The organism is Shewanella sp. KCT (assembly GCF_007636505.1).
Classification (GTDB): Bacteria; Pseudomonadota; Gammaproteobacteria; order Enterobacterales; family Shewanellaceae; genus Shewanella; species Shewanella halotolerans.
Window position 1 is genome coordinate 1 of the sequence record NZ_LVDJ01000002.1, and the last position, 47,425, is coordinate 47,425.

Genomic DNA, 47,425 nt, shown 5'->3' on the forward strand with positions numbered 1-47,425 from the left:
GGCCCAAACAGTTCTTGCTAACTTATTAGCCAGCGCGACTGCAGACTTGTGACTGCCACGCCGTTCGATGAGCGTTTTAACCCAAACAGACAACCTATCTTGCGCTGTTTTACAGTGCCTGATAATCGACCAAGCACATTGAATGAGTAGCTTCCTGAGGTAACGGTTACCTCGCTTGGTTATCCCACCAAGACTTTGTTTTCCACCGCTTGAATGTTCCTTAGGTACTAAACCGATATTGGCTGAAAAATGTCTACCATTCTTGTAGGACGAACCATTACCAGCAAAAGAGACTACGGCTGTTGCCGTAATCTCTCCTATTCCCTTTATTTGCATTAGTAGTTTAGCTCCTTCGGAAGCCAGGGCTTGCTGTTTGATATCCTTTTCTGATGACTTTATGGCTTCATCAATCGCGCCCCACTCTTGGTGTAGCAGCGTAAAGTGGACTCGAGCTCTTTCGGTTAATCCATTTTCTGCATCTTCAATTAAGTCAGGTAATGCTGCTTTAAGGCTTTCTTTGCCTTTTGCGATGACAATGCCATATTCATATAGCAGGCCTCTGATTTGATTAATCAATGTTGTTCTGGCGTCGACCTGCCTTTCCCTGATTCGATGCGCCAACATCATATCAACCTGCTCTAGGGTTCTTGGTTCTACAAACTGCATGTTGGGTCTAAGCGCTGCTTCGCAAATGGCGAAGGCATCATTACGGTCATTTTTATTGCCTTTGACAAAGGGCTTCACATGTTGAGGGGGAATTAGCCTTACCTGATAACCTTGAGCTTTTAGGCTTCTCCCCCAGTAATTTGAACCGCTGCAGGCTTCCATTGCTATGATTGCATCAGGATATTGAGCTAGAAACGCCATAAGTTGGTGTCGACGAAGTGCACGATTAAATGCAGATTTACAAGCCTGATTTACACCACAGACTTGAAAGACGTTTTTTGCCAAATCGATACCAATTAGAGTAACTTTCATAGTGGACACCTTTTGTTGATATTGAACGTGCAAATTCAATATGGCGCTTTTGACGCCGACTTCACAAGAGGTGTCCATCTCATCATCCATGGAGGTCAGATGTTTCGGCAGAGCCTACAGGGAATGTACTTGCGGCGTCTCACAGGCGTATCTGCACATAAGGTCGCTCATTCACATCCATGTGATCGCGACATTGGTGCATCCATGCACTGCACCTTCCGCAGGCAATTCAAAACAATGAAGGTTAACGCTACATTACGTTTAAATAAATCCAAGCTAGATCTGCTTGCCAATACCGCAATCTAGGCGCTTGCGACTTCCCCCTCACCTTCGTGTTCCATCCCAATGGCCTCTACCCCATCTGGTAGCGCACTCTCACTGATATCCACTATGGTAGAGCGGTTCATGGTGATCTTGTAGCGGGCAAACTGGGGTGGCTTGCGGCCCTCTTGTAGGGAGAGCACCAGGTTGATCTGGTAGCGGCGCTCTACCGAATCGCTGCTGATCTTGCCGTCGGCCTCCTTGTAGATCTTAGCCTTGCCCCGCTCCAGGTAACGGGCGAAGGGGGCCAGGCTAAAGTTTACCTGCTCCTGTATGGTCGAGTAACCCGCGAGGAAGTCTTTGCTCGCGATACGCGAGTTGATGCCATAGTGAAGTATGTCGGCGTCCAGTTTGTTCTGGCTGTGGCGGCGCTTCAATATCTCATCTATCTCCTCGGGGAGATCCTTAGACTTAACGAAATCGATCCACACGTGCTGCTTGGCAATCATCGCCTGGCTGGTAGTGTCACGCAGGATGCGGCTCCAGCGAGGACGGCCCTTCTGGATCACCCGCCACAGGGCGTTACGAATATCTTCCTTGAAGATCTCACGAAAGCCATAGATCACCGCCAGGGTGAACACCAAGGCCATGGTGAGTCCGCTGAAGATCCCCTGGGCCTTGATGATGAGCGACGAGACCACCAGCATCACGAAGGCAGTGGCGATGCCCGTGGTCATCTTCTTCAGGCCCACACCGAGACGCTTCTGCTCCTCTTTTAACACTACCCCTTGCTGGATCAGGCGGCGCAGCAGCAGCATCTTGTTGGAGATGCGGTTCGGATCGCTCTGGGTCTGGGAGGAGTTGTAGTTCTTGCTGTCGCGGTAACTGTTCTCGCTGCGGCACAGGTTGATCACCTCCTCCACCACCTCGCTGTAGTCGCTGCTGCGGGGCGCGTGGGACATGAGTTTCAACAGGCGCTGCTCGCAGAACCAGGAGAGGTAGTTGTCGGCATTCTCGAAGTAGTGCTTCCACTTAGGATCGCTGGGCTCGTTACGGCGAAACTTCTTCAGCAGCTGGGTGACGATTTCGCTCAGATCTTTGAGGGAGGCGTAGAACTGCTCCACATCCTCCACCTGTGCCAGCTCCTTGCTGTCGGTCTCGATGGCCACGGCAAACTGGTAGGCAAACAGGTTGAGGTAGAGCCTGAACTCCTCGACGGTACGCTTCTTCTGACTGATGAAACGCCCCTGCACCAGGGGTAGATGCAGCCCGGAGGAGTAATAGGAGCGCCGGCCGGCGATGGCCGCGTGATAATATTCTTCTTCGTCAAGGCTCTGGGGATTGATCCCCATCTCTTTGGGCAGAAAGAAATAGAGGTCGAGTCGTCTATGGTCGCCCACCTTCATCTGATGGGTGAACTTGATCGACAGAGACTCTTCCTGCTTGATATTAACCTTAGACACAAAACCTCAGAATAATAGAATTATTTCAGTAATTTAGAAATGCACATCCTGAGTATAGCCCAAGTGCGGCTATTGCACTATACGGCAGCCACAGACGGTGTTACTCGGCTGGAACAATACCACGGCATAGTCCCTGTGGGGATCTAATTCCAGCGGCTCGATGGAGAGGTTATGCATCCCCTTGCTGTCTAGGTTAAAGGAGCTGATATAGGAGAGGTACTGCATGTGTCTCGGCATCGCCTCGGTCGACTCGGCGCCGCTCTCCTCCTTGGTCTCAACCGAGAAGTTATAGCGGCCGTTGGCCTCATCAAACTCGAGGTACTTGCCCTGCATGCGTATGATCCCCGCCGAGGTGCCGTCGAGATTAAAGTAGCGGTAGTTGATCTGCGCCTGTTGCTTCTTGGCCATGATATCCACCAAGAGATAGTGGCGCCCCTCCGCCTGGGCGTCGTCGCGGCGGTCGAACAGCTCAGAGCTACAGCTGAGCATCAGGGTTTCGCTGGGATTGAGGTAGCGATAGCTGATGGTGATGCTAATCGCCAGCAGCCCCAGCACGATAATGTTGATCGCCCACAGCACCTTTCTATTCACACAAAGATACCTCTTTAAACCAGGCCTCGGAGATAAACACCTTCTGCTGCCTGTAATCGGTTAACTTAAGATTGCGCACCAGAGATTGTCCCATCCGCTCGCCGCGCATGGTGATGTTAAACACCTGCTTATCGTGGGAGAGCGACATATAGACCTCTTTCCAGGGCGAGGACTCGCAGCGCTCGAACGCCTGGGACATCTTCTCCGACAGGCGCAGTAGCGAGGTGTTATTGGTCTTGGACTTGGCGTAGCTGATAAACATCACCTTCTGCCCCGACTCCAAGGTGATGCCATGGCGCAGATAGGGCTCGGTATGTTGCGCCTCGAAATTGACCGAGGAGAAGAGCTGCAGAGAGACCAGCGCCCCCAGCAGCAGGACGATAAGCCCTATCCACAGCTTTATCCAGCGATGACGCTTGCCAAACAGCCAGGCCAGCACCGCCTCGATCCGCTCGCCAAGGCCCAGGGGCTCGCCGTTTGCCGAGGCGTTATCGGAATGATGCACAGACGAGGGAACGCCGCTATCCAGGCGCAGGCGATAGCCCTTGCCCTTAACGGTTTCTATCATGTGTTCGTGCAGCGGACCGAGGAAGGAGCGCAGCATAAATACCGCCCTCGCCACCGACGAATCGCTTAATGGCGGATGCTCGTCATCCCCCGCCCCTAAGACGCGCTTAGCCACTACCTTGTCGCTATTGGCCAGCAGGAGCAGCAACACCTGCAGCTCGGCGCGCGGTAGATGCCACTCTTCACCCGTTAACTCGTTGGTGAGCACGCCTGCATGTCTGTCGAATCGGCAATCACCCAGTTGCATCTTTGTCACTCTTTCATTTCACTGTGCATAAGCTTATGCAAACCCAGCAAAAAAATCTGTGATCCCCTCTATCTCCTCGAAAGTCATCTAGAAAATACCCTTACAATAGCTAGGGAGTTATGCGCTCTGTGATCCCAGCCCCCTTCTTCGTGCACTAAGCCCCAATATTTATCCCTGGCTGAAACCTCGCAAATTAACATGAATGCTACAAATAAAGTGATCAACCTCACATCGTAAAATATAACGACGATGAAGGCTTGAGGTGTTAATTAATTAAATCGATACAAGGCGCCGAAAAAATCGGCGTAGGCAGATGCGCGCCAGCTCCAAAGCTTCATCCAGCCCAGGTCACACTATTTGCAATCTACCCAGACCACACTGGCCTCAAGTTCAAACTGGCGTATCCCTTGAGCCACGCCAACAACAAAAATAACATCTATCCAAGTGAGGACATTGTCATGACCATCAATAGACGCCAAGCACTTAGCCAAATCATCGGCATCAGCACCGCCGCGGCGGGCGCAACCCTAATGGGCACATCGGCCTTCGCCGCCACCGACGATCAAGGTAACTACAAACTGGAACTGGGTGAGAAGCTCAAGTATGTTCCCCTGGATCCTATGGCAACGGCCAAGCTCGCTTATGAGACAGGCGGTGGCTGTATGCACCAGGTGTTTCACGCACTAGTCACCATGTTGGCCAACTCTGACAGCGCCGACGCCGCCAAGTTTGCAACGATTCCTACCGCACTGGCCGGCTATGGCTGGGCGGGTATCGTGGGTCAGGGCACAGTGTGTGGTAACAACAACGCCACAGGTATGCTGGTGAACATCCTCGACGACATCAATGGCCAGAACGCCGCGGTGATCGGCGCCTCTTTCCGCTACTACGAAGTGACAGAGCTACCTTTCTCCAGCGACGAGTTCGTGGCCGGTATCGGTTCTACCGCCGAGAAGACGGCACTTGTAGGTAAGTCATCTGTTGCCAACAGCATCCTGTGTCACTCCTCTATCAGTAACTGGTCTAAGGCCTCAGGCTTTACCTTCAGCCAGAAGGGTGAGCGTTGTAAGCGTCTGTCGGCCTCTGTGGCCTACCATGTGGTCGAGCTGCTTAACCGTGCCTATAAGGGCGAAGATATCTCTGCCCTGCCTGAATCAAAGCCTTCGAGCGAGGCGCAAAACTGCCAAAGCTGTCACGGCGTAGAGAGCACCATGGGCAGCGCCGCCAGCGTGAAGTCTGACATGGAATGTACGACTTGCCATACCGGCCACTTTAACTAAAGGAGCAGGTCATGAATGAGAAGTTATTAACTGCCCTACTGGCAACGGCGCTTATCTGCGGCGGCTGCGGTAGTGACGACAACGATGACAACGACGGCGGCGAGATCACTCCGCCACCGGTTGCCGACACCATAGATGCCGGTGAGGCATTGGCCATCAACCTGACTTTAGCCGAGTTTGACGGCGCAACGGGCACACTCAACTTTGCCCTGAAGGATGACGCTGGCCTGGCCATCACCAATGCCACAGATTACCGGATCGTCTACTTCGGTTTCCCTGACAGCTCGAGCACCTCACGTAACGCCAAGGCGTGGAAACACTGGCACGTGACCCAAAGCTACTCATGCGACAGCGCCGCCGGCGATTGCCAGGGTGTGCTGCAAGAGACAGACAAGGGTCAATACAGCTTCGATGCCACGGATCTTAACTGGGATGCCAACACGGCTCCTGGTTCGGTGAAGGAATACAAGGTAGGTATCGAGATCAAAGGTGCCAAGGCGACCAACGAACTGGTTCTGCTCCCCTCCACTTAACCCACTGCACCACTTTGAGGGCCATCACCTAGTGTGGCCCTTTTTTTATGCCCGCTTTTGCGACTCTTTCGGCAACAACAGAGAGCGTCAGTCAAAGCCAGAGCCTGAGACAGAGACAGAGACAGAGACAGAGACAGAGCCAAGCCAGCAGAACACGGCCATAGCTCGAAGAAGGGGTTATTGCTCGCCGATAATCTCGGCTAACGAGGGCAGATAATTGAAGGGCTCAAACACTGAATAGATGAGCAGAAACAGCAGTAGCAGCTGAGAGATCAGCAAGATATATTGCTGCTTGGTCATGCGGCGGATAGGCCCGTTGCCCAGCAGCTCACGGTGAGGTGAGAGTTTGCTGTGCAGTATATAGCCCTGATCGTCCACCGATTCCAGTAACTTGCCCGACGGACTGCCGAGAAAGAAACGGATACGATCCACCGCCTGCACCAGACGCGCCATGTTGGCGTCATCCTCGGGTAGGCAGGCCAACAGATCGGCATTGGACATCACCTGACCCCGGTGCTCGGTCAATAATTTAAGTACGGCAAACTCCGCACCTGGCATAAGCCAGCTGGTGTCATTGTCCTGATTTGACAGCGTCGACTGGGACGGCTCAAACCAACAGCAACCTATCTGCATCCGGGTCTCACACTTAAGGGGAAATTACATAAATATCGCGACGCCTGTTAAGGCTAGCGTCTGGTTGTTAGTGTGACATTTTACCCGGGCAACTTTCGTGACAATCAGCACATAACCCATTAAATTATCTGAATAATTATGATACATCCCGATACAGATTTAAGCCCGCTTAGGCTTAATTTCAGCCTGATTTCAGACAAAAAAAAGACGCCCCGAAAGGCGTCTCTTAAACCCAATAAAAACCCTATTAGAAAGAGTACAATAGCGTCATGTTGGTTTCGGTATCTGTGCTTTTCTTGTCGTCCAGCGGCTCGCTGTTGTAACGCACGATGACGGCAAACTTCATCGCCAGGGCGCCAACGATATTGGCCGTGATAGAGGTTTCAGAGCGACCTTCCAGGCTCTCACCGTAATCGGCCACAAACAGCTGCTTAAACTTAGAGTTGTCGGTGATCTCGGTTTCGAAGTTCATCACCCCGTGCGCCACCCAGCTCTCTTCGGTGTCGTAACCCGCTTCGGCGGCGCTCTCATCGTCCAGACGCTTGTACTGGAAACCCGGACCCACTTCAACGGCGAAGGTCGTCTTCTCGGTATCGACAAACTTGTGACCATAACCGGCAGAAACCGTCGACTTAGAATCGAAGCCGGTAAAGGGATCGATCTCGTGGTTGGCGTTGGCAAACATATAGTTCACGTCGCTGAACTTGTAGTTGCCCTGTACCAGGCCGTAGTAGCGCTTACCCGTCTCTTCGCCGCTGTCCTCTTTGTAGAGAGCTTCCAGCAGGTATTGATTTTCCCAGTTACCCAGCTCGTGCTTCATGTCCAGACGGCCCTTGAGAGAGGTCGTCTCAGTATTACCCGTAGTCACCGTCGCACCCAGTTCGGCGTCGGCGGCAAAGGTTCTGTCACCCTTAACGAAATCGGCGCCTGCGTGCGCTGCAAAAGGGGCCGCCATCAGGATGGCCGTAGCCGTCAGCAATTTTTTCATTATCTGTTTACCTATTTATCTAAGTCCCTTAAAAATTGGCGCAATAGTATCACCCGGCGCACAGAAATGAAAATTGCGCTTGCCTTTCCAGCATATTGAACTAACAGCTCAGCTAAGGGCGAGAGTTAGTCCTTACTCTTTGTGGTGTTTTTACCATAAAAAAAGCCCGCCAAATTGGCGGGCCTTTTCATATTGGGTCGTCAGACCGAATTAGTTCACCTGTGGATCTAACTCGCCAGACTGGTATGCCTTATACATGGCCTGCAGTGACTTAGGCTTGATCTTAGAACCCATGCCTGCCGCACCGAAGGCTTCGTAGCGAACGGTACAGATGTCTGCCATCGCATCCATAGAGGCTTTCAGGAATTTACGTGGGTCGAACTCGCTTGGGTTCTCCGCCAGGAACTTACGTACCGCACCGGTAGAGGCCAGGCGCAGGTCGGTGTCGATGTTAACCTTACGCACGCCGTGCTTGATACCTTCGACGATCTCTTCCAGTGGCACACCATAAGTTTCAGGGATGGCGCCGCCATACTGGTTGATCACTTCTAGCCACTCTTGCGGCACAGAAGAAGAACCGTGCATGACCAGGTGGGTGTTAGGGATACGTGCGTGGATCTCTTTGATGCGGTCGATACGCAGCACGTCACCAGTAGGCTTACGGCTAAACTTGTAGGCACCATGGCTGGTACCGATAGCGATGGCCAGGGCATCCACGTGAGTATCGGCCACGAAACGCGCCGCTTCTTCCGGCGTGGTCAGCAGCTGATCTTCGCTCAGGATACCTTCGGCGCCAACACCATCTTCTTCACCGGCTTGGCCAGTTTCCAGGCTACCCAGACAGCCGATCTCACCCTCTACCGACACACCACAGGCGTGGGCGAAGGCAACCGTCTTACGGGTCACGTCGACGTTGTACTCGTATGAAGCCGGTGTCTTACCGTCTGACATCAGTGAGCCGTCCATCATGACTGAAGACATACCCAGCTGAATAGAACGCTGACACACGTCAGGGTGAGTACCGTGATCCTGGTGGATACACACAGGGATATCTGGGTACTGCTCGAGCGCCGCAGCCATCAGATACTTAAGGAACTGAGGACGAGCATACTTACGCGCACCGGCTGACGCCTGAACGATAACCGGGCTGTCTGTAGCTTCTGCCGCCTGCATGATGGCGCGCATCTGCTCCAGGTTGTTAACGTTGAACGCGGGAACGCCATATCCGTGCTCTGCGGCATGGTCTAGCAGTTGACGTAGGGAAATTAAGGCCATTTTTAACTCCAATAATAGGGTGGCAATCGGGCCATGCCCGCTTAACCACCGAGGTCACTATCGTTTGGACAGATTTTGATACCGACAACCGGGGCGCGAACTCCTTGCGACCCGACTATCGGCGGTTTCTTATAATACTAATTATTTTTTTACTTATTCGCCGCGGCTTTCCAGCATAGCCACAGCAGGCAGTTCCTTACCTTCTAGGAATTCCAGGAAGGCGCCACCACCGGTAGAGATGTAAGAGACCTTGTCGGCGATGTCGTACTTGTCGACCGCCGCCAGGGTGTCACCACCGCCCGCGATTGAGAAGGCAGAAGAGTCGGCGATCGCCTGGGCGATACGCTTGGTGCCTTCACCGAACTGATCGAACTCGAACACGCCTACCGGGCCGTTCCAGACGATGGTGCCGGCGTTCTTGAGGATCTCGGCTAGGGCTTCGGCGCTATCAGGACCGATGTCGAAGATCATATCTTCATCCGCCACCTGATCGACCGCCTTGAGGGTCGCGCTCGCCGTTGGGCTGAACTCGCTAGCAACGACAACGTCAGTTGGTACTGGGATGTCGCCGCCACGGCTCTGGGCATTGGCTACCAGGCGCTTGGCTTCATCGATGAGGTCCGCTTCATAGAGGGACTTACCTACGTTGTGACCGGCTGCGGCAATGAAGGTGTTGGCGATACCGCCACCCACGACCAGCTGGTCGACAATGCCAGAGAGGCTCTCGAGTACGGTCAGCTTGGTCGACACCTTAGAACCACCCACGATGGCTACCAGCGGACGCGCCGGGTTGTCCATCGCCTTACCCAGGGCTTCCAGCTCACCGGCAAGCAGTGGACCAGCGCAGGCCACAGCGGCATACAGGCCAACACCGTGAGTCGATGCCTGGGCGCGGTGCGCGGTGCCGAAGGCATCCATCACATACACGTCACACAGGGCAGCCAGCTTCTTAGCCAGCGCCTCGTCGTTCTTCTTCTCGCCGACGTTGAAACGTACGTTCTCGAATACCACGACTTCACCGACATTGGCTTCTACGCCGTCCAGGTAGTCTTTGGCCAGACGTACCGGGCAATCCAGCGCCTTCTCCAGGTAATCCACAACCGGCTGCATAGAGAACTCGCTGTTGTACTCGCCTTCGGTCGGACGACCCAGGTGAGACATCACCATCACGGCCGCGCCTTTCTCCAGCGCCAGCTTGATGGTTGGCAGAGAGGCACGCAGACGCGCATCGCTGGTGACCACACCATTGCTGACCGGGACATTGAGGTCTTCACGGATAAGCACGCGCTTGCCCTGAAGATCTAACGCTGACATATTGATAATCGCCATTTCACGTTTCCTTAAGTTTAAAGTTAAAAATAAAAGTTAAAGCAAAACTGGGCTACCCACCGCCGGGACGCTTCACCGGCCATAGGTTAAAATCTTTAAAATCAGGCTCTAACGGCCTTTATCATCTCTAAACTGGTGTCCAACATACGGTTGGCAAAGCCCCACTCGTTGTCACACCACAACAGCAACTTCACCAGATGGCCGTCGCTCACCCGGGTCTGGGTGCCATCGACGATACTGGATCTGGGATCATGGTTAAAATCGCACGATACTAATGGCGCATTAGTATAGCCCACAACCCCTTGGTATGAGCCATTTGCTGCCTGAGATAATACCTGGTTTACTGTATCGATATCGACACGTTTATCTAAGGTGACCGATAAGTCAATTGCAGTCACATTAATTGTCGGCACGCGCACAGATATCGCCTCGAACTTATCCTTCATCTCGGGCAAGATCCGCTCGATCCCTCTGGCCAACTTGGTATCTACTGGAATGATCGACTGCCCCGCCGCACGGGTGCGTCTTAGGTCGTCATGATAGGCATCGATCACCTGCTGATCGTTCATCGCCGAGTGGATGGTGGTAATGGCGCCGCTGCGTACCTTAAAGGCGCGGTCCAGCACCTGGATTATGGGCACCAGGCAGTTGGTGGTGCAGGAGGCGTTAGAGACCACCTTATGTTCGGCCTTGAGATCTTGATGATTCACGCCGTAGACGATAGTAGCGTCCACATCGCCGGATGAGGGATGGCTGATCAGCACCTGTTTGGCGCCCGCCCTGATATGGGCCTCACAGGCCTGACGGTCGATGAGGGCGCCCGTGGCCTCGAACACGATATCGATATCCAGGGATTGCCAGGGGAGCTTCTCGGCATCGGCCTCATGGAGCAATTGGATACGATCATCCCCTATGGTCATCACATTGGCGTCGAGTGACGCGGGAGACTGAAAACGACCATGGGTGGTATCGTATTGGGTCAGATGAAGCATGGCTTCGGGGTTGGCGAGTTCATTAATGGCGACAATCTGAATCTGATCCCGCTTGCCTGACTCATAGAGAGCACGAAGAATCGAGCGACCGATTCGGCCATAACCATTAATAGCAACTTTAATCATTAAGTGCTTCTACTCCTAACACCGTCCTGAGATAGGCTTTCTTGATGCGACAACGGCCTATCGTTATCGATAAGCCGAGTCATCATGGCATAGAGCAACTGCTTGCCCTATGCCCTTTTGCAGGCACTAGGCCTTAGAGAATAGCGCTTGCCTTAGCAACCACATTCTCAACGGTGAAGCCGAAGTGCTTCATCAGCGCGCCGCCTGGAGCAGACTCACCGAAGGTGGTCATGCCAACGATGGCGCCGTCGAAACCTACATACTTGTGCCAGTAATCGACGTGAGCCGCTTCGATGGCCACACGCTTGGTGACTGACTTAGGCAGTACAGACTCTTTGTAGTCGGCGTCTTGCGCATCGAACACGTCGGTAGATGGCATAGAGACCACACGTACCGCCTTACCTTGCTCGCTCAGTGCCTTAGCCGAATCCAGTGCCAGCTGCACCTCACTACCGGTTGCGATCAGGATTAGATCTGGTGTGCCGGCGCAATCTTGCAACACATAAGCACCCTTGGCGATGTTAGCCAGTTGCTCTTCGCTGCGTGGCTGTGCAGGCAGACCCTGACGGCTGAATACCAGTGAAGTCGGCGCGTTACGACGCTCGATAGCCATCTTCCAAGCGACGGCAGTTTCCGCCGCATCACATGGACGCCATACCATCATGTTTGGTGTCATGCGCAGGTTAGCCAGCTGCTCAACCGGTTGGTGAGTCGGGCCATCTTCACCCTGACCGATAGAGTCGTGGGTGTAAACGAAGATGTTTTGAATGCCCATCAGCGCAGACATACGTACCGCGTTACGCGCGTATTCCATGAACATCATGAAGGTCGCGCCGTAGTTGATGAAACCACCGTGCAGCGACACACCGTTCATGATGCCGCTCATGCCGAACTCACGCACACCATAGTAGATGTAGTTGCCAGCTGGATCTTCCTGGATGCCCTTAGAACCAGACCATAGGGTCAGGTTAGAACCGGCCAGGTCAGCCGAGCCGCCGAGCAGTTCAGGCAGGATAGCGCCAAAGGCCGCGATAGCGTTTTGTGATGCCTTACGGCTGGCGATGTTCTCGCCCTTCTCTTGACACTCTTTGATGAAGGCCTGCGCCTTCTCTTCGAAGTCGGCTGGCAGTTCGCCAGTGATCACGCGGCGCTTATATTCAGCCGCCAGCTCTGGGTAAGCGGCTTCATAGGCAGCAAGCTTCTCGTTCCAGCTAGATTCGTTAGCCGCGCCCACTTCTTTGGCATCCCAACCCGCGTAAACGTCTGCTGGGATCTCGAATGGACCGTGTTCCCAACCCAGGAACTCACGAGCCGCAGCAATTTCGGCATCGCCCAGTGGCGCGCCGTGACAGTCGTGACTGCCAGACTTGTTTGGTGAACCGAAACCGATAATGGTCTTGCAACAGATCATGGTTGGCTTGTCGGTAACTGACTTGGCTTCTTCGATTGCCGTGCGGATAGCATCGCTGTCGTGGCCATCGACACCGGCAATCACATGCCAGCCGTAAGATTCGAAACGCTTGGCGGTATCGTCGGTGAACCAGCCTTCGACGTGACCGTCGATAGAGATGCCGTTGTCATCCCAGAAGGCAATCAGCTTGCCAAGACCTAGGGTACCCGCCAGTGAACAGGCCTCGTGAGAGATACCTTCCATCAGACAGCCGTCGCCCAGGAAACAGTAGGTGTAGTGGTCAACGATATCGTGGCCAGGACGGTTAAATTGCGCCGCCAGAGTCTTCTCGGCAATCGCCATACCTACGGCGTTGCTGATACCCGCGCCCAGTGGACCTGTAGTGGTTTCAACACCTGGGGTGTAACCATATTCAGGGTGACCCGGCGTCTTAGAGTGCAGCTGACGGAAGTTCTTCAGCTCATCCATCGGCAATGCATAACCCGTCAGGTGAAGCAGAGAGTAAATCAGCATAGAGCCGTGGCCGTTTGAAAGGATGAAACGGTCGCGGTCGACCCACTCTGGGTTGTTCGGGTTGTGCTTCAGGAAATCATTCCACAACACTTCGGCGATATCGGCCATTCCCAATGGCGCACCTGGGTGACCAGAGTTGGCTTTCTGAACGGCATCCATACTTAACACACGGATAGCGTTTGCGAGTTCTTTACGAGATGACATGCTCTCTCCTGCTGATTTGAATGTTGGGGATTTTGCGGGCCGATTTTGCGGGCAACAATGGGGGCATATTTTCCCCTACTCGTGGATGGGACGCAAATAAAATTCGCCCTTTAGCTTAGATTAAATCCATCTAGACGCGAAAAAGTGCACCTCAGTGACACTCAAGATGACCCCAGGCAAAACCTCACCTCGCCTCTCAAACTTCTCCGGCGCCCTCACCAAAATTTGCGAGCACAAGACTGAGCAGGCAGACCCGACTCGCCGCGATCTTCATCAGACAGGCCTGAGCGATCCTTTGGCAATAAAAAATCGCAGCCTTATAACAACAATAAAAATTCAACATTAACAATATTTTAAGTTGCACTTTTATTTAAACTCATCCGAAGCATTAGAATATTTACCCGGTTTTACTCCACAATTTTCATCGAAAAGGGTGTTATCCGATCTGATTTCCACTAAAATGGCCGTCTAGATGTAGATACTTCTACACATTCGAATTGTTTAAAGACGAGATTTTTCCATTATGGCAAAGCACTTGTTTACCTCTGAGTCGGTCTCAGAAGGTCATCCAGATAAAATCGCCGATCAAATTTCTGATGCGGTACTCGACGCGATCTTAGAGCAAGATCCTAAGGCACGTGTGGCGTGTGAAACATACGTCAAAACCGGTATGGTGATGGTAGGTGGTGAGGTGACCACTTCTGCATGGGTCGATATTGAAGAGCTAACCCGTAAGACGGTTCGCGAGATCGGCTACACCCACTCAGACATGGGCTTCGATGCCGACTCTTGTGCGGTACTCAACGCCATTGGTAAGCAGTCTCCAGACATCAACCAGGGTGTCGATCGCGCCGATCCTAAAGAGCAAGGCGCCGGCGACCAGGGCCTGATGTTCGGTTACGCCAGCAACGAAACTGACGTACTCATGCCAGCCCCTATCACCTATGCTCACGCATTGGTGAAGCGTCAGTCAGAAGTGCGTAAAGACAACACCCTGCCTTGGTTACGCCCAGATGCCAAGAGCCAGGTGACCTTCGCCTACGAAGACAACAAGATCGTTGGCATCGACGCCGTGGTGCTCTCTACCCAGCACTGCGACAGCGTCAGTCAGGCTGATCTAATCGAAGGCGTGATGGAAACCATCATTAAGCCTGTGCTACCGGCACAGTGGTTGAACAAGGACACCAAGTTCTTCATCAACCCAACCGGCCGTTTCGTTATCGGTGGCCCTATGGGTGACTGTGGTCTAACGGGTCGTAAGATCATCGTCGACACCTACGGCGGCATGGCTCGTCACGGCGGCGGCGCTTTCTCGGGTAAAGACCCGTCAAAAGTTGACCGCAGCGCGGCCTATGCGGCTCGTTATGTGGCGAAGAACATAGTGGCTGCCGGTCTGGCAGATCGCTGTGAAATTCAAGTTTCTTACGCTATCGGTGTGGCAGAGCCAACCTCTATCAGCGTTGAAACCTTCGGTACCGGTAAGGTGTCAGAAGAGGTGTTAATCGGCTTAGTACGTCAGCACTTCGACCTGCGCCCATACGGCCTGACCGAGATGCTTGATCTGGCGCGTCCTATCTACAAGGCAACCGCCGCTTACGGTCACTTCGGTCGTAACGAGTTCCCTTGGGAGCGCACCGACAAGGCTGAAGCCCTGCGCGCAGACGCTAAGCTGTAAGCTTGGTTTTGCCTGTCAGCAAGAAGCCGCCCTTTGGCGGCTTTTTTGTATCTTGGTTAATGAGATATATTAATTGCGACTAGTGATCTCATTGCCAGTAGAGAATCGCTTCTCTAGATAGAGACTCATCAGGCTGAAGAGCAAGATACCGACCCCGTCGGCCAGTAAGTCATAGCCATCGAAGGTGCGACTGGGAAAATATTGCTGACTGCACTCCTCGATGATCACCACAATCGCCACCACCAGTGCCCCCAGATAAGGCCTTACCCCCAGTAGCCCTAAAGAAAGTCGCCCTAAAGAAAGCCGCCCGAAAGAGACGCGCCTGAAGTTGCTGCCAACATTGGCAAACAGGGTCAGGGTGCCAAACAGCAGCATATGCCCCAGCTTGTCACCAAAAGGTATCGCATGGGCCAGCTCAAACAAGGGGTTAGTGCGCCCAGCATCGGCGCTGACGATCAGCCAGACCAGGAAGCCACTGAATAACACGCCCAGCAGGGCAAAGGTTCTGACCATCAAAATCGACTCATCCTTGATATGTTCATTCCACTTCTCTGTTGTAACGTCATCAATGCCGGCTAGCAGTGATCGAAGTGGGCATACTGCATGCACATGAAACTCAGCTGCTGCGCATTTAACAGTGGCACCTCAATCTTTTTGGCCGTCGCCAACTGCGCCTCAGATGGCGGCGTCATAGGCCTTATCTCGGCGCTGTAGGCATTACTAAAGCCGCAATCAAACCAGTGCTCATGCCACTTGGCGACGTAAACCGCGCGCGGCTCGCCGCTGAGCTCTAGACACTCACAGTTAAGCGCCGCTTGGTCCGCCAAGGCGTTAAGCAACTTGAGATTATCCAGGGCGCTGAGGGTGACACCGGCATAGGGCTCAAGCAGCTCGGCAAGACGGGGCGGGAAGCCTTGCATCTTGCTCTCAGCCATCTTGCTCTCATTCATGTCACTCTCGGTATTATTGCTAGCCACAAGGCCGCCCCCCTAGATAGCGCCTGCGGTATCGACCGCCAGCAGATAGTAACCGCGGCCATCGTACTCGAAGAAGTCCAGCACCTGCATCCCCCCCTTCTGGGTGTGGGCGGCGAAGGAACGTTCATTGTCTTCGGCGATAAAGGTAACCATGTAGGTATATTGAGGTGCCACTAGCACCTTGAGTTCTGCCACCATGTCGGCAAATAGGCCAGACCCCCGCTGGGAAGGCGCTATCCAGATGGGACCATACTGGCAGCTATTGGCTTTATTGATTATACCCGAGCCAGTTTCAAAGCGGCCGGTCTCGAGTCGCTTCAAGAGAGAACGATACAGGGGCCAGTCACCGAAGAAAGGCCAGCGACCGGCGATCACATAACCCGCGATCTCACCGCCAACTTCGGCCAGCAACAACCAATGATTCTGAATCAGCTCATCTAACTGCTGGCGACTAAAACTCTGGCCCGTCATCATGCCGCCGCGCTGATCTGGGGCAAGCTCGGCCTCCCACTGGTTCGCTTCCAGGGCGGCAATGGCATCGAGGTCGGCGCGGGTTGCCAGACGGATCACCATGACAAACTCACTATGCTGTGAAGAAACAAGAATATCCCCTTAAATCTTCGGGTTATTTGCAAAATAGCTAATCGACTACCACACTTAACACACTTGAAACACCAATAGGTTAGAGCCGATCATGCTGCCGGAAAACATTCACACGGGTGTGAGTATACTTGAAAACGATAACGCGCAAATCAACTTAGTCAGGTGGATGCATCAGTGCGAGCTGATGAAACGCTATTTCGAAGCGGATGTCGCCTTTGTCGCCCAGCAGACGGACCTGGGTTTTGAGATCATCGTCAGCTCCATCAACGATACCCGCAGGTTTCTTTCCGGCACCCTGTATAACGAGAAATTCGAGCTATTCACCCGCCTCGCCAACAGTCAGCCCGAAGGGGTCAATCTGGACCTGAGCCGGGAATCCAACGCCGAGCTTCCCAAAGATCTCGCCACCGCCAGCAGCATGCTATCCAGACCGATCCTCTGGCCCGACGGCACAGTGTTCGGCTGTCTGTGTGTGATCAATCCGGCTAGCAAAGAGACCGCCAGCACCAACGCCTTCATGCTGGAGCCCTTCCAGATCTTACTGCAACAGGACCTGGCACTCCTGTGTCAGAGCCAGCGCATCGAGTCACTGTCGATGCGGGATCGCGACACAGGCATGCTCAATCACTATGGCTTTATCATGATGGCGCCGCGACAGCTCAACCTGGGCCGCCGCTTCGGTGCCCATGCCGGCATCCTCTTCTTCGAGCTCTACCCCAACCCGCCGCTGATTGACGAGATCGAGGACAAGCATATCCGCCTGCTGGGCAACATCATTCAGGACACCATACGCACCGCCGACATCGCCGCCCACTACAGCCACAGCCAGTTCGTGGTGCTAGTGTTTGTGGATACCGAGCGGGATCTCAACCACATCAGCCACAGGGTCGAGAAACTGCTGCTACAACAAAACGATCGCCTCAAGTTGGATTCGGGCCACTCCTTCTTCGCCCCAGACTCCTCGGCCAAGCTGGCGCCCATGCTGGAGAAGGCCAAGCAGCAACTCAAGTCTCAGCAGAAGGACGATGAAATAGAGACTGAGGCCTAGTGTTAGAGGCTGGCGCTAGAAACAGGCTTTAGAAGTTGATTTCGAAAAACCAAAAAACAGATTTTGCTCGCAAAATTGGAAATTTACATTCTCACAACATATGATTTTTGAGTATGATGTAAACACTTTGTGTCGTCAGTCTTTCGGCTGACCCACCTTATCTAGCGAGTTATGCAATTTAATAATAACAATAAGCGAGCACTACTATGCTATTAGAATGCGCCGATACCAGCCTTTGGCTCAGGGAAGCCGACCATCCCGCCATTACCCTGCCGCGTTGGCAGCAACAACTTGATCTACTTAATGAATTTTATCAGGCTCAGGCCAGTGTGGTCCTGCAGTTTATCGACGGCGAGTATCAGGTGGTCTGTAGTCGTCAGCACACGGATCTCAATCTCTATGCCGGTACTCAGTTTCATGATGCCAGCCTCACCCAAGCCCTCAAGAACCACACCGCCTACGGCCTGCTGGATCTGACCAAGAGCCAAGATCCCAAGAGTCACCTGGCACGCTTTAACAGCCTGCTGGCCCTGCCCCTCTACTGGTCAGACGGTCAACCCTTCGGCGTCATGCTGATCTGCGACAGCCAGCGCAGTAAACACTTTCAGCGACTCCTGCCCCTGATGGAAAACGCCAAGGCGCTGATCCAGGCAGAGCTCAAGCACCTGTTTTTGATGCAGCAGATTCAGATGATGTCGGTACAGGACGATCTCACCTGCATGCTCAACCCCTATGGCTTCAACCTGATGGCGCCAAGACAGCTGAGCTTGAGTCGCCGCTTCGGCTCCCATGCGGGTATCGTCCTGCTGCAGGACATGACCTCCTATAAGGGAGTGATGGAACAGAGTCAGGGACTGAGGCAGCTAGCCCGGGTGATACACCATAATATGCGCGACGCCGATGTATCGGCCCGCATCGAAGATGGGCTATTTGCAATACTGGCCTTCGTCGACAGTCAGGCTAATCTAGAATCCCTCACCAAGCGGTTGCTCAAGCAGATCGCCAAGGAGGAGATTAAGGCGGAGATCGCCATAGGCGTAAGTTTCTTCACCCCCACTACACATCTCGCCATCGAGCCCATGGTTGAGGCGGCGAGACAGAATCTACATGCCAACCGAGAACTGAAACAGCAAGGCGGCGTAAAGGCCTAGGGCGAGTTTAGCCTTAAGTTTTGCGCTAGCTTTCGCGCAGGCTCTGGCTCTGGCTCTGGCACTCAGATGCATCTTGTGGCTGCTCCTGCGCCTTTGCCCATTGAAAAAAGAGCACTATGGGGAAAGGCGACATCATCACCAGCCCCAGGCCTATCAGGCTTGAGACTGTGAGTATCCCTTGGATCTGCTCGGTCCAGGAGGTCAGGCCATAGATCCCAAGGCCGGCGAGCACCATGGCGAGTCCCAACCAGTGGGCCAGTTTTAATCCTGTCATCATAGTTTCGTCTTTCCCCTTTCAGCAGAGCTTGTCGTCGGCACAGCTTTTTGTCGGCGCAGCAGCTGGGCCAACAGTGGAAACAGCTTACCATGAACAAAATATCATGGAAAAACCCCGAATAAGGCTTTTTAATTAGGCGTAAGCTTGTCAAAATATCTGTCTCACAGATTTGGAAGTTTCCCCATGTTTAAGAAGTTTATGTTTATCGCCGGTACCTTGCTCGGCTTATCTGCCTGTCAAAGCGCATCCGTCACAGGCGGCGAGGATCTGGATATTTTAGGCAGCTGGCATATCGAGGCCGCCCAAGGTAAGGCCGTCATCGACTACAGCCCGGCCCAGCTGGTGTTTGCCGAAGATGGCGCATTGAGCGGCAACAACAGCTGTAACCAGTTCTTCGGCCAGTATCAGCTTAACGGTCAGGCCCTGACCCTCTCCCCCACCGGTAGCACGATGAAAGCCTGTGTCGACGCCCTGATGCAGCAAGAGCGTAATGTCATGCAGGCCATGTCTCAGGTCACCCAGGCCAAGCTGGTCAAAGGCAAGCTGCTGCTCAGCAACGCAGATGGCGAAACCCAGCTGATCCTCAGCAAGCAATAGTCCGCTTTGACAGACATAAAAAAACCGCCTGATTGGCGGTTTTTTTATGTCTCAAACTCGGCTTAGCTATTTAACACTAGCTATTTAACATTAGCTATCCAGGCGCTCAGCCAGTATCTGGCTCTGCTCGGCGTCGGCGTTGTAGTGCTCGAGATCCAGCTCATCTTCAGACTTGGCGATCACTGTGGTGGCCACCAGATCCCCGGACACATTCACTACGGTACGTGCCATATCCAAAATACGGTCGATACCCGCAATGATTGCCACCCCTTCCAGCGGCAGGCCAACCGTGGTCAGTACCAGGGTCAACATCACCAGACCGGCACCCGGCACCCCGGCAGTGCCAATTGAGGCCAGGGTCGCGGTGAGAATGATGGTGATATAGTCGACCCAGGTGAGGTCGATCCCGAAGGCCTGGGCAACAAACAGCGCCGTGACCCCCTGATACAGGGCGGTGCCATCCATGTTGATGGTGGTGCCCAGGGGCAATACGAAGCTGGAGATCTTCTTGTTGATCCCTAAAGACTCGCTGGCGCACTTCATGCTGGCAGGCAGGGTGCCGGCGCTGCTCGAGGTGGTATAGGCCACCGCCAGGGCGTTGCTGATCCCCTTGAAGAACTGCATGGGGTTGAGCTTGGCCACGAAGGTCAGCACCAGGCTGTAAAAACCTATGATATGCAGAGCGCAGCCGATATAAACCGCCAGAATCACCTTGATCAGCGGCATCAACATATCCATGCCGTATTCACCGGCTACCCAGGCCATCAAGCCAAATACCCCATAAGGCGCTAGCTTCATCACCATGTCGGTCAGCTTATACATGGCCTCTGCCAGGCTCTCGAACACCTTGATGGCCGGCTTACCATGGTCACCTATCAACACCAGGGCGATACCCAGGGCCACCGCGAAGACGATCACCTGCAGGATCTGCCCGCTGGCCAGCGCCGCGATAGGATTGGTCGGCACTATGTTGATCAGTGTCTCCATGATAGAAGGCACCTCTTTCACCGCGTTGTGACTCTCTGCCGAGGTCATCGCCAGTCCGGCGCCGGGCTGCATGATATAACCCACCGCCAATCCGAGCGTGATGGCGATTGAGGTAGTGCCCAGATAGAAGGCGAAAGATTTAAAACCGATACGGCCCATCTTGGCGGTATCCTGCATAGAGGTTACCCCCACAATTAGGGAGCAAAACACCAAGGGGACAATCAACATCTTGATGGTGTTGACAAAAAGCGTACCGATTGGCTTAAGCAGCACCGCCTGTTCGCCCAGGCCCAGGCCGGCGCTGATACCCAGCAGCATACCAATAAGGATTTGTAGCCACAGAGGCACAGACATCCAGCCAGACCAGGCACGGCCCAGCCAAGAAGAGGTTTGTTGACGCATCATTAATAACCTTGAATCGCGAGAGTGGTTTCGTCCCGCCGCCCTATGACAGAGGAGCCAGTCGCAACGGAGCAAGTAGCAACGCAGCAGACGACGGACACAAATGGGACGGGGATAATATCAGATAAACCTGGAGTAAGCTGTGATTCATATCAAGAGAGGCCCTTCAGGCCTCGAAGTAGGCAGATTCCTGTTTGGCATCGACCCTGAAGGTATGCAGGGCCGCAGGGGGTTGTTCGCGCTCGATGAGGTGGCTCCAGTAGGCGTCGTCGAAGCCATGAAACAGCCGCTCCGCCTTGCCCTGGGACTTTAAGATAAGGTGCCACCAGACCAGGCCCCAGAGGCCCAGGGTAACCAGAGTCAACAGAAAATGTAGCAGATGGTTTACCACCTCCTGCTCCCGGCCAAGCGCCAGGCTATCACGCTGATTTTGATTGAGTTTAGTAAGATCATTCTGGTCAGAATCACTCATCGCCTCACCCCATAGACACTTAGCACTCCCTTCTTCAAAGCATAGCAGAGTTAGACTTTAGTCTAAGAGTCAATCGAAAAAATTCTGCCTTGGCTTGGCCATGAAGCATGCTAGAGTATGGCCAAATTTAAGGAGGCGATAATGCAAATAAGAAAAGGCCAACAATCGGATCTCACCGCACTGGTGCAGTTTAATCAGGCCATGGCCAACGAAACCGAAGGGCTCAGCCTAGATCAACAGACCCTCACCCAGGGCGTACAGACGCTGCTCGAAAACCCCGCCCGCGGCTTCTACTTGGTCGCCGAGGAGGCTGGCGAGATCTTGGGTTCCCTCATGGTCACTTTCGAATGGAGCGACTGGCGCGCCAAGGACTACTACTGGATCCAGAGCGTCTATATTCGCCCGCAGAATCGTCGTCAGGGGATCTACGCCAAGCTGTATGAGGCAGTGAAACAGATAGCCGAGGACAATGGCGGCGCCGCCAGCTTCAGACTCTATGTGGAGCAGGAGAATCATAAGGCTCAAAAGACCTATGAGGCACTCGGCATGAAGCAGAGCTACTACCTGATGTATGAAGAAAAGTAGCCGGTAACCAAGCATAAAAAAACGCCCCGATGGGCGTTTTTTTTATGGCTCCGGCACATAGCTTAAGCTAACTGCTCAGACAAAAGCTTAGGCACAAATACTGGTGACCTTGATCGCCAGACCGCCCTGACTGGTTTCGCGATACTTCACATGCATATCTTTGCCTGTCTCATACATGGTCGCGATCACCTTATCCAGGCTGACCCTGGGCTCGCTGTTGCGCCGCAGCGCCATACGCGCCGAGTTGATCGCCTTCACCGAGGCGATGGCGTTGCGCTCGATACAGGGCACCTGCACCTGACCGGCGACCGGATCACAGGTCAGTCCCAGGTTGTGCTCCATGCCGATCTCGGCGGCGATGCAGACCTGAGCCGGATTGCCCCCCATCAGCTCTGCCAGTCCGGCGGCGGCCATGGAGCAGGCGACGCCTACTTCCCCCTGACAGCCCACTTCGGCGCCAGAGATAGAGGCGTTGCGCTTATACAGGCCACCGATAGCAGCAGCGGCGAGGAAGTAGCGGCTGTACTCCTTAGGGCCCACTGGCTGAATGAACTTGTCAAAATAGGCCAACACGGCCGGGATGATCCCCGCCGCGCCATTAGTGGGCGAGGTCACCACCCGGCCACCGGCGGCATTCTCTTCGCTCACCGCCAGGGCGAACATGTTGACCCAATCGACGATCATCATGGGATCCGCCGACAGACGCTCACCGGTAGCCAGCTGACGGAACAGCGCCGGTGCCCGACGTGGCACCCGTAATGGCCCAGCCAACACGCCTTCGGTGTGACAACCGCGCTCGATAGCCTCTTTCATGGTATGCCATACCGCCTCGAAACCCTCGGCAATATGCTCCTCACTGTGAAGCGCCCGCTCGTTAGCCATCATGATGGCGCTGATGCTCATGCCCGTCTCTTGGCATAGAACCAGCAGCTCCTCGGCATTGGCGAAGGGATAGGGCAAGACCACCTCGTTGGCGGCCATCATGCCAAAATGCTCCTCGTCGACGATGAAGCCGCCGCCGATGGAATAATAGGTCTTGTGATAGACACACTGCTGACCGACATAGGCGCTCAAGGTCATGCCGTTTTCATGCAGCGCCAGGGCCTCGGGGTGAAACACCACGGCCTCGGGCGGAAAATCGACCCCATGCCCTTCCGTGCCCAGTGGCAGACAGGAGGTCATGGCCACCTGACGGATAAACTCAGGGGTCAGGTCGATATCTACCGTCTCAGGGCTGTTGCCCGCCAGCCCCATGATGATGGCGCTATCTGTATGGTGGCCCTTGCCGGTGAGTGACAGGGAGCCATAGATATCCACTTTGACGCTGGTGATGCTCAGCAATTCCCCACGCTGACGCAGATCGTCAACAAAACCTTTGGCGGCCTTCATCGGCCCGACAGTGTGCGAGCTGGAGGGACCCACACCTATCTTAAAAATATCAAATGCGCTAACCATAAATGCTTCCACTTAGATTCGCCCGGCAGTGAGTCGCCGGGCGTAACATGAGTCGATTAAGAGAGCATGCCAAACAGTATGGCCGTCATCGCCAGCAATCCTGCCAGAATCACCAAGATGTTGCTGATGCGACCACGGTAGGCCTTCAGTGCAGGCACCTTGTAGACGGCATACATAGGCATGAGGTAGAGGATCGCGGCGATGATAGGGCCGCCCAGGGCCTCGATCATCCCCAGGATGCTCGGGTTGATCACGGCAACGCCCCAAATGGTCAGGAACATGAAGCCGAGAATAAACTTGTCGATCTTGGCGTCCGACACTTCCTTATTGCTGCTACGCAGCTGCTTGGTAATGATCCCCTTGAGGCCTTCGGTGGCGCCCAGGTAGTGACCGAAGAATGAGGAGACGATGGCGATCACCGCGATGATGGGGCCGAAATAGCTAACGAAGCCGCTGGCATGTACGTTGGCCAGATAAGAGAGAATCGGCAGGTTCTGCGCCTTGGCCTCGGCCAGCTGTGCCGGACTCAGCGACAGCACGCAGGAGAAGACGAACAGCATCACGAAGCCCACCAACATCATGCTGGTGTTGCGCAGGATCACATCGGCCTTCTTGGCGGCATTGATGCCGTGCTGCTTCTTCAGCGATACCGAGAACTGTGAGATGGCCGGTGAATGGTTGAAGGCAAATACCAGCACTGGGATGGTCAGCCAGACGGTACCGAGAAACTCTCCGGCGGCAGGTACTTCCATCAGGGCATCCATCTTCCAGCTTGGGATCAGGTATAGCGACATGAAGGCCAGGATCCCCACCAGCGGATACACCAGCAGCTGAGTCACCTTGAGCATAAACTTCTCGCCGGACACCATCACAGACATCATGCCCAGCACTAAGATGCCGGACAGGAGGAAGCGTGGTGGCGAGGCCATGCCCAGCTGGTTGACGATGAAGCTGTCGACCGTATTGGTGATGCCCACACCATAGATGAGCACTATGGGGTAGATGGCGAAAAAGTAGAGCAAGGTGATCGCCTTACCGGCGCCGACACCGAAATACTCCTCCACCACATGGGTGATGTCGCTACCCTGACGCTGGGAGGAGCAGACGAAGCGAGACAGGCCTCTGTGGGCCAGGTAGGTCATGGGGCCGATAATCACGGCCATCAGCACCAGGGGCCAGAAACCGCCCATGCCGGCATTGATGGGCAGAAACAGGATACCGGCGCCGACGGCGGTGCCGAACAGGCTCAACATCCAGGTCGTGTCGTTGCGAGTCCAACCTTGGCGCTGCGCGAGGTTTACATCAGAGATTGTCGCTTCGTTTTGCATAAAATAACCTTATCGATGCACTAGCATCTGAGTGTTTCGACGCCCCGCCCCGCGGCGTTTTTCCGCCTGACGAGCACGACTAAAATTCGGGCGTAGCATATAGCAGGCAGTACGCTAAAAATTGATCTGACACCTCTTTTTGTAATGAATTTTCAGAATGAATCGGCTTTGTGAGCCGAATCTAACTTATTGTGTCGTAAATTTTCATAACGGCAATCTCACGCTAACCAAAGCGAACCAGAACATCACAAGCGCGTTACCCTTTTTTACATCTGTTAACCCGGCGCTATGGCGGCCGCCCTGCCGCTTAGCCCAGTTTCGCCGCGTTAAGATGCCATTTGCGCACATCCGCTAGGTTAAATGTTGCGCCGCGCCTTGCGCTTACGCGCCCATGCATCCCGAGGCGCTTTATGGCAAAATGGCGCCCTGTCGATTCATTCACTTTTGGAATACCCATGCCCAGCGCTCTTAGCCAACAAGCCATCATTCGTATCACGGTCGGTTCGACCAATCCGGTCAAGATAGGCGCGGCCCGCAACGCCCTCTGCCTGCTGTTTCCAGACGCCGAGATCCTCTGCCAGGGCATGCACGCCCCCTCAGGTGTCGCGGCCCAGCCGATGACAGACTCAGAGACCCGCGAAGGCGCCATCAACCGCGCCCGCTACTGCGAGCAGCAAGGCAAGAGCGATGAGCGCCTTACGGCGGATCTCTATATCGCCATGGAGGGCGGCGTCGACCTGTTCGACCACGGTGCGGCCACCTACGCCTACATGGCCATCGTCCATCGAGGCGGGCTCAGCATAGGTCGCAGCGCGCAGATGCCCCTGCCCGCCCCGGTGTATGATGCCCTGGTGGCCGGTGAGGAACTTGGCGATGTGATGGACAGGCTGTTCAACACGGTCAATATCAAGCAGAAGGGGGGCGCCATCGGCCTCTTTACCCAGGGCAAGGCCAGTCGCGAGAGCGTCTACACCCAGGCGATCGTGCTGGCGATGGCGCCGCTGCTCAACCCGGAGATTTTTGGCTAATTAGGCGCCAGGAGAAGGCAGGCCAACCCTGATGAGCCTGCCGAATTTATCTACATTAGCAAAAACTTGCATTTCTCTTTTTAGGGATCTAAGTTAGATGTATATCGCAACTATATAGCTCACTCGGATCTTAACCATGTCACAATCTTGTCCTTCGATGCTCGATGATGCCAGTCTCGTTCAGGCCGTCGAACTGCCCCAGACCTGCTCGTCGCTGCGCAGCCTGTCGAGGCAACTGGTGAGGCAACTGGGCATGCTCAATTCCGCCTGCGGCGATCAGCCGCTGTCGCCGGTGCAGGCCCACGCCTTGATCGAACTCAGCACCCAGGAGCTGTCGATAAAGCAGCTGGCCCTGGCGCTGAATATCGACAAGTCCAATGCCAGCCGCGCCGTAAGCCAGCTGTGTGACAAGGGCTTTGCCAAGAGTCGCAACAATCCCAGAGACAGTCGCAGCTCGCTGTGCCAACTCACGGCTCAGGGCAAACGCCAACTCAACAGCCTGAACGAGCAACAGAACAAGATGTACCAGGAGATCCTGGCTCAGCTCTCGCCTGAGCAGATCGCCCAGCTGGAAGCCAGCCTGCGCCAATATACCCGTGCCATGGATCTGGCCAGCGCCCAGCAGGGCTACACTATCCGCAGTCTCACCCAGGAGGATAACCCCCATATCGCCCGGGTGATCCGTAACGTCTCTGCCGAGTATGGCCTGACACCGGACAAGGGCTACAGCGTCGCCGACCCAACCCTGGACGATCTCTACAGCGTCTATCAGGCCGACAAGGCCCACTACTGGGTGGTCGACTACAAGGGCCTGGTGCTGGGCGGCGTGGGGATCGCTCCCCTGCCGGGGCACGATGATGTCTGCGAGCTACAGAAGATGTATTTCGACCCAAAACTCAGAGGTAAGGGTTTTGCCAAGCGCATGGCACTGCAGGCGTTCGAGTTTGCCCGTAGCCAGGGATTCAGCCACTGTTATCTGGAAACCACCGCCTGCCTGAGTGAGGCGGTCAGCCTCTATGAGAAACTGGGGTTCGAGCACCTGGATGCCCCCCTTGGCAACACGGGCCACGATGCCTGTGAAATGCCTATGCTGATTAAACTTTAGCCATTAAAAATTCAAGAAAATCATTGAGATATTTTGTTACTTCACCATGAAGTAATTTATCTAGTGTTTCCTAAGAAAGCTTGCTAGCCTCAGAAGTAATTCTTGCGCATTCTGGAGATTTGAATGGACTATACAAGACTCCCCCATTCCAGCTTAGACGTCAGTAAAATTTGCCTGGGTACCATGACCTGGGGTGAACAAAATACTCAGGCCCAGGCCTTCGAGCAGCTCGATTACGCCATCGGACAAGGCATCAACTTTATCGATACCGCCGAGATGTATCCCGTGCCGCCCAAGGCCGAGACTCAGGGCGAGACCGAACGTATCCTGGGTAACTACCTCAAGGCCAGGGGCAAGCGTGACGATCTCATTATCGCGACCAAGGTGGCGGCCCCCGGCGGAAAGAGCGACTATATCCGCCAGAACATGGCGCTGGACTGGCGCAACATCCACCAGGCGGTCAACGACTCCTTGGAGCGCTTGCAGATTGAGACCATAGATCTCTATCAACTGCACTGGCCGGATCGCAACACCAACTTCTTCGGCGAGCTCTTCTATGAGCAGCAGGATGATGAGAAGCTCACCCCCATAGTCGAGACCCTGGAAGCCCTGGCGGATCTGATCAAGGCCGGTAAGATCCGCTACATAGGCGTTTCCAACGAGACCCCGTGGGGATTGATGAAGTATCTGCAGCTGGCGGAGAAGCATGGCCTGCCGCGCATCATCAGCGTACAGAATCCCTACAACCTGCTTAACCGCAGCTTCGAGGTGGGCATGGCCGAGATCGCCCACAGGGAAGAGCTGCCACTGCTGGCCTACTCGCCACTGGCATTTGGCGCCCTGAGCGGTAAATACATAGGCGGTCAATGGCCAGAGGGGGCGAGACTCACACTGTTTAAGCGCTTCGCCCGCTACACAGGCTCGCAGATGGCCCTGGATGCCACCCAAGCCTATGTGGAGCTGGCGCGGGAGTTCAACCTCAGCCCGGCGCAGATGGCGCTGGCCTTCGTCAACGGCCGCCGCTTCGTCGGCAGTAACATCATAGGCGCGACCAACCTAGAACAGCTGAAAGAGAATATCGACAGCGCCTCGGTCAGCCTAAGCGACGAGCTGATGGGCCGAATCGACGAGCTGGCGGCCATCTACCGCATTCCCTGCCCCTAAATCCGTAGAGTTGCCCTAAAAGGCTAATTGAACTTGCATTAGGCGCTGAGATCTCCCAAGATCTGAGCGCCTTTTTTGTTTGAACCACGCGACGGACCCAATCGATGGAATTTAGCCAGCTGCGCAGCCAGTTTCCCGCCCTCACCCAGTCACTCGGCGACTATTCGCTGGTGTATCTGGATACGGCCGCGACCAGTCAGAAACCCCAAGGGGTGATCGACGCCATGGGCCGCTACTATCAGGCGGATAATGCCAACGTGCACCGCGCCGCCCATCAGCTGTCTGCCCGCGCCACCAGCCAATATGAGGCGGTGCGCGACAAGGTGAAGACATTCATTAAGGCAAACCGCCGCGAAGAGATCATCTTTACCCATGGCACCACAGAGGGGATCAACCTGGTGGCCCTGGGGCTGGCCAGCCAGCTAAAGGCAGGCGATCTGATCCTGTTAGACAGCGCCGCCCACCACGCCAACATAGTGCCCTGGCAGATGCTGGCCAAGCAAACCGGCGCCGAGATACAGCCTATCCCGTTGACTCCTGAGGCGCGCCTGGATCAGGCGGCCTATCAAGCGCTACTGCAACGTGGCCCACGTGTCGTCGCCCTCAGCCATGTCTCCAATGTGCTGGGTACGGTCAATCCCGTTAAAGAGATGATCGCTCAGGCCAAGGCGGTAGGCGCACTCACGCTTATCGACGGCGCCCAGGCGATCGCCCATCTCGAGGTGGATGTGCAGGCCCTGGATTGCGACTTCTACCTCTTCTCCGGCCACAAGATGTATGGTCCGACGGGTATAGGCATCTTATATGGCCGCTATGAAGCGCTCGACAAGCTAGATCCCCTACTTACCGGCGGCGAGATGATCAAACAGGTGAGCTTCGAAGGCACCACATTTAATATCCTGCCCAATCGACTCGAGGCGGGTACTCCGCCCATCGCCGAGGTGATAGGTCTGGGGGCCGCCATCGACTTTATTCAGTCCCTGCCCCGCGCCGAACTCAGGGCCCATGAACAGGCCCTGCTCAAGCGTCTTCAGGATGAGCTTAGGGCATTGGGTGGCATCAGCCTCTATGGCGCCCACCGCGACAATGTCGGCGCCGTGGCCTTTAACCTCACCGGCGAGCATCACCAGGATGTGGGGATCTTGCTGGATCAACAGGGGATCGCCGTGCGCTGCGGCCATCACTGCGCCATGCCCCTGATGCAGACCCTGGGGCTGTCAGGCTGCTGCCGCGCCTCCCTCGGCGTCTATAGCAATGATGAAGATGTCGATCGCTTCATCCAGGCGCTAAAATCGGTAAAAGACCTCTTGCTCTAACGAGCGACAGTATTAATTAGACGAGTTCCAAATGAGTAATAGTCAGCTAAGCCCATCCACTGAGGCCTTTACCGGCCTAATGCTGGATCCCCAGGAGATACTGCCAAGCTTCACCCAGGCCGCCAACTGGCAGGAGCGCTACCGCGCCCTCATGCTATTGGGTAAACGCCTGCCGCCGCTGGATGATGCCCTTCGACAAGAGTCGGCCCAGGTCAGAGGCTGCGAGAGCAACGCCTGGCTCTATCACAAGGAGATAGACGGCAGACACTACTACCTGGCCGACAGCGATGCCCGCATCGTCAAGGGACTGATCGCCCTGCTGCTCACCGCAGTGCAGGGGCAGGACGAGCAGACCATAGCCGCCTTAGATCTACACGAGTACTTCGACCAACTGGGGCTGAGCGGTCAGCTGAGCCCATCGCGCACCAACGGCGTGCTGGCGCTGGCCGAGGCAATCAAGGCCGCCGCCAACCAGCCCAGCTAGTAGGCAAGAGCGACTAGCTGGCAAATTCGACTGGCAAGCTAAGCCAAGTAACAAATTAAGCGCCACACCTAAATCTTACACCTGAGCACCACAGCTAAATCCCGCCCCAAGGCACCGGCCGCACCCTTGGGGCCGGGTAATTCACATATAATTCACGCCCCTCCCCCTAGACTCTTGTCCTAGCCTGAATTTTTTATCTTTGCACCAGACTTTAGGTGCCGATGGGACACTTTTCTATGTCGATTGCTAAGTCATTAGACACTGCTAGCTCACCCGCCTTCTGGCGCTATCATTTCATGCTGCCCGCCGTCTGCTTCCTGCTAGCCGTCAGCCTGATAGAGCTATTTCATCTGGATATCGCCCTGGGCCAGTGGCTGTTTCGTCTCGAGGGCGGCATCGATGGCTGGCCGCTTCGCGGCGCCTGGGTCACGGAAAATCTGATCCATGTCGGCGGTCGTAATCTAGTGATCTTACTTGGAGTCACCGTCCTCACCCTTCTGGGTCTGAGCTATAAGAAACCCGCCCTGGCCAGCTATCGCAGGGGCCTGGTGTTTCTCTTCATGAGCGTACTGAGCAGCGTACTGCTGGTGAGGCTGGGCAAGTCATTCGTACACCTGGACTGCCCCTGGCATCTGAAGATCTTCGGTGGCCGCGCGGATTACTTCTCGCTGTTCTCGGGTCAGTTTGATGCCAACTCGCCGGGTCAGTGTTTCCCTGCCGGTCACTCCAGCGGCGGCTATGCCTGGGTGGCGCTCTATTTCTTCGCACTGGCCTACGCGCCGCGCTATCGTTGGTTCGGCCTTGGTTTCGGTCTGCTGCTGGGGCTCACCTTCGGCATTGCCCAGCAGCTCAGGGGCGCCCACTTCATCTCCCACGATGTCTGGACCCTCACCATCTCCTGGTTCTCGGCACTGACTTGGTATTACGCCCTCTTCCTGCGTCGTCAGTCAGAGCCCGCAATTAGCCCGGCACTGGAAACCGCCCGAGGCTAATCGCCTTAACAGGTCAATAGTTATTTTGGTTTAACGGGCCAGACGGTGGCCGAGATCCATGCGATGATCCGGCCCCAGATGATATTGGTTGTCGCCACGCCCCTTGGCGATATACATGGCCTGATCGGCCACATGCAGCAGCGCATCCATGTGTCCGGCATGATCCGGATAGATGGCGAAACCTATGCTGGCCGCGATTCCCCTGCCGGTCTGAATAACAGGCTCAGCGAATCGCTCAAACAGCGCCTTAGCAAGTCGCGCCGCCTCCTCATCTAACGGCTTATCAGCTGGCCACTGAGGCAGAAGCATCACAAACTCGTCGCCGCCGATGCGGGCCACCAGATCCTCTGACCCCTTAAGGCTCTGCAGCCTGGTAGCCGCCGTCATCAAGACGCGATCCCCCACCTGATGCCCCAGGCTATCGTTGATCGCCTTAAACTGATTGAGGTCGATGAAGATAAGTCCCAGGCGACCACCACACTGCGACGCCGAGCGAATCGCCTCACTCAGGCGTAGCTCGAGTTGCAGCCGGTTGGGCAGTCCGGTTAAGGGGTCCTGGTGGGCCATCTTTTCGAGCTTATGGTGTAGCGCCTTCTCCTGGGTAATATCGCGCACCACCCCCACCATCTTCAACAGCTGGCCATCGCTATCCTTCACCAGGTTGCCCGTCTCGCGCACCCAGTGCACAGAGCCATCGGGCCAGAGGATGCGATACTCCTCGTCATGGTTCTCGCCGGTGGCTATGCAGCGCGCTTCCCCCGCCTTCACCTTGTCGCGATCTTCGGGGTGCACCCTGGAATAGAAGAACTCATAGCTAGGGGTGACCTCCCCCAGCTTGTAACCGAAGATGCCGAAGATGGCATCGGACCAATAGAGGGTGTCTGTGCCCACCTGCCAGTCCCAGGTGCCTATCTTGGCGAAATACTGGCTGTGGTGATAACGGGCGATATCCTGGCGAATGTCCTGTTCCAGGTTGTGATGACGCACCAAGAGCAGCAGCCCTCTGGGCTCACGGGCCAGGCGGGTAAAGCTTAAGATCTCATGGCCTAGGTTCAGGCTAGTGCCAAGCTGACGGTCGGCGAACACCTGCAGCTGCTCGCCGCTGGAATCCTTGAGCCAGAGGCTGAGGGGCAGCCCTGAGAGATCACTCCCCTCGGCCTTCATCAAGGCTGCGGCCTGGGCGTTATGGGCCAAGATCTTCGCCTGCTCGTCAATAAGGAGCAGACCATCCTCGACAGAATTTTCCAGGGCAGAAAAGTCGACGCCGCGGCTCCTGAGGATAAAGCGAAGAACAAGCATGCATGCCGCAGCGGCTATCAGGCCGATAGCCAGGAATATGATAAGAAGAAGCGGTAGCGACATCTCAGCCATGGTGCAGGCCTAACTGAAACAAAGCCGCTAACGGAATCGCTAATGCAAAAGCAAACCGACTCGCCGCCAGCGTAGCAAAGGGTTGTCGAAACAGAAACGAGTGCATAGCAGCCTCCACTAGGGTAGCTGGCCAGAACTCATGCTAATACTCATGCCGTCACTCCTGTCATCACTCATGCCAGGAATTAAAGCAATAGCCTTATAGATCCAGCCTAACTTCTGCCTACTAGCTAAGCATCAAAGCGTGATGCTGCCAAGCACTTTTACATAAAAATAAGCCGCTTAGGCCTCAACCGGCCCTAGCAGCCTGCGGGCGATCATCCTGCTTATCAGGCGTCCCAGGTAGGCCCCCAAGACCATGGTCGCCATAAACGCCAGCGCCATGGGATCCAGGCTCGCCAGATTGACCACGGCAGGCCCAGGGCAGACGCCTAGCATGCCCCAGCCCAGGCCAAACAGGGCGGCGCCAACGATGAGCGGCCCATCGATGCGGGTCTTGCTGGGCAGATGGTATTGGCTGTCCAGCACAGGGCCTTGATTGCGCGCCATCCTAGGTTTTACCCACAGCAGATAGACGGGCAGATAGACTCCAAGGGCGCCGCCCATCACCAGCATCAGGCTAGGGTCCCAATGGCCATTGACCACGCCGCTGATATCTAAGAAGGCGAGCACCTTGGCGGGATCCGCAAGACCGGAGAGCAGCAGGCCGGCACCAAACAACAGGCCCGAGAGTAAGGCAAATAGGTTACGCATGGCCCCTCCTAATTCAGCAGCACGGCGGCGATGACGCCCACCAGCATGAAGACCAGGGTCGCGGCGATGGAGCGCGGCGACAGACGGCCTATGCCGCAGATGCCATGGCCACTGGTACAGCCGTTACCCAGGCTGCAGCCGAGTCCAACCAGTAGCGCCGATAGCAGCAGCGTCGGTGCGGCTATCCCAAGTTCACTCAGCACCACAGGTTCGATAGCCAGCCAGGCCTTGAAAGGCTCTGCCAGCAGCAGGCCACTGAGCAGCAAACCCGCGAGAAAATAGAACTGCCAGCCAAACAGGCCCGAGCCGCGGCGCCACAGGGCGCCAGAAATAATACCGCTGATACCGGCGATGCGGCCGTTAACCACCAGGAGCAGGCTTGCCGCCAAGCCAATCAAGAGACCACCGCACAGGGCGATAGCGAGTGATGAAAACATCGAGTACCTCTTTCATCTGTCGCAAAGGGAAAGAGACGGGGCTAGGCGCCCCGCCTATTGATTACTAAATCATTTATCAATAAAGCGTTTTACACGCTGGCGAACTTGTAGGTGCGATAGCCGCCGATCAGGTTGCGGGCACGGTAACCATTGTTGACCAGCTGACGATAGGCCACGTTGCCCCGCAGACCCACCTGACAGAAGATGATGATCTCCTTATCTTTTGGCAGCTCATGCATGCGATCGCGCAGCTCATCCACGGGAATGTTAACCGCGCCTTCCAGGCCGCCATTCTTCAGCTCGCCAGGGTTACGCACATCCAGCAGCAGTTGATCTTCACTGAGATTGTCTATCTGGTCGAAATGGATCGGCGTCGCATCGCCCTTGATGATGTTGCTGGCCACGAAGGCCGCCTGATTGATCACATCCTTGGCACTGCCATAGGGCGGCGCATAGCTAAGCTCCAGGTGCTGTAGCTGCTCAACCGTCATGCCGGCGCGCTGGGCCACCGCCATCACATCGATACGCTTGTCGATACCATCCTTACCCACGGCCTGTGCGCCTAAGATGGTGCCCTTAACTGGGTCGAACAGTAGCTTGAAGGAGACCACCTCGGCGCCGGGATAGTAGCTGGCGTGGCTGGCGGTATGCACATAGACCTTTTCAAAGGCGATACCCGATTGCTTGAGCTGCTTCTCGTTCTTGCCCGTGGCACCCACCGCAAGATCGAACACCTTACAGATCGCCGTACCCTGGGTGCCCTGATACTGCTCCTCGCGGCCAAACATGTTGTCGGCCGCCATACGGCCCTGTCGGTTCGCCGGGCCCGCCAGCGGCACCAGGCAGGCCTGGCCGGTCACAAAGTCTTGCTCTTCGACGGCGTCACCCACGGCGTAGATGGCGGGATCGCTGGTCTGCATCATGGCGTTGACCTTGATGCCACCAAGCTCGCCAATCGCTAACCCGGCATCGCGGGCCAGCTGAGTCTCGGGGCGCACGCCGATGGCCATGATCAAAAGATCTGTCTCCAGCAGCTCGCCGTTGCTCAGAGTCAGACTCAGGTGCCCCTTGATGTGTTGATGGGCCGTGTCTTCACCGGCGGCGTCACTGGCCACATGGGTCTGCACCTGGTAGCTCACCTCTGACAGGGCCGTAGCCAGACGCAGATCCACGCCCTGGTCACGGATTGCCTGATGAGCAAAGCCTGCCATCTCGCGATCCACAGGCGTCATCACCTGATCGGCAAGCTCAAGTAGTGTGGTCTTGATCCCCAGATGATGCAGTGACTCCATCATCTCCAGGCCGATAAAGCCGCCACCAACCACAGTGGCATGCTCGACATTGTTCATCTGGATCGTCTGCAGGATCCTATCCATGTCGGGAATGTTGCGCAGGGAGTGGGTGAGTGGGTTATCCACACCCGGGATCGGCGGCACGATTGGCGCCGCACCGGGGCTGAGCAGCAGGGTGTCATAGCTTTCCTGGTATTCGCTGCCATCGAGCAGTCGTCTGACGGTCACCAACTTGGCGGCGCGATCTATGGCGACCACCTCATGCTTAACCCGCACTTCGACATTGAATCTGGCCTTGAAGCTCTCTGGCGTCTGCAGTACTAAGGCGCTGCGCTGAGGGATCTCACCACTGATATGATAAGGCAGGCCACAGTTGGCAAAAGAAACATACTCGCCGCGCTCAAACATAATGATTTCAGCAGTTTCGCTGAGTCTACGCGCCCTTGCCGCCGCCGATGCGCCACCCGCGACGCCGCCAATGATCAGTATCTTCTTCATCTCAATGCTTCTCCTACTGCACTAAACAGACCTTGGCCGAAAGTGTATTACATTCGCTATTACATGCAAATTCCTTTTATTAGAAAAATCTAAGCGAATGGTGAAAACAGTGATCTCGATGGCAAAGTGAGCAAGACTTTATTAAAAATTGTCCACCTTTATCCCGAGGATAAAACTCAGTTTGCCCTTTACAGGCCCTGGCCAGCCACATAAGATCCAGCCAGTCCACGCAAAAGAAAGAGTCCTCGATGACCAAATTAACCATAACCCGACCCGACGACTGGCATGTTCACCTACGCGATGGTGACGTGCTGACCGATACCGTAAGAGACACTGGCCGCTACATGGGCCGTGCCATCATCATGCCTAACCTGGTGCCACCGGCCACCAATGTCGATTCGGCACTGGCCTACTATGAGCGCATCAAGGCGGTCTGCACCACCAACTTCGAGCCGCTGATGGTGCTCTACCTCACCGACAACACCACGGCAGAGGATATCCGTGCCGCCAAGGCGTCGGGCAAGGTGGTTGCCGCCAAGCTTTACCCTGCGGGCGCGACCACTAACTCAGACTCGGGTGTGACAGATGTGAAGAACATCTACCCTGTGCTGGAGGCGATGCAGGAAGTGGGCATGCTCTTCCTGGTACATGGCGAAGTGACAGATTCGAGCATCGACATCTTCGATCGCGAGGCCACCTTCATCAACAATACCCTCAAGCAGGTGGTTGCCGACTTCCCCTCACTCAAGATAGTGCTGGAACATATCACCACCAAAGATGCGGTGGATTTCGTCATGGGCGCCTCCGACAACGTGGCCGCCACCATCACGGCCCATCACCTGCTCTACAACCGTAACCATATGCTGGCCGGTGGTATTCGTCCTCACTTCTACTGCCTGCCTATCCTGAAGCGCAACACCCATCAGCAGGCCCTGCTGGCGGCTGCGGCCAGCGGTAGCAAGAAGTTCTTCCTGGGCACAGATTCGGCGCCCCACGCCAAGGATCGTAAAGAGGCCGCCTGTGGCTGCGCCGGTTCTTATACGGCCCACGCCGCCATCGAGCTCTACGCCGAGGCGTTCGAGTCGGTGGGCGCTTTAGACAAATTAGAGGCCTTCGCCAGCTTCAACGGCCCTGACTTCTACGGTCTGCCGCGCAACACTGACAGCATCACACTAGTGAAACGCAGCTGGGAAGTGCCCGCCACCTATCCGCTGGGTGACACAGGTGTAGTACCTATCCGCGCCGGCGAAACCATAGAATGGCAGGTGGAAGACTAACAGCGTTAGTACACTGCTTTGCCAGATAAAAAACACCGCCAGTTGGCGGTGTTTTTGTCTCTAAAATTCTTGTTTAAGCAGCTTGTCTAGGCGCTTGCCTGCCCGAGCTGCTGAGCCTGATCATAGGGCAGCCAGATCCGCACCAGCAGCCCCTTGTGCTCGCGGTTATGCAGACTGATACGGCCGTCATGGGCCTCGATGATCTCCCTACACAAAGGCAGGCCAAGGCCTGTACCCGACTGCTTGGTGGAATAGAAAGGCAGCAGCGCCTGGGTCAATACCTCCGGCGACATGCCGCTACCCTCATCGGTTATCTCGATAGTCACCCCGTCGCTGCCATCGGCCAGGCCTTGCTCCCTGACGCTTAGGCTTACCGACGCCTCGGGAGAGCCCGACTCGTGGGCGTTCTTGAGTAGGTTCAGCAGCACCTGCTCCAGCTGAATCAGGTCAAAATAACCGCAGCGCCGGGGCAGCTCACCCACCAGACTGAAGCGGAAATGCTCGGCCAGTTGAGTCACCAACTTGTGCCAATCCACCTCGCTCTTCTTGGGCAGGGGCAGCTTGGCGAAGCGGGCATAATTGAAGATAAACTGGCTCAGATGGCTGGTCCTGTCCTCTATGGTGTCGAAGATCAGCTTAAGCTTAGGGTCATCCAGCGGCTCGGTGAGCTTGCGGCCCGAATTGACCATAGAAGCGATGGGCGCCACCGAGTTGTTGAGCTCGTGGCTGATGATGCGGATCACCTTCTTCCACACTTCCACCTCCTGACGGTTCAGCTCACGGGTCATCTGCTTGAGCAGAATGAGATGGTGATACTGACCGTTGAGCAGGAAGCGTCCACGGGAGAGATGCCAGGTCTCATCTTCGCCGCCCTCCTCCATGCTCGCCAGGGTAAATAGCCCACCCTTGGGATTGTTGACCGCACCGGCCAGCTCCTCGCTGACGCCGTTCAGCAACTCATCTAACATGCTGCCCTCGATACGCGCCCCCTGGGCAAACAGGTGGCGGGCGGCGTCGTTGGCGTAGATGATGCGCTGGCGATCATCGAGCAGCACCATGACGTTAGGCGAACTTTGAATCACCTTATCCAGCAGCAGCTCACGCTGATAGATATACTGACGCTCGCGGCGCAGCACGGCCGCCGACTCGTTAAACAGGCTGGCCAGCGCCTTGAGCTGGCTGTCGCCCGTCACAGGAATATTCACGCTGAAATCATTGTCTTTGATGTTGAGCAGCCCCACCTCCAGCGCCTTAAGGCTGGTCGACAGCCCTCGGGTGAGCCAGCGGCTGAGCAGCCAGGCAAAGCCGCCGGACAGCAGCAGGCAGGCGACTATCAGCTCGGGCGCCACCGCCTGATACAGCGCGGGCGCCAGCATCTTGAGTAGCAGGATGAACAGAGCCAGCGCCAGCTGACTGACAATCACATTGCCCCAGATGAGCTTAGTGCGCAGCGTCGGCATTATTTCTCGATCCCAAATTTTTCCATGCGGCGATAGAGCGCCTGACGGCTCAGCCCCAGGGACTTGGCCACCCGGGCGATCACCCCATTATGCTCCGCCAGGGCCAACTCGATATCGGCCCCAGTCGGCTCACCGCGACTGGTCTCAACTGCCTCAGGCACATCTAACGCTACTTCATCGGTAGCCTTTTGATCTTGGTTAACAGGTGAGTGACTCACCTGCGGCGCGATCTTGTTTGCCGCGACAGCCGGTGCGCCACTCACAGGATTTAAGCCGCTAACGGGCTTTAAACCACTCACAGGCTTTAAACCAAAATCAGCCATAGTCAGCATGGGGCTGGCGGCCAGGATCACCGCCCGCTTACAGGCGTTCTCCAGCTCGCGCACATTGCCCGGCCAAGGGTAGCTCACCAGCGCCTGCTGGGTGGGCTTACTCAGGCTAAAGTCCTGACCGATGAAGTGATTCACCAGGGGCAGGATATCGTCCTGACGCTGATTGAGGGGCGGCAAGGCCAGCTCGATCACATTGAGGCGATAGAAGAGATCCTCGCGGAAACGACCACTGGCGATATCCTCGGCGAGATCCGCATTGGTAGCGCTGATCACCCGCACCTTGACCTTACGGGTCTGATGGCTGCCCAGGCGCTCAAACTCGCCGGTCTGCAACACCCGCAGCAGCTTCACCTGACCCGACAGCGGCAGATTGCCTATCTCGTCGAGAAACAGGGTGCCACCGTCGGCCGCCTCGAAACGACCGATGCGGGCCTTGTTGGCGCCGGTGAAGGCACCCGCCTCGGCGCCAAACAGCTCGGCCTCCAGCAGCTCCATCGGCAGTGCGCCGATATTAACCTTGATGAAGGGCTTATGCTTGAGGGGGGAGTTGGCGTGCAGTATGTCCGCCAGCTTGTCCTTACCGGCGCCGTTGGGGTCAGTGATCAACACGGATACGTCGGACTTGGCTATTTGCAGCGCCAGATCGATACAGCGCTGCATGGCGCCGCTACCGAAGACGATGCCGCACAGATCGGCATCCTTGATCGCCGACATCCGCTGGTGCTCGGAGCGCGCCAGCTGCGAATTCTGACGCGACAGGGCGTGGAGGGAAATAAGGTTGTTGACGCTGTTAAGCAGCTTATCATCGTCCCAGGGCTTGCCCATGTAGTCGGCAGCCCCCTCCTTCACCAGCTCCACCGCCAGCTCCAGTTGGGTCCAGGCGGTCAGGAGTATGATGGGTAGCTGCGGCTGACTGGCGCGGATATCGTAGAACAGGCGCTTGCCCTCCTCGCCCGAGGTGGTGTCCTGGGTGAAGTTCATGTCCTGGATCACCAGGGCGATCTCCTGCTCGGCCACCAGGCCCAGTGCCTCCTCCGGGGAGAAACAAGTTAGGGTCTTAAATCCATTGAGTTCGAGCATCAGGGAGAGCGCGCTGCATACCGCCTGATTGTCGTCGACGATGAGAATCGTATCCATATATTCTTATTAACTTTTTACTTGCAGAGCAACAAACTAACCGAAAGCGCCGCCGATGAAAAGGGCAAACGCTTTCGGTGTCTCTTGTTTAGCGCCCAGGGTTAAAGACCAGGCTTAGACGCTGCGGGTCGCCATGGCAGGCGAGATGTTCGCCGCCTTGCGCGCCGGCAGTACCACGGCCACTGTGGTCACCAGCATCATACCTACTACCGTCATGAGCGGGTAGAGCAGGTTGAGCTGCGGCAGATCATAGTACTTCATCAGCTGCTGCCCCAGCAGCACCGCCAGGCTGGCCCCTAATACGCCACCCGAGAGACAGATGAGGTAGTTCTCCACCAGGAAGAGGCTGAGGATATCCCCCTTGGTCGCGCCCAGAGCGCGGCGAGTGCCTATCTGCTTGGTGCGGCGCTGGATGTTGAACATCACCATACCTGTCAGACCCAGGCTAGTGATCAACAAAAGCAGGACCACCATCATGGAGAGCACTGTTATCATTAGCTCGTGATCCCGGTAGGAGCGCTTCTTCACCTCGGCGACAGACTGAAAATCGTCGATCACCCGGTTTGGATTCTCCTTCATCAAGGCCTTGGTGATGGCATCCTTAAGCGCCTCATGCTGGCCGGGCTCCGCACGCACCATATAGCTATAACCCGCAAAATCGACGTTGTGGATCACACTATATTCCAGCTCGTCGCTGTCGACCCAGGCGCCCTGAAACTTCTCCACCACGCCGATCACCTCAAGCTGCTCATCATCCACATAGAGCAACTTGCCGATGGCCGACTCACCCGGCCATACCGCCTCACCAAACGCCTTGGAGATGATCGCCAGCTTACCGGGATCGTTGACGCTCTTATTGATCTCATCGGCGTAGAAGTTGCGTCCTTCGATGAGCTTGAGCCCAAGTGTCTTAACGGTATGCTCTGTGCCCAGGTACATGGCAAACTGTGGTGTCGACTTGGCCGTCTCAGGATCTGGTCCCAGATTAAGGGTGCTCGACCAACCACTGCCACTCAGGGGCAACATGTTAGTGGAGGTGGCAGCCTGCACGTTAGGCAAACCGCGCAGGATCTGTTGATCTATCTTGTTCTGCTGTTCGCCATCTATGCTGGGATCGAAGTTAAACACACTGAAGGTCAACACCTCCTCTTCATTAATCCCAGAGTCACGTTGCATCATCTCGAGACGCTCATGGATGATAAAGCTGGCGTTGGCGACTATGGCCACTGACAGAATAATCTGCACCAGTAGCAATACCGGGCCACTCTTACTGCGGAGCAAACTGTTAAAAATTGGTTTAATGTTAAGCATTTTCAATCCCTTATTGGCTCTTCAAGTAGACACTTGGTTTAGTGCGGCATACCACCCAGGCAGGATAGAGCCCAGCCAGCAACGCGGTGCCCACGGCGATGGTTGGGGTGATCAACCACATGCTCATGGAAAGATGGGTCAGTCCCTCGGAGACACCGAAGCGTGCCGACAGGGCGTAGAGCGCGCCCCAGGCCCATAGCAGTCCCACCAGGCCACCAAACAGGCCGATGACGCCCACTTCCACCATGTACTGAGAGAAGATCTGGCCCCGGCTGGCGCCGATGGCACGTCTGACACCCACCTCGGGCGCACGCTTGAGAAACTTGGTCAGCATCAGGCCGAGAATATTGATCAGGCAGACGCTGAGGAACAGGGCGCTCAGTCCCACCAGAATCTTGTTATCTTCAGGCACCACATGGCTTCGCTCCAACCAGCCGTCGACATTTGACATGAGCACAGAGTCGACAGGTGACTTGTTATCGGTGAAACGGCCCAGCTCCTTCTGCTGTTCCACATAGTTGGCCAGATAGTTCTTATAAGCGGCGCGATCTTCAGGCGTCGGCAGATAGGTCCAGTACTCCAGCCACACCTTCTCCGAATTCAACCTGTCCTGATAGTTGTTCATCGGCTCATGTTTCCAACCCGATGAGTTGCCCCAGACGCTAAACTCCTCGTTTGCCGCCAGCGAAAATGGAATATAGATCTGCTCCGATTTGGCGAAGGCGCCACTGGTCGGATCGTAATACTTAGGCTGAGGATTCCAGTCGCCGATCACACCCACCACCTGATAGGGCTTACGGTTGAGGTAGATGGTCTTGCCGACGCTATTCTCACCGCCAAACAGCTTCTGGTTAAGCTTCTCGCCGATCACCGCCTGATAGGCAGGGTCGAGATCCACCGCCTTGTCCCAGCGATTGCCATAGACAAAGGGCACCTCAAACATCTTGAAGAAGTCGCCATCCGTTACCCTGATGCCCTGCAACCTTGGCAACACCTCAGGATCGTCTGTCTGCACCGCCATGCCACTACGGAACATGGCCGCCTGGGCTGGGGCCACATTGCCCTTACGCAGGTTCATCGCATCCTGATAGGTGATCAGGCGATGAAAGTCGTCCCAGGAATCCGGGCCCTGTGACCAGAGCTGGATCGCGTTAAGCTGCTCCGAGCGCTCGCCGGCCGGGTTATAGGCCATCATGCTGTAGACGTTCAGCGTAGTGATGGTGATGCCTATCCCCACAGAGATGGCCAGCACCATGAGCAGTGACAGAATCGGCGTCTTGCGTATGCTGCGCCAGGCTAGATCGACGTAATATAGAAACATGCTTACTCTCCTTAGCTGGCCACTTTTTCGGCCGTATCGACCAGGTGCGACTGACCGCCCTGGTACAGGGTGAAGTCACACACCTGACCGTCGACGATCTGAATGTTGCGCTGGGCGCGGCGCGCCAATTCGGGATCGTGAGTCACCATGATGATGGTGGTGCCCGCCTTGTTGATCTCTTCTAAAAGCTCCATCACCTGACGAGCCATCAGGCTGTCCAAGTTACCTGTTGGCTCGTCGGCGAGGAGAAATCTTGGTTCGCCAGCCAGGGCGCGGGCAATCGCCACACGCTGCTGCTGACCACCGGAAAGTTGTGATGGCAGATGCTTCATACGCGCCCCAAGACCCACTTGCTCCAGCGCAGCCTTCACGCGGCGCTGACGCTCCTTGGCGTTGAAGCCGCGGTAGCGCAATGGCACCTCGACATTCTCCGCCAGGTTAAGGTCGGGGATCAGGTTAAAGCCCTGAAAGATAAAGCCTATCTTCTCGTTGCGAATGGCGGCTGCCTTGTTATCGCTAAGGTTAGAGATGTTGACATCGTCCAGATGATATTCGCCGTTGGTAAAGCCCTCTAACAGGCCGGCGATGTTGAGAAAGGTGGTCTTGCCCGAACCAGACGGCCCGGTGACGGCGACAAACTCACCTTCCTTAACCTCGAGATTGAAATCCCGTAACGCATGGGTTTCCACCAAATCCGTTTTAAACACCTTGTTGATATTTTTCATCGTTAACATGGGTTGTTTCCTTTGTTTTTGTATCGCGTTATTCAGTTTGTTATTGCGCCTATGCCCGGACTAACTAGGACAATCGGGCCAATAACCATTGAGTTAAATCACCGCCAACTCTGGCGACGTCGGGAAGTTGGTTACTATCGACTGCCTGCCCATGCAAGCCGGTCGCTTCAATAATGTTGAGCCCGAGCAGAAACCAGTCTGAGGCATCCTGGGTATAGACCTGAGTCGCCACCAGCAGGAGCAATAGCGCCAGTCCTGCGACCACTCGTTCTGGGTGTAGCTTTATCATCAGGGTCTTCATCGCTTCGCTCCTTAGCGGATCAATACTTGTTCGGCGTTCTTAAAGGCGTCGGTGGAGGAGATGATCCACTGGTCACCGACCTCGCCGCCCGAGACCACCTCTATGTGGCTCATGCTGCGGGCACCCAGTTGGATCTCGGTGCGCTCGGCCAGGTCGTTCTTGACGGCATAGACCAGGGTGCCGCCGCCACTGTTGACGAAGGGGCCACGCTTGACCATGAGCACGTCGGGACGATTTTCCAGTAAGACGCGGGCCGACAGACGCTGGTTCTGACGCAGGTGCAGTGCAGCTTGCTGCTCGAAGCGCACTCGGGTAGTCACCTCACGGTTGCGCACCTCGGGAGAGATGGCCGACAGCTTACCCATCACCAGCTGGCCGCCGAAATTAAGCTCCACATCCATGCCAATCCCCAGCTCGTCGGCGTAGGATTCAGGCACCGCCAGCTCGGCCTCGAAGGCGCTCAGGTCCACTACTGTCAATATGGGCTGGCTCTGGCCGATACGGGCCTTCTGCTCCGTCAGCCAGTTACCTATGATGCCGCCGACGGGGGCCGTGATATTCAGCGCCGCCACCTGACGTTCAAGCTCGGCGACCACCAGGGCCTGACGATCCACCTCTGAGGCCTTGTTTTTCAGCTCGAAGCTGAGGGTATCTTTCATCAGCTCGGCTTCCTGCTGGGCGTGAGCGTAGAGCAGCTTGGCCTTATGCAGCTCATCCTTGCTCTTCTCATAATCTATCTTGGAGATCAGGCTGGACTCGATCAGCTGGTCGCCACGGCGACTCTCGCGATCCGCCGCCTCGAGATCCACCTTGGCCATGTCCAGGGTCTGGATCGCCTTGAGCTGATCGCGACGGGCGTCGAGACGGGCACGCTCCAGGCTGCTCTGCATTCCTTCCAGCAGCGCCTGTTGCTGCTTGAGGTTGTTGGTCAGGCTGTGGCTCTCTATGGTGGCAACCACCTGGCCCTGCTCTACCTTGTCACCCGGGTTGGCGATTAGGGTCACTGTGCCCTTCTCTGGAGCGTAGAGGATAGGGGCGTTGGCGGCGACTATCTTGCCGGTAGAGGCGATATCACGCACTAAGGTGCCGCGCTCCAGAGTGGCAAAACGCAGCTCGCTACGGTCGATAGACTCGCTCACGCTGCTGCCACTGACGCTGGCCCACACCAGACCAGAGACCAGGAGTACGCCTGCGCCGATAGTGACAGGCCATTTGATGCGACGTCCCAGGCTGGGGGCAACTTGCTTATCTTGTGCGCTGGTATCTTTAATCATTGTTTATCCCTAACAGTGTCCGTTACTCGACCGAGTCGATTTCTGCCCATTAGGATTACAATTGCCGTGCCAACTTTTATATTTGCTAATTTTCAATAACTTAGATAAATACGTCCGCTAGACCTCCCATAAAAGTGTCCGCGGACACCCGCAAAAGTGTCCGATCATTTCCCCGAGTGTCCGCATATGAGGAAAGCCGGACAGACGAGAAAATACGGACATAGGAGAAAGCACGGACATTTAGAACGCAGGCATACATGATAAAGCGAGGAAAGATCGTTAAAACACTTGGAAGGTTAGCGAATTAGTAAGCGACAGCCCCAACCACTGAGGGTAAAGGGCTACGCTCATAACAAACCCACTGAGTGGGCATTAAGGAAGGAGTTAAAACGCCCGGGCGAAGATGGAGAAGGCGGCGATGATGGCCACAAACCAGGAAAGCGAACGCAGCGTACTCTTATCCAGCAGGTAGAGGAGATGATAGGCACATCTTGCCAGCACATGTACCAGAGCTAACAGACCAACCGTATCGTCGACCTTGTCCCGTGCGATCACTGTCAGCGCCGCCACGGCGAAGATCAGCAGGGACTCGAAGGCGTTCTGGTGCGCCGCTAAGGCGCGGGCGCCGAAGCCGGTCAGCTGCGCCTGCTGGCTTCTGGGGTAGGCGTTGTCATAGCCGCCCTGCTTGGCCATCGCCATGGCCACGGGCACCTTGGCCAGGTAGGGAAGCAACATGGCAAAGAGTAGGCAGGCCAGTAGCATAGTCATCATTTATCTCCTTTTTGTTTAGCGCATTGTTTTAGCTTTAGTTTTAATTTTAGTTTGTGTTTATCTCGCCTTGTCCAGGGCCTTGCACAAAGATTCAATCCCTAAGATGGCCCTTGGAGTCGCCCGATGCAAGAGGTCGGCATCCAGTTGATAGATGTGGCGCTGCTTCACCGCCGGGATCTCCTGCCAGGCAGACCAGTCGATGCCGCGCACATTGCCCTCATCCTGACTCTGCAGAATCACCTGAGGTTGCTTGAGCAACACGGCCTCCAGGCTCACCTGGGGATACTCGTTACCCGCGTCGCTAAACACATTCTCGCCGTGGCAGACCTGGATGATCTGCTCAATCCAGCTGCCCTCGGCCACCGTCATCAGGGGCACGGACCAGAGCTGATAGAAGACCCGCACCGCCGCCTTGGCCCGGTTCTCCTTACTGAGCGCCTTAAGGCCGATAAGGTACTGCTCGGCCACCCGCTCCGCTTCGCGCTCCTTGCCGGTCAGCTTGCCCAGCGCCAGCAGATCGTCAGCCACCGCCTCCAACGTCTTAGGGTCGCTGTTATAGATGGGATAACCCAACTGGGTCAGGCGCTCGATATCCTCGCGCTTGTTGCCGCCGCCCCAGATGACAATCAGATCCGGGTCGAGCTCGATAACTTTCTCTATCTGTATGCCGTAGTAGCCGCCGATCCGCGGGATCGCCTTGGCCGCATCGGGAAAATCGGCGTGATCTGTGGTCGCGACTACACTGTCCCCCGCCCCTATGCTAAACAGCATCTCCACCCCATGGGGCGACAGGGCGATGATCCGCTTCGCCGGCGCCGCCTTCAGCCCAGGCACACACAGCAATAAGGCCAACAACAGCCACAGCCTAACCCTTATCTTCATTCTTTCTTCTTCCCTTATGTTACAAATATCGAGATACCTGAGCGGACTGCGCATTTTTCTAACAAAGGCAGCTCAGCCGTCAAATAATGATTCTAAGGTTTTAGCCCTCTTTCCCCTTCACACTCTTCAAATTCCATTGCTGAGTCAAAATATACAGAGTACAGTACATCGCCTTCACTTAACTTCACCTCATATTTACTCACGCCGTCCACACTACTTTTATAGACATAAACCCCAAAAACATTAATATGTAATACGAATCTAAAATTTATTGAGCTTATACTTATCTCGTAATTCATATAGGGTCATAAAACTTTCCTGTTTTCTTTCATCTAAAGGTAAGACGACACAATCTTCTCGAATGCAACTCCCAACGGCATTAACGCCTCCCCCTAAATAAATAGCCTTAAATGAATTGATATCAGTAAGCATGTAGAATAATTCAGGCGTTGTATCGCAAAACGCACCTAACATACCAATGAAAATTTGTGATTTATTTTCAAGCTCTTTTTCTTTTGATTCGTCAAACCAGAAGGAACAATCTATGCTAAATGTTCTCAATGGAATACCAGCATTTGAATACACCGACAAATAATTATCTGCTTGACTATGCGTTGACATACCAATGAGATATTCCCCATTTGTAGTCCAAGTCAATGCGAGAAACCTTGGTGAGCTTTCTTGATAAAAAGGAGTAAGACCTAAACTATTACCATCATATAGTTCAAGATATGAGACATCTTTTAAATCATTTATATCCTTATCATAATATCTATAGTGGCTATGTAGCGCGAGACGATCTTGGCTCTTGGCGTATACTGAGACCTTTCCGTGATAATCGAGCAATTGACCAGCCTGAGAAACAAAGGTCGTGAGGGATATTAATAGTGCAACAAATTTTATCTTCATCTCAACCCCTAACTCCTTCGGATAATTTTTCTAGCGTTTATAAGACTTGCTCACTCTAACATTTGATAAGCTGGCCAAGTTAATAAAAATGTTCTCATATATATAGACAAGTAACTCATCATCTCCGTCTTTAAGCTACAGCAGACTCAATCGCATACATGATCATGTAATTGGCAGTAGAAATGAAGACAATAACCCCGCCGTGGTGAGCTCAAAGAAAAATCTAAATTGCATCATGAAGCCCATATCCGTCATTTCAAACTGTTCGCTTCTGTGGCTAAGCCGTCAAGCTGGCTCAGCCCATGAGCATACATGAGTATGTGATTGG

Annotated in this window: 46 protein-coding genes; 14 read left to right on the forward strand and 32 right to left on the reverse strand. The window is 55.2% G+C overall.

All coding sequences use genetic code 11. The features are described from left to right. From AYI87_RS02855 to AYI87_RS02870, 4 genes are all read right to left on the reverse strand, one after another. Positions 1-978: IS110 family transposase (locus AYI87_RS02855; RefSeq protein WP_144199429.1), on the reverse strand; the 978-nt coding region annotated here is incomplete at its 3' end. 302 nt (positions 979-1,280) lie between these two features. Next, positions 1,281-2,702 carry a hypothetical protein gene (locus tag AYI87_RS02860; protein WP_144199431.1) on the reverse strand — a complete coding sequence of 474 codons (1,422 nt, stop codon included), beginning with the start codon at positions 2,700-2,702 and terminating at the stop codon, positions 1,281-1,283. 69 nt (positions 2,703-2,771) lie between these two features. Continuing rightward, positions 2,772-3,293, reverse strand: a complete 522-nt coding sequence (locus tag AYI87_RS02865) for a hypothetical protein (protein ID WP_144199433.1) — start codon at positions 3,291-3,293, stop codon at positions 2,772-2,774. Beyond that, positions 3,286-4,107, reverse strand: coding sequence for a transcriptional regulator (locus tag AYI87_RS02870; RefSeq protein WP_144199435.1), 822 nt, complete (start codon positions 4,105-4,107; stop codon positions 3,286-3,288). Before AYI87_RS02870 ends, AYI87_RS02865 begins: the two co-directional genes overlap by 8 nt. Positions 4,108-4,565: 458 nt before the next feature. Between AYI87_RS02870 and AYI87_RS02875 the strand changes: the two genes are divergently transcribed. Together AYI87_RS02875 and AYI87_RS02880 are read left to right on the forward strand one after the other, a co-directional pair. Next, on the forward strand, positions 4,566-5,387 hold the full coding sequence (locus AYI87_RS02875; protein WP_144199437.1) for a cytochrome C: 822 nt from the start codon (positions 4,566-4,568) through the stop codon (positions 5,385-5,387). An 11-nt stretch (positions 5,388-5,398) separates the two neighbouring features. Continuing rightward, positions 5,399-5,920 (forward strand): hypothetical protein, encoded by a 522-nt coding sequence (locus AYI87_RS02880; RefSeq protein WP_144199439.1) that lies wholly within the window; start codon positions 5,399-5,401, stop codon positions 5,918-5,920. Positions 5,921-6,097: 177 nt separating this feature from the next. Here AYI87_RS02880 and AYI87_RS02885 read toward each other — a convergent pair whose 3' ends face one another. From AYI87_RS02885 to tkt, 6 genes are all read right to left on the reverse strand, one after another. Beyond that, positions 6,098-6,553 carry a transcriptional regulator gene (locus tag AYI87_RS02885; protein ID WP_011864563.1) on the reverse strand — a complete coding sequence of 152 codons (456 nt, stop codon included), beginning with the start codon at positions 6,551-6,553 and terminating at the stop codon, positions 6,098-6,100. 247 nt (positions 6,554-6,800) lie between these two features. After that, entirely contained in the window at positions 6,801-7,541 is a 741-nt protein-coding gene (locus tag AYI87_RS02890; RefSeq protein ID WP_144199441.1) for a YdiY family protein, read from the reverse strand. Positions 7,542-7,751: 210 nt separating this feature from the next. Continuing rightward, the gene (gene fba, locus AYI87_RS02895) at positions 7,752-8,816 is read right to left on the reverse strand and encodes a class II fructose-bisphosphate aldolase (RefSeq protein ID WP_011864561.1); all 1,065 of its coding nucleotides are present in this window, start codon (positions 8,814-8,816) and stop codon (positions 7,752-7,754) included. Positions 8,817-8,969: 153 nt separating this feature from the next. Next, the gene (locus tag AYI87_RS02900) at positions 8,970-10,145 is read right to left on the reverse strand and encodes a phosphoglycerate kinase (RefSeq protein WP_144199443.1); all 1,176 of its coding nucleotides are present in this window, start codon (positions 10,143-10,145) and stop codon (positions 8,970-8,972) included. A 101-nt stretch (positions 10,146-10,246) separates the two neighbouring features. Continuing rightward, on the reverse strand, positions 10,247-11,263 hold the full coding sequence (epd, locus tag AYI87_RS02905) for an erythrose-4-phosphate dehydrogenase (protein WP_144199445.1): 1,017 nt from the start codon (positions 11,261-11,263) through the stop codon (positions 10,247-10,249). Between the two features lie 133 nt (positions 11,264-11,396). Continuing rightward, the gene (gene tkt / locus AYI87_RS02910) at positions 11,397-13,391 is read right to left on the reverse strand and encodes a transketolase (protein WP_144199447.1); all 1,995 of its coding nucleotides are present in this window, start codon (positions 13,389-13,391) and stop codon (positions 11,397-11,399) included. 523 nt (positions 13,392-13,914) lie between these two features. Between tkt and metK the strand changes: the two genes are divergently transcribed. Then, positions 13,915-15,066, forward strand: a complete 1,152-nt coding sequence (gene metK, locus AYI87_RS02915) for a methionine adenosyltransferase (RefSeq protein ID WP_144199449.1) — start codon at positions 13,915-13,917, stop codon at positions 15,064-15,066. 69 nt (positions 15,067-15,135) lie between these two features. On the opposite strand, the gene AYI87_RS02920 is transcribed toward metK, so the two are convergent. Genes AYI87_RS02920 through AYI87_RS02930 form a run of 3 tightly spaced genes read right to left on the reverse strand, consistent with a single transcriptional unit; the run spans position 15,136 to position 16,616 of the window. Then, positions 15,136-15,582: a trypsin gene (locus AYI87_RS02920; protein WP_409928956.1), complete on the reverse strand. Its 447-nt coding sequence runs from the start codon at positions 15,580-15,582 to the stop codon at positions 15,136-15,138. Between the two features lie 59 nt (positions 15,583-15,641). Continuing rightward, entirely contained in the window at positions 15,642-16,043 is a 402-nt protein-coding gene (locus AYI87_RS02925) for a hypothetical protein (RefSeq protein ID WP_144199451.1), read from the reverse strand. 12 nt (positions 16,044-16,055) lie between these two features. Beyond that, a complete protein-coding gene (locus AYI87_RS02930) occupies positions 16,056-16,616 on the reverse strand; it encodes a GNAT family N-acetyltransferase (protein WP_144199452.1) in 561 nt (186 codons plus the stop codon). 121 nt (positions 16,617-16,737) lie between these two features. On the opposite strand from AYI87_RS02930, the gene AYI87_RS02935 reads away from it, so the two are divergent. Next, entirely contained in the window at positions 16,738-17,694 is a 957-nt protein-coding gene (locus AYI87_RS02935; protein ID WP_144199454.1) for a GGDEF domain-containing protein, read from the forward strand. A 206-nt stretch (positions 17,695-17,900) separates the two neighbouring features. Further along, positions 17,901-18,845: a GGDEF domain-containing protein gene (locus tag AYI87_RS02940; protein ID WP_144199456.1), complete on the forward strand. Its 945-nt coding sequence runs from the start codon at positions 17,901-17,903 to the stop codon at positions 18,843-18,845. Between the two features lie 25 nt (positions 18,846-18,870). Here the strand turns inward: AYI87_RS02940 and AYI87_RS02945 are convergent, their stop codons facing one another. Beyond that, complete coding sequence (locus tag AYI87_RS02945) at positions 18,871-19,122, reverse strand: hypothetical protein (RefSeq protein WP_144199457.1); 252 nt, start codon at positions 19,120-19,122, stop codon at positions 18,871-18,873. A gap of 183 nt (positions 19,123-19,305) precedes the next feature. Between AYI87_RS02945 and AYI87_RS02950 the strand changes: the two genes are divergently transcribed. Then, positions 19,306-19,719: an META domain-containing protein gene (locus AYI87_RS02950; protein ID WP_144199459.1), complete on the forward strand. Its 414-nt coding sequence runs from the start codon at positions 19,306-19,308 to the stop codon at positions 19,717-19,719. A gap of 90 nt (positions 19,720-19,809) precedes the next feature. On the opposite strand, the gene AYI87_RS02955 is transcribed toward AYI87_RS02950, so the two are convergent. Both AYI87_RS02955 and AYI87_RS02960 read right to left on the reverse strand, forming a co-directional pair. Next, positions 19,810-21,108 carry a dicarboxylate/amino acid:cation symporter gene (locus tag AYI87_RS02955; RefSeq protein ID WP_144200125.1) on the reverse strand — a complete coding sequence of 433 codons (1,299 nt, stop codon included), beginning with the start codon at positions 21,106-21,108 and terminating at the stop codon, positions 19,810-19,812. A 166-nt stretch (positions 21,109-21,274) separates the two neighbouring features. Then, positions 21,275-21,580, reverse strand: coding sequence for a DUF4234 domain-containing protein (locus AYI87_RS02960; RefSeq protein ID WP_144199461.1), 306 nt, complete (start codon positions 21,578-21,580; stop codon positions 21,275-21,277). A gap of 141 nt (positions 21,581-21,721) precedes the next feature. On the opposite strand from AYI87_RS02960, the gene AYI87_RS02965 reads away from it, so the two are divergent. After that, on the forward strand, positions 21,722-22,165 hold the full coding sequence (locus AYI87_RS02965; protein WP_144199463.1) for a GNAT family N-acetyltransferase: 444 nt from the start codon (positions 21,722-21,724) through the stop codon (positions 22,163-22,165). 87 nt (positions 22,166-22,252) lie between these two features. Here AYI87_RS02965 and AYI87_RS02970 read toward each other — a convergent pair whose 3' ends face one another. After that, positions 22,253-23,620: an L-serine ammonia-lyase gene (locus AYI87_RS02970; protein ID WP_144199465.1), complete on the reverse strand. Its 1,368-nt coding sequence runs from the start codon at positions 23,618-23,620 to the stop codon at positions 22,253-22,255. Between the two features lie 56 nt (positions 23,621-23,676). Then, a complete protein-coding gene (locus AYI87_RS02975) occupies positions 23,677-24,948 on the reverse strand; it encodes an aromatic amino acid transport family protein (protein ID WP_144199467.1) in 1,272 nt (423 codons plus the stop codon). Positions 24,949-25,403: 455 nt separating this feature from the next. Here AYI87_RS02975 and yjjX point away from each other — a divergent pair, with 455 nt between their 5' ends. The 6 genes from yjjX to AYI87_RS03005 all read left to right on the forward strand — a co-directional run bounded on the left by yjjX (position 25,404) and on the right by AYI87_RS03005 (position 31,037). Further along, the gene (gene yjjX, locus AYI87_RS02980) at positions 25,404-25,976 is read left to right on the forward strand and encodes an inosine/xanthosine triphosphatase (RefSeq protein WP_144199469.1); all 573 of its coding nucleotides are present in this window, start codon (positions 25,404-25,406) and stop codon (positions 25,974-25,976) included. A 136-nt stretch (positions 25,977-26,112) separates the two neighbouring features. Next, a complete protein-coding gene (locus AYI87_RS02985) occupies positions 26,113-27,081 on the forward strand; it encodes a bifunctional helix-turn-helix transcriptional regulator/GNAT family N-acetyltransferase (RefSeq protein ID WP_144199471.1) in 969 nt (322 codons plus the stop codon). Positions 27,082-27,204: 123 nt separating this feature from the next. After that, entirely contained in the window at positions 27,205-28,245 is a 1,041-nt protein-coding gene (locus AYI87_RS02990; protein ID WP_144199473.1) for an NADP(H)-dependent aldo-keto reductase, read from the forward strand. Between the two features lie 104 nt (positions 28,246-28,349). Beyond that, entirely contained in the window at positions 28,350-29,561 is a 1,212-nt protein-coding gene (locus AYI87_RS02995; protein ID WP_144199475.1) for a cysteine desulfurase, read from the forward strand. 31 nt (positions 29,562-29,592) lie between these two features. Continuing rightward, the gene (locus AYI87_RS03000; protein ID WP_144199477.1) at positions 29,593-30,045 is read left to right on the forward strand and encodes a SufE family protein; all 453 of its coding nucleotides are present in this window, start codon (positions 29,593-29,595) and stop codon (positions 30,043-30,045) included. Between the two features lie 236 nt (positions 30,046-30,281). After that, positions 30,282-31,037: a phosphatase PAP2 family protein gene (locus AYI87_RS03005; protein WP_144199479.1), complete on the forward strand. Its 756-nt coding sequence runs from the start codon at positions 30,282-30,284 to the stop codon at positions 31,035-31,037. 30 nt (positions 31,038-31,067) lie between these two features. On the opposite strand, the gene AYI87_RS03010 is transcribed toward AYI87_RS03005, so the two are convergent. The 4 genes from AYI87_RS03010 to AYI87_RS03025 all read right to left on the reverse strand — a co-directional run bounded on the left by AYI87_RS03010 (position 31,068) and on the right by AYI87_RS03025 (position 35,388). Then, positions 31,068-32,408: a diguanylate cyclase domain-containing protein gene (locus AYI87_RS03010; protein WP_144199481.1), complete on the reverse strand. Its 1,341-nt coding sequence runs from the start codon at positions 32,406-32,408 to the stop codon at positions 31,068-31,070. A gap of 282 nt (positions 32,409-32,690) precedes the next feature. Continuing rightward, entirely contained in the window at positions 32,691-33,161 is a 471-nt protein-coding gene (locus AYI87_RS03015) for a DUF6691 family protein (protein ID WP_144199483.1), read from the reverse strand. Positions 33,162-33,169: 8 nt separating this feature from the next. Next, positions 33,170-33,598 (reverse strand): YeeE/YedE family protein, encoded by a 429-nt coding sequence (locus AYI87_RS03020; RefSeq protein ID WP_144199485.1) that lies wholly within the window; start codon positions 33,596-33,598, stop codon positions 33,170-33,172. Positions 33,599-33,687: 89 nt separating this feature from the next. Further along, positions 33,688-35,388, reverse strand: a complete 1,701-nt coding sequence (locus AYI87_RS03025; RefSeq protein WP_144199487.1) for an FAD-dependent oxidoreductase — start codon at positions 35,386-35,388, stop codon at positions 33,688-33,690. Between the two features lie 248 nt (positions 35,389-35,636). Between AYI87_RS03025 and pyrC the strand changes: the two genes are divergently transcribed. Next, positions 35,637-36,665, forward strand: coding sequence for a dihydroorotase (gene pyrC / locus AYI87_RS03030; RefSeq protein WP_144199489.1), 1,029 nt, complete (start codon positions 35,637-35,639; stop codon positions 36,663-36,665). A gap of 86 nt (positions 36,666-36,751) precedes the next feature. Here the strand turns inward: pyrC and AYI87_RS03035 are convergent, their stop codons facing one another. The 10 genes from AYI87_RS03035 to AYI87_RS03080 all read right to left on the reverse strand — a co-directional run bounded on the left by AYI87_RS03035 (position 36,752) and on the right by AYI87_RS03080 (position 47,097). Beyond that, a complete protein-coding gene (locus AYI87_RS03035) occupies positions 36,752-38,125 on the reverse strand; it encodes a sensor histidine kinase (protein WP_144199491.1) in 1,374 nt (457 codons plus the stop codon). After that, positions 38,125-39,594, reverse strand: a complete 1,470-nt coding sequence (locus AYI87_RS03040) for a sigma-54-dependent transcriptional regulator (protein WP_144199493.1) — start codon at positions 39,592-39,594, stop codon at positions 38,125-38,127. The genes AYI87_RS03035 and AYI87_RS03040 overlap by 1 nt, the downstream gene beginning before the upstream one ends. A gap of 114 nt (positions 39,595-39,708) precedes the next feature. Then, positions 39,709-40,905, reverse strand: coding sequence for an ABC transporter permease (locus tag AYI87_RS03045; RefSeq protein ID WP_144199495.1), 1,197 nt, complete (start codon positions 40,903-40,905; stop codon positions 39,709-39,711). Between the two features lie 10 nt (positions 40,906-40,915). Continuing rightward, positions 40,916-42,226 (reverse strand): ABC transporter permease, encoded by a 1,311-nt coding sequence (locus tag AYI87_RS03050; RefSeq protein WP_144199497.1) that lies wholly within the window; start codon positions 42,224-42,226, stop codon positions 40,916-40,918. Between the two features lie 11 nt (positions 42,227-42,237). Further along, positions 42,238-42,960, reverse strand: coding sequence for an ABC transporter ATP-binding protein (locus AYI87_RS03055; protein ID WP_011864529.1), 723 nt, complete (start codon positions 42,958-42,960; stop codon positions 42,238-42,240). A 64-nt stretch (positions 42,961-43,024) separates the two neighbouring features. Then, complete coding sequence (locus AYI87_RS03060) at positions 43,025-43,261, reverse strand: hypothetical protein (protein WP_144199499.1); 237 nt, start codon at positions 43,259-43,261, stop codon at positions 43,025-43,027. Positions 43,262-43,272: 11 nt separating this feature from the next. Then, positions 43,273-44,535: an efflux RND transporter periplasmic adaptor subunit gene (locus AYI87_RS03065; RefSeq protein ID WP_011864527.1), complete on the reverse strand. Its 1,263-nt coding sequence runs from the start codon at positions 44,533-44,535 to the stop codon at positions 43,273-43,275. A 384-nt stretch (positions 44,536-44,919) separates the two neighbouring features. Beyond that, on the reverse strand, positions 44,920-45,303 hold the full coding sequence (locus tag AYI87_RS03070) for an MAPEG family protein (RefSeq protein WP_144200127.1): 384 nt from the start codon (positions 45,301-45,303) through the stop codon (positions 44,920-44,922). 60 nt (positions 45,304-45,363) lie between these two features. Then, entirely contained in the window at positions 45,364-46,188 is an 825-nt protein-coding gene (locus AYI87_RS03075) for a cobalamin-binding protein (protein WP_144199501.1), read from the reverse strand. Positions 46,189-46,449: 261 nt separating this feature from the next. After that, on the reverse strand, positions 46,450-47,097 hold the full coding sequence (locus AYI87_RS03080) for a hypothetical protein (RefSeq protein ID WP_144199503.1): 648 nt from the start codon (positions 47,095-47,097) through the stop codon (positions 46,450-46,452). Between the last annotated feature and the right edge of the window lie 328 nt (positions 47,098-47,425).

Bases quoted from the DNA above. Each gene is read 5' to 3' on its own strand.
- AYI87_RS03005 (WP_144199479.1), top strand. From the start codon at position 30,282: ATGTCGATTGCTAAGTCATTAGACACTGCTAGCTCACCCGCCTTCTGG.
- AYI87_RS02970 (WP_144199465.1), bottom strand. From the start codon at position 23,620: ATGGTTAGCGCATTTGATATTTTTAAGATAGGTGTGGGTCCCTCCAGC.
- metK (WP_144199449.1), top strand. From the start codon at position 13,915: ATGGCAAAGCACTTGTTTACCTCTGAGTCGGTCTCAGAAGGTCATCCA.
- AYI87_RS03015 (WP_144199483.1), bottom strand. From the start codon at position 33,161: ATGCGTAACCTATTTGCCTTACTCTCGGGCCTGTTGTTTGGTGCCGGC.
- AYI87_RS02930 (WP_144199452.1), bottom strand. From the start codon at position 16,616: ATGGTGATCCGTCTGGCAACCCGCGCCGACCTCGATGCCATTGCCGCC.
- yjjX (WP_144199469.1), top strand. From the start codon at position 25,404: ATGCCCAGCGCTCTTAGCCAACAAGCCATCATTCGTATCACGGTCGGT.
- AYI87_RS03040 (WP_144199493.1), bottom strand. From the start codon at position 39,594: ATGGATACGATTCTCATCGTCGACGACAATCAGGCGGTATGCAGCGCG.
- AYI87_RS03010 (WP_144199481.1), bottom strand. From the start codon at position 32,408: ATGGCTGAGATGTCGCTACCGCTTCTTCTTATCATATTCCTGGCTATC.
- AYI87_RS02870 (WP_144199435.1), bottom strand. From the start codon at position 4,107: ATGCAACTGGGTGATTGCCGATTCGACAGACATGCAGGCGTGCTCACC.
- AYI87_RS03050 (WP_144199497.1), bottom strand. From the start codon at position 42,226: ATGTTTCTATATTACGTCGATCTAGCCTGGCGCAGCATACGCAAGACG.
- AYI87_RS02935 (WP_144199454.1), top strand. From the start codon at position 16,738: ATGCTGCCGGAAAACATTCACACGGGTGTGAGTATACTTGAAAACGAT.
- AYI87_RS02940 (WP_144199456.1), top strand. From the start codon at position 17,901: ATGCTATTAGAATGCGCCGATACCAGCCTTTGGCTCAGGGAAGCCGAC.
- AYI87_RS03075 (WP_144199501.1), bottom strand. From the start codon at position 46,188: ATGAAGATAAGGGTTAGGCTGTGGCTGTTGTTGGCCTTATTGCTGTGT.
- AYI87_RS03055 (WP_011864529.1), bottom strand. From the start codon at position 42,960: ATGTTAACGATGAAAAATATCAACAAGGTGTTTAAAACGGATTTGGTG.
- AYI87_RS02985 (WP_144199471.1), top strand. From the start codon at position 26,113: ATGTCACAATCTTGTCCTTCGATGCTCGATGATGCCAGTCTCGTTCAG.
- AYI87_RS03070 (WP_144200127.1), bottom strand. From the start codon at position 45,303: ATGACTATGCTACTGGCCTGCCTACTCTTTGCCATGTTGCTTCCCTAC.
- AYI87_RS03025 (WP_144199487.1), bottom strand. From the start codon at position 35,388: ATGAAGAAGATACTGATCATTGGCGGCGTCGCGGGTGGCGCATCGGCG.
- AYI87_RS02950 (WP_144199459.1), top strand. From the start codon at position 19,306: ATGTTTAAGAAGTTTATGTTTATCGCCGGTACCTTGCTCGGCTTATCT.
- AYI87_RS02965 (WP_144199463.1), top strand. From the start codon at position 21,722: ATGCAAATAAGAAAAGGCCAACAATCGGATCTCACCGCACTGGTGCAG.
- AYI87_RS02995 (WP_144199475.1), top strand. From the start codon at position 28,350: ATGGAATTTAGCCAGCTGCGCAGCCAGTTTCCCGCCCTCACCCAGTCA.
- AYI87_RS02880 (WP_144199439.1), top strand. From the start codon at position 5,399: ATGAATGAGAAGTTATTAACTGCCCTACTGGCAACGGCGCTTATCTGC.
- AYI87_RS02975 (WP_144199467.1), bottom strand. From the start codon at position 24,948: ATGCAAAACGAAGCGACAATCTCTGATGTAAACCTCGCGCAGCGCCAA.
- epd (WP_144199445.1), bottom strand. From the start codon at position 11,263: ATGATTAAAGTTGCTATTAATGGTTATGGCCGAATCGGTCGCTCGATT.
- pyrC (WP_144199489.1), top strand. From the start codon at position 35,637: ATGACCAAATTAACCATAACCCGACCCGACGACTGGCATGTTCACCTA.
- AYI87_RS02960 (WP_144199461.1), bottom strand. From the start codon at position 21,580: ATGAGTGATTCTGACCAGAATGATCTTACTAAACTCAATCAAAATCAG.
- AYI87_RS02900 (WP_144199443.1), bottom strand. From the start codon at position 10,145: ATGGCGATTATCAATATGTCAGCGTTAGATCTTCAGGGCAAGCGCGTG.
- AYI87_RS03045 (WP_144199495.1), bottom strand. From the start codon at position 40,905: ATGCTTAACATTAAACCAATTTTTAACAGTTTGCTCCGCAGTAAGAGT.
- AYI87_RS02875 (WP_144199437.1), top strand. From the start codon at position 4,566: ATGACCATCAATAGACGCCAAGCACTTAGCCAAATCATCGGCATCAGC.
- AYI87_RS03000 (WP_144199477.1), top strand. From the start codon at position 29,593: ATGAGTAATAGTCAGCTAAGCCCATCCACTGAGGCCTTTACCGGCCTA.
- AYI87_RS03080 (WP_144199503.1), bottom strand. From the start codon at position 47,097: ATGAAGATAAAATTTGTTGCACTATTAATATCCCTCACGACCTTTGTT.
- fba (WP_011864561.1), bottom strand. From the start codon at position 8,816: ATGGCCTTAATTTCCCTACGTCAACTGCTAGACCATGCCGCAGAGCAC.
- AYI87_RS02885 (WP_011864563.1), bottom strand. From the start codon at position 6,553: ATGCAGATAGGTTGCTGTTGGTTTGAGCCGTCCCAGTCGACGCTGTCA.
- AYI87_RS02945 (WP_144199457.1), bottom strand. From the start codon at position 19,122: ATGATGACAGGATTAAAACTGGCCCACTGGTTGGGACTCGCCATGGTG.
- AYI87_RS03020 (WP_144199485.1), bottom strand. From the start codon at position 33,598: ATGTTTTCATCACTCGCTATCGCCCTGTGCGGTGGTCTCTTGATTGGC.
- AYI87_RS02990 (WP_144199473.1), top strand. From the start codon at position 27,205: ATGGACTATACAAGACTCCCCCATTCCAGCTTAGACGTCAGTAAAATT.
- AYI87_RS02955 (WP_144200125.1), bottom strand. From the start codon at position 21,108: ATGCGTCAACAAACCTCTTCTTGGCTGGGCCGTGCCTGGTCTGGCTGG.
- AYI87_RS02890 (WP_144199441.1), bottom strand. From the start codon at position 7,541: ATGAAAAAATTGCTGACGGCTACGGCCATCCTGATGGCGGCCCCTTTT.
- AYI87_RS03065 (WP_011864527.1), bottom strand. From the start codon at position 44,535: ATGATTAAAGATACCAGCGCACAAGATAAGCAAGTTGCCCCCAGCCTG.
- AYI87_RS03060 (WP_144199499.1), bottom strand. From the start codon at position 43,261: ATGAAGACCCTGATGATAAAGCTACACCCAGAACGAGTGGTCGCAGGA.
- tkt (WP_144199447.1), bottom strand. From the start codon at position 13,391: ATGTCATCTCGTAAAGAACTCGCAAACGCTATCCGTGTGTTAAGTATG.
- AYI87_RS03035 (WP_144199491.1), bottom strand. From the start codon at position 38,125: ATGCCGACGCTGCGCACTAAGCTCATCTGGGGCAATGTGATTGTCAGT.